The sequence below is a fragment of the Micromonospora sp. NPDC005413 genome (genome assembly GCF_040606435.1).
Taxonomy (GTDB): Bacteria; Actinomycetota; Actinomycetes; order Mycobacteriales; family Micromonosporaceae; genus Micromonospora.
Genome location: NZ_JBEXEV010000006.1, coordinates 1 through 55,279, shown reverse-complemented (window position 1 = coordinate 55,279; position 55,279 = coordinate 1). Strand labels below are relative to the sequence as shown.

Annotated in this window: 60 protein-coding genes and 3 pseudogenes; 35 read left to right on the top strand and 28 right to left on the bottom strand. The window is 71.5% G+C overall.

Annotated elements, in window-relative coordinates; translation table 11 throughout:
* The first annotated feature begins 18 nt into the window (after positions 1-18).
* From ABZS37_RS10420 to ABZS37_RS10400, 5 genes are all read left to right on the top strand, one after another.
* Positions 19-96: an Ms5788A family Cys-rich leader peptide gene (locus ABZS37_RS10420; RefSeq protein ID WP_310503780.1), complete on the top strand. Its 78-nt coding sequence runs from the start codon at positions 19-21 to the stop codon at positions 94-96.
* 206 nt (positions 97-302) lie between these two features.
* Positions 303-1,151, top strand: coding sequence for a sulfurtransferase (locus tag ABZS37_RS10415; protein WP_355167564.1), 849 nt, complete (start codon positions 303-305; stop codon positions 1,149-1,151).
* 2 nt (positions 1,152-1,153) lie between these two features.
* Positions 1,154-1,474 (top strand): DUF1416 domain-containing protein, encoded by a 321-nt coding sequence (locus ABZS37_RS10410; RefSeq protein WP_354994449.1) that lies wholly within the window; start codon positions 1,154-1,156, stop codon positions 1,472-1,474.
* 190 nt (positions 1,475-1,664) lie between these two features.
* A complete protein-coding gene (locus tag ABZS37_RS10405) occupies positions 1,665-2,165 on the top strand; it encodes a winged helix-turn-helix domain-containing protein (protein ID WP_355167562.1) in 501 nt (166 codons plus the stop codon).
* Positions 2,166-2,241: 76 nt separating this feature from the next.
* Complete coding sequence (locus tag ABZS37_RS10400; RefSeq protein ID WP_355167560.1) at positions 2,242-3,105, top strand: hypothetical protein; 864 nt, start codon at positions 2,242-2,244, stop codon at positions 3,103-3,105.
* A 19-nt stretch (positions 3,106-3,124) separates the two neighbouring features.
* Here ABZS37_RS10400 and ABZS37_RS10395 read toward each other — a convergent pair whose 3' ends face one another.
* From ABZS37_RS10395 to ABZS37_RS10385, 3 genes are all read right to left on the bottom strand, one after another.
* Complete coding sequence (locus ABZS37_RS10395) at positions 3,125-5,179, bottom strand: glycogen debranching N-terminal domain-containing protein (RefSeq protein WP_355167558.1); 2,055 nt, start codon at positions 5,177-5,179, stop codon at positions 3,125-3,127.
* Positions 5,176-5,556 carry a hypothetical protein gene (locus ABZS37_RS10390; RefSeq protein WP_355167556.1) on the bottom strand — a complete coding sequence of 127 codons (381 nt, stop codon included), beginning with the start codon at positions 5,554-5,556 and terminating at the stop codon, positions 5,176-5,178. The genes ABZS37_RS10395 and ABZS37_RS10390 overlap by 4 nt, the downstream gene beginning before the upstream one ends.
* A gap of 77 nt (positions 5,557-5,633) precedes the next feature.
* Entirely contained in the window at positions 5,634-6,008 is a 375-nt protein-coding gene (locus tag ABZS37_RS10385; protein ID WP_355167554.1) for a DsrE family protein, read from the bottom strand.
* A gap of 12 nt (positions 6,009-6,020) precedes the next feature.
* Between ABZS37_RS10385 and mtfM the strand changes: the two genes are divergently transcribed.
* Both mtfM and ABZS37_RS10375 read left to right on the top strand, forming a co-directional pair.
* Positions 6,021-6,125, top strand: coding sequence for a small membrane protein MtfM (gene mtfM, locus ABZS37_RS10380; RefSeq protein WP_355167552.1), 105 nt, complete (start codon positions 6,021-6,023; stop codon positions 6,123-6,125).
* A 114-nt stretch (positions 6,126-6,239) separates the two neighbouring features.
* A complete protein-coding gene (locus tag ABZS37_RS10375) occupies positions 6,240-6,830 on the top strand; it encodes an FABP family protein (protein WP_355167550.1) in 591 nt (196 codons plus the stop codon).
* Here the strand turns inward: ABZS37_RS10375 and ABZS37_RS10370 are convergent, their stop codons facing one another.
* Positions 6,831-7,709, bottom strand: coding sequence for an aminotransferase class IV (locus ABZS37_RS10370; RefSeq protein ID WP_355167548.1), 879 nt, complete (start codon positions 7,707-7,709; stop codon positions 6,831-6,833). It lies immediately after the preceding gene.
* A 69-nt stretch (positions 7,710-7,778) separates the two neighbouring features.
* Here ABZS37_RS10370 and ABZS37_RS10365 point away from each other — a divergent pair, with 69 nt between their 5' ends.
* The 4 genes from ABZS37_RS10365 (at position 7,779) to ABZS37_RS10350 (ending at position 11,255) form a co-directional block, all read left to right on the top strand.
* Entirely contained in the window at positions 7,779-8,207 is a 429-nt protein-coding gene (locus ABZS37_RS10365; protein ID WP_354994441.1) for a Fur family transcriptional regulator, read from the top strand.
* Positions 8,204-9,316: a folate-binding protein gene (locus ABZS37_RS10360; protein ID WP_355167546.1), complete on the top strand. Its 1,113-nt coding sequence runs from the start codon at positions 8,204-8,206 to the stop codon at positions 9,314-9,316. The genes ABZS37_RS10365 and ABZS37_RS10360 overlap by 4 nt, the downstream gene beginning before the upstream one ends.
* A gap of 23 nt (positions 9,317-9,339) precedes the next feature.
* A complete protein-coding gene (locus tag ABZS37_RS10355) occupies positions 9,340-10,167 on the top strand; it encodes a 3-keto-5-aminohexanoate cleavage protein (RefSeq protein ID WP_354994439.1) in 828 nt (275 codons plus the stop codon).
* A gap of 128 nt (positions 10,168-10,295) precedes the next feature.
* Complete coding sequence (locus tag ABZS37_RS10350) at positions 10,296-11,255, top strand: asparaginase (RefSeq protein ID WP_355167544.1); 960 nt, start codon at positions 10,296-10,298, stop codon at positions 11,253-11,255.
* Positions 11,256-11,393: 138 nt separating this feature from the next.
* Here ABZS37_RS10350 and ABZS37_RS10345 read toward each other — a convergent pair whose 3' ends face one another.
* Positions 11,394-12,191, bottom strand: coding sequence for an alpha/beta hydrolase (locus tag ABZS37_RS10345; RefSeq protein ID WP_355167542.1), 798 nt, complete (start codon positions 12,189-12,191; stop codon positions 11,394-11,396).
* Positions 12,192-12,303: 112 nt separating this feature from the next.
* Here ABZS37_RS10345 and ABZS37_RS10340 point away from each other — a divergent pair.
* The 6 genes and pseudogenes from ABZS37_RS10340 to ABZS37_RS10315 form a co-directional block, all read left to right on the top strand.
* Positions 12,304-12,798, top strand: a pseudogene (locus ABZS37_RS10340) (helix-turn-helix transcriptional regulator); the annotation flags it as partial.
* A 140-nt stretch (positions 12,799-12,938) separates the two neighbouring features.
* Complete coding sequence (locus tag ABZS37_RS10335; protein ID WP_355167540.1) at positions 12,939-13,643, top strand: hypothetical protein; 705 nt, start codon at positions 12,939-12,941, stop codon at positions 13,641-13,643.
* 72 nt (positions 13,644-13,715) lie between these two features.
* The gene (locus tag ABZS37_RS10330) at positions 13,716-14,030 is read left to right on the top strand and encodes a DUF2516 family protein (RefSeq protein ID WP_354994434.1); all 315 of its coding nucleotides are present in this window, start codon (positions 13,716-13,718) and stop codon (positions 14,028-14,030) included.
* On the top strand, positions 14,027-14,914 hold the full coding sequence (locus ABZS37_RS10325) for an alpha/beta hydrolase (protein ID WP_355167538.1): 888 nt from the start codon (positions 14,027-14,029) through the stop codon (positions 14,912-14,914). The genes ABZS37_RS10330 and ABZS37_RS10325 overlap by 4 nt, the downstream gene beginning before the upstream one ends.
* 11 nt (positions 14,915-14,925) lie before the next feature.
* Positions 14,926-15,663: an alanyl-tRNA editing protein gene (locus ABZS37_RS10320; RefSeq protein ID WP_355167536.1), complete on the top strand. Its 738-nt coding sequence runs from the start codon at positions 14,926-14,928 to the stop codon at positions 15,661-15,663.
* Between the two features lie 71 nt (positions 15,664-15,734).
* Entirely contained in the window at positions 15,735-16,649 is a 915-nt protein-coding gene (locus ABZS37_RS10315) for an SDR family oxidoreductase (protein ID WP_355167534.1), read from the top strand.
* Here the strand turns inward: ABZS37_RS10315 and ABZS37_RS10310 are convergent.
* From ABZS37_RS10310 to ABZS37_RS10290, 5 genes are read right to left on the bottom strand one after another with little or no spacing between them, the layout of a single operon-like run.
* The gene (locus ABZS37_RS10310; RefSeq protein WP_355167532.1) at positions 16,640-17,608 is read right to left on the bottom strand and encodes a WYL domain-containing protein; all 969 of its coding nucleotides are present in this window, start codon (positions 17,606-17,608) and stop codon (positions 16,640-16,642) included. The two genes, ABZS37_RS10315 and ABZS37_RS10310, sit on opposite strands and share 10 nt — an antisense overlap.
* A gap of 24 nt (positions 17,609-17,632) precedes the next feature.
* A complete protein-coding gene (locus tag ABZS37_RS10305; RefSeq protein WP_355167530.1) occupies positions 17,633-18,274 on the bottom strand; it encodes a response regulator transcription factor in 642 nt (213 codons plus the stop codon).
* Entirely contained in the window at positions 18,271-19,539 is a 1,269-nt protein-coding gene (locus ABZS37_RS10300; RefSeq protein WP_355167528.1) for a sensor histidine kinase, read from the bottom strand. The genes ABZS37_RS10305 and ABZS37_RS10300 overlap by 4 nt, the downstream gene beginning before the upstream one ends.
* Before the next feature lie 11 nt (positions 19,540-19,550).
* Positions 19,551-20,285, bottom strand: a complete 735-nt coding sequence (locus ABZS37_RS10295; protein WP_355167526.1) for an ABC transporter permease — start codon at positions 20,283-20,285, stop codon at positions 19,551-19,553.
* Between the two features lie 12 nt (positions 20,286-20,297).
* Positions 20,298-21,206 carry an ABC transporter ATP-binding protein gene (locus ABZS37_RS10290; RefSeq protein WP_355167524.1) on the bottom strand — a complete coding sequence of 303 codons (909 nt, stop codon included), beginning with the start codon at positions 21,204-21,206 and terminating at the stop codon, positions 20,298-20,300.
* A gap of 198 nt (positions 21,207-21,404) precedes the next feature.
* Here ABZS37_RS10290 and ABZS37_RS10285 point away from each other — a divergent pair, with 198 nt between their 5' ends.
* The 3 genes and pseudogenes from ABZS37_RS10285 (at position 21,405) to ABZS37_RS10275 (ending at position 22,822) form a co-directional block, all read left to right on the top strand.
* A complete protein-coding gene (locus ABZS37_RS10285; RefSeq protein WP_355167522.1) occupies positions 21,405-22,196 on the top strand; it encodes an EI24 domain-containing protein in 792 nt (263 codons plus the stop codon).
* Between the two features lies 1 nt (position 22,197).
* Positions 22,198-22,452: pseudogene (locus tag ABZS37_RS10280) on the top strand (macro domain-containing protein); the annotation flags it as partial.
* 94 nt (positions 22,453-22,546) lie between these two features.
* The gene (locus ABZS37_RS10275) at positions 22,547-22,822 is read left to right on the top strand and encodes a hypothetical protein (protein ID WP_355167520.1); all 276 of its coding nucleotides are present in this window, start codon (positions 22,547-22,549) and stop codon (positions 22,820-22,822) included.
* 39 nt (positions 22,823-22,861) lie between these two features.
* On the opposite strand, the gene ABZS37_RS10270 is transcribed toward ABZS37_RS10275, so the two are convergent.
* The 8 genes from ABZS37_RS10270 to ABZS37_RS10235 form a co-directional block, all read right to left on the bottom strand.
* A complete protein-coding gene (locus tag ABZS37_RS10270; protein ID WP_355167518.1) occupies positions 22,862-23,758 on the bottom strand; it encodes a GNAT family N-acetyltransferase in 897 nt (298 codons plus the stop codon).
* A 1-nt stretch (position 23,759) separates the two neighbouring features.
* Positions 23,760-24,173, bottom strand: a complete 414-nt coding sequence (locus ABZS37_RS10265) for a RidA family protein (protein ID WP_355167516.1) — start codon at positions 24,171-24,173, stop codon at positions 23,760-23,762.
* A gap of 194 nt (positions 24,174-24,367) precedes the next feature.
* A complete protein-coding gene (locus ABZS37_RS10260; protein WP_355167514.1) occupies positions 24,368-25,375 on the bottom strand; it encodes a LacI family DNA-binding transcriptional regulator in 1,008 nt (335 codons plus the stop codon).
* A 19-nt stretch (positions 25,376-25,394) separates the two neighbouring features.
* The gene (locus ABZS37_RS10255; protein ID WP_355167512.1) at positions 25,395-26,774 is read right to left on the bottom strand and encodes a GH1 family beta-glucosidase; all 1,380 of its coding nucleotides are present in this window, start codon (positions 26,772-26,774) and stop codon (positions 25,395-25,397) included.
* Positions 26,771-27,604: a carbohydrate ABC transporter permease gene (locus ABZS37_RS10250; RefSeq protein WP_354994418.1), complete on the bottom strand. Its 834-nt coding sequence runs from the start codon at positions 27,602-27,604 to the stop codon at positions 26,771-26,773. The genes ABZS37_RS10255 and ABZS37_RS10250 overlap by 4 nt, the downstream gene beginning before the upstream one ends.
* Positions 27,601-28,599, bottom strand: a complete 999-nt coding sequence (locus tag ABZS37_RS10245; protein WP_355167510.1) for a sugar ABC transporter permease — start codon at positions 28,597-28,599, stop codon at positions 27,601-27,603. Before ABZS37_RS10245 ends, ABZS37_RS10250 begins: the two co-directional genes overlap by 4 nt.
* A gap of 116 nt (positions 28,600-28,715) precedes the next feature.
* Complete coding sequence (locus ABZS37_RS10240; RefSeq protein WP_355167508.1) at positions 28,716-30,023, bottom strand: extracellular solute-binding protein; 1,308 nt, start codon at positions 30,021-30,023, stop codon at positions 28,716-28,718.
* A gap of 194 nt (positions 30,024-30,217) precedes the next feature.
* On the bottom strand, positions 30,218-30,976 hold the full coding sequence (locus ABZS37_RS10235; RefSeq protein ID WP_354994415.1) for a maleylpyruvate isomerase family mycothiol-dependent enzyme: 759 nt from the start codon (positions 30,974-30,976) through the stop codon (positions 30,218-30,220).
* Positions 30,977-31,090: 114 nt separating this feature from the next.
* Here ABZS37_RS10235 and ABZS37_RS10230 point away from each other — a divergent pair, with 114 nt between their 5' ends.
* Positions 31,091-32,128, top strand: coding sequence for a UDP-N-acetylmuramate dehydrogenase (locus tag ABZS37_RS10230; protein WP_355167807.1), 1,038 nt, complete (start codon positions 31,091-31,093; stop codon positions 32,126-32,128).
* Here the strand turns inward: ABZS37_RS10230 and ABZS37_RS10225 are convergent.
* Positions 32,125-32,919 (bottom strand): class I SAM-dependent methyltransferase, encoded by a 795-nt coding sequence (locus tag ABZS37_RS10225; RefSeq protein WP_355167506.1) that lies wholly within the window; start codon positions 32,917-32,919, stop codon positions 32,125-32,127. The two genes, ABZS37_RS10230 and ABZS37_RS10225, sit on opposite strands and share 4 nt — an antisense overlap.
* A gap of 20 nt (positions 32,920-32,939) precedes the next feature.
* On the bottom strand, positions 32,940-33,707 hold the full coding sequence (locus ABZS37_RS10220; RefSeq protein ID WP_355167504.1) for an SDR family oxidoreductase: 768 nt from the start codon (positions 33,705-33,707) through the stop codon (positions 32,940-32,942).
* A 99-nt stretch (positions 33,708-33,806) separates the two neighbouring features.
* On the opposite strand from ABZS37_RS10220, the gene mshA reads away from it, so the two are divergent.
* Positions 33,807-35,276, top strand: coding sequence for a D-inositol-3-phosphate glycosyltransferase (gene mshA, locus ABZS37_RS10215; protein ID WP_355167805.1), 1,470 nt, complete (start codon positions 33,807-33,809; stop codon positions 35,274-35,276).
* Positions 35,277-35,333: 57 nt separating this feature from the next.
* On the top strand, positions 35,334-35,849 hold the full coding sequence (locus tag ABZS37_RS10210) for a YbjN domain-containing protein (protein ID WP_355167502.1): 516 nt from the start codon (positions 35,334-35,336) through the stop codon (positions 35,847-35,849).
* Between the two features lie 131 nt (positions 35,850-35,980).
* Here ABZS37_RS10210 and ABZS37_RS10205 read toward each other — a convergent pair whose 3' ends face one another.
* Positions 35,981-36,637, bottom strand: a complete 657-nt coding sequence (locus ABZS37_RS10205; protein WP_355167826.1) for a hypothetical protein — start codon at positions 36,635-36,637, stop codon at positions 35,981-35,983.
* Between the two features lie 49 nt (positions 36,638-36,686).
* On the opposite strand from ABZS37_RS10205, the pseudogene ABZS37_RS10200 reads away from it, so the two are divergent.
* A pseudogene (locus tag ABZS37_RS10200) lies at positions 36,687-37,112 on the top strand (hypothetical protein); the annotation flags it as partial.
* A gap of 499 nt (positions 37,113-37,611) precedes the next feature.
* Here ABZS37_RS10200 and ABZS37_RS10195 read toward each other — a convergent pair.
* Positions 37,612-38,907, bottom strand: coding sequence for an MFS transporter (locus tag ABZS37_RS10195; protein ID WP_355167500.1), 1,296 nt, complete (start codon positions 38,905-38,907; stop codon positions 37,612-37,614).
* Positions 38,908-39,005: 98 nt separating this feature from the next.
* A complete protein-coding gene (locus ABZS37_RS10190; RefSeq protein ID WP_355167498.1) occupies positions 39,006-40,295 on the bottom strand; it encodes an MFS transporter in 1,290 nt (429 codons plus the stop codon).
* 153 nt (positions 40,296-40,448) lie between these two features.
* Here ABZS37_RS10190 and ABZS37_RS10185 point away from each other — a divergent pair, with 153 nt between their 5' ends.
* Complete coding sequence (locus tag ABZS37_RS10185) at positions 40,449-41,216, top strand: phosphoglyceromutase (RefSeq protein WP_354994409.1); 768 nt, start codon at positions 40,449-40,451, stop codon at positions 41,214-41,216.
* Between the two features lie 60 nt (positions 41,217-41,276).
* On the opposite strand, the gene phoU is transcribed toward ABZS37_RS10185, so the two are convergent.
* Positions 41,277-41,930: a phosphate signaling complex protein PhoU gene (phoU, locus tag ABZS37_RS10180; protein ID WP_354994408.1), complete on the bottom strand. Its 654-nt coding sequence runs from the start codon at positions 41,928-41,930 to the stop codon at positions 41,277-41,279.
* Positions 41,931-42,134: 204 nt separating this feature from the next.
* Between phoU and ABZS37_RS10175 the strand changes: the two genes are divergently transcribed.
* Positions 42,135-43,418, top strand: coding sequence for an ATP-binding protein (locus ABZS37_RS10175; protein WP_355167496.1), 1,284 nt, complete (start codon positions 42,135-42,137; stop codon positions 43,416-43,418).
* A gap of 24 nt (positions 43,419-43,442) precedes the next feature.
* Entirely contained in the window at positions 43,443-44,126 is a 684-nt protein-coding gene (locus ABZS37_RS10170) for a response regulator transcription factor (RefSeq protein ID WP_354994406.1), read from the top strand.
* A gap of 154 nt (positions 44,127-44,280) precedes the next feature.
* Here ABZS37_RS10170 and ABZS37_RS10165 read toward each other — a convergent pair whose 3' ends face one another.
* Positions 44,281-45,078, bottom strand: a complete 798-nt coding sequence (locus ABZS37_RS10165) for a hypothetical protein (RefSeq protein ID WP_355167803.1) — start codon at positions 45,076-45,078, stop codon at positions 44,281-44,283.
* Between the two features lie 80 nt (positions 45,079-45,158).
* Between ABZS37_RS10165 and ABZS37_RS10160 the strand changes: the two genes are divergently transcribed.
* Together ABZS37_RS10160 and ABZS37_RS10155 are read left to right on the top strand one after the other, a co-directional pair.
* On the top strand, positions 45,159-46,103 hold the full coding sequence (locus tag ABZS37_RS10160) for a Ppx/GppA phosphatase family protein (protein WP_355167494.1): 945 nt from the start codon (positions 45,159-45,161) through the stop codon (positions 46,101-46,103).
* A 75-nt stretch (positions 46,104-46,178) separates the two neighbouring features.
* On the top strand, positions 46,179-46,985 hold the full coding sequence (locus tag ABZS37_RS10155) for a sugar phosphate isomerase/epimerase (protein WP_355167492.1): 807 nt from the start codon (positions 46,179-46,181) through the stop codon (positions 46,983-46,985).
* 33 nt (positions 46,986-47,018) lie between these two features.
* On the opposite strand, the gene ABZS37_RS10150 is transcribed toward ABZS37_RS10155, so the two are convergent.
* Genes ABZS37_RS10150 through ABZS37_RS10140 form a run of 3 tightly spaced genes read right to left on the bottom strand, consistent with a single transcriptional unit; the run spans position 47,019 to position 49,066 of the window.
* On the bottom strand, positions 47,019-47,606 hold the full coding sequence (locus ABZS37_RS10150; RefSeq protein WP_355167490.1) for a CGNR zinc finger domain-containing protein: 588 nt from the start codon (positions 47,604-47,606) through the stop codon (positions 47,019-47,021).
* A gap of 19 nt (positions 47,607-47,625) precedes the next feature.
* Complete coding sequence (locus ABZS37_RS10145; RefSeq protein WP_355167488.1) at positions 47,626-48,792, bottom strand: glutathionylspermidine synthase family protein; 1,167 nt, start codon at positions 48,790-48,792, stop codon at positions 47,626-47,628.
* A 1-nt stretch (position 48,793) separates the two neighbouring features.
* Positions 48,794-49,066, bottom strand: a complete 273-nt coding sequence (locus ABZS37_RS10140) for a hypothetical protein (RefSeq protein WP_355167486.1) — start codon at positions 49,064-49,066, stop codon at positions 48,794-48,796.
* 107 nt (positions 49,067-49,173) lie between these two features.
* Between ABZS37_RS10140 and ABZS37_RS10135 the strand changes: the two genes are divergently transcribed.
* From ABZS37_RS10135 to ABZS37_RS10110, 6 genes are all read left to right on the top strand, one after another.
* Positions 49,174-50,094, top strand: a complete 921-nt coding sequence (locus tag ABZS37_RS10135; RefSeq protein WP_355167484.1) for a proline dehydrogenase family protein — start codon at positions 49,174-49,176, stop codon at positions 50,092-50,094.
* A 100-nt stretch (positions 50,095-50,194) separates the two neighbouring features.
* Positions 50,195-50,995 (top strand): alpha/beta hydrolase, encoded by an 801-nt coding sequence (locus ABZS37_RS10130; RefSeq protein WP_355167482.1) that lies wholly within the window; start codon positions 50,195-50,197, stop codon positions 50,993-50,995.
* Complete coding sequence (locus ABZS37_RS10125) at positions 50,988-51,563, top strand: WHG domain-containing protein (protein ID WP_355167480.1); 576 nt, start codon at positions 50,988-50,990, stop codon at positions 51,561-51,563. Before ABZS37_RS10130 ends, ABZS37_RS10125 begins: the two co-directional genes overlap by 8 nt.
* A 70-nt stretch (positions 51,564-51,633) precedes the next feature.
* Positions 51,634-52,923 carry a hypothetical protein gene (locus ABZS37_RS10120; protein WP_355167478.1) on the top strand — a complete coding sequence of 430 codons (1,290 nt, stop codon included), beginning with the start codon at positions 51,634-51,636 and terminating at the stop codon, positions 52,921-52,923.
* A 107-nt stretch (positions 52,924-53,030) separates the two neighbouring features.
* On the top strand, positions 53,031-54,422 hold the full coding sequence (locus ABZS37_RS10115; RefSeq protein ID WP_355167476.1) for an efflux RND transporter periplasmic adaptor subunit: 1,392 nt from the start codon (positions 53,031-53,033) through the stop codon (positions 54,420-54,422).
* The coding region (locus ABZS37_RS10110) for an ABC transporter ATP-binding protein (protein WP_355167474.1) at positions 54,419-55,279 on the top strand (861 nt) is incomplete at its 3' end. The genes ABZS37_RS10115 and ABZS37_RS10110, both read left to right, overlap by 4 nt.

The following is a 55,279-nucleotide window of genomic DNA, read 5'->3' as shown; positions in this document are numbered from 1 at the left end:
CTGGTAGGCTCGCTGACCATGGGGACCCACCTCACCAAACGGCGCGCGGTCGACCTGTGCCGCGTGGCCACCTGCCTGTGTCGCCCCGTCATCTGACGGCGGGGCTGTCTCCGGCCGCCTGACGGCGGCCACCGGCACAGGGTTCTCGCACCCTCCGGTGATCCCACCGAACGCCCGGCAGCGGCGCCGTCGCACGAACCCGTGATCCCGTCCTTCCGCTGGGTCCCGCGCGTGGTGCGACAGTTACACCCATCGATACTCGCGCGTTGGCTCACCATCCATCCTCACCAGGGAGTGATTCGATGAGTCGCGACACCGCACTCGTTTCGGCCGAGTGGGCCGAGAAGAACCTCGACGCCCCGGGCGTCGTCTTCGTCGAGGTCGACGAGGACACCTCGGCCTACGACACCGGCCACATCGCCGGCGCCATCAAGATTGACTGGAAGACCGACCTGCAGGACCAGGTCCGCCGGGACTTCGTCAACAAGACCCAGTTCGAGGCGCTGCTCTCCGAGCGGGGCATCAGCAACGACGACACCGTCATCCTCTATGGCGGCAACAACAACTGGTTCGCCGCGTACGCCTACTGGTACTTCAAGCTCTACGGCCACGGCGACGTGAAGCTGCTCGACGGTGGTCGCAAGAAGTGGGAGCTGGATGCCCGCCCGTTGGTCACCGAGACGGCGCCCCGCCCGACGACGCAGTACGTCGCGCAGGAGCCGGACACCTCCATCCGGGCCTTCCGCGACGAGGTCGTCGCCGCGATCGGCACCAAGAACCTGGTCGACGTGCGCAGCCCCGACGAGTTCGCCGGCCGGCTGCTCGCTCCCGCTCACCTTCCGCAGGAGCAGGCGCAGCGGGCCGGGCACATCCCCACCGCCATCAGCGTCCCGTGGTCGAAGGCGGCCAACGAGGACGGCACCTTCCGCTCCGACGACGAGCTGCGCAGGATCTACGGCGACGCGGGGCTCGACGACGGCAAGGAGACCATCGCCTACTGCCGCATCGGTGAGCGCTCCTCGCACACCTGGTTCGTGCTGCAGGAGCTGCTGGGCCACCGCAACGTCAAGAACTACGACGGTTCCTGGACCGAGTACGGCTCGCTGGTCGGCGTGCCGGTCGCGCTCGGTGACGAGCCGGGGGAGGTGTGACCATGACGGCTCCCACCGCCGCGGGCTGCGCCGCACCCGACCAGGCCGCGCCGCTGCCGGCCAGCCTGGACCTGGAGAAGGAAACCGTGATCACCGGCATCGTCAGCTCGGCTGAGGACGAGCCCGTGCCGGGCGCGTACGTCCGGCTGCTCGACTCGACCGGTGAGTTCACCGCCGAGGTGGTCACCTCGGCAGCCGGCCAGTTCCGGTTCTTCGCCGCGCCGGGTTCCTGGACGCTGCGGGCGCTGTCCCGGCACGGCAACGGCGACACCGCCGTCACCGCTGGCCGGGGCATCAACGAGGTTGCCGTCACCGTCGCCTGACCCACTGCTCTGATCGACCGGGGCCGGTCATCCTCCTGGGTGGTCGGCCCCGGTCGTTCCTTTTGTTCCGGCAGGTGGGTGACCATCTGCGCCCGATCAATGACGGCCTGTCATTCTGATCGAGGGCAGGGCTCCGAAACACATCGGCATGCGTCACTATCTACGGGTGATAATCACGGGTGGAGGTGGCGTGTCCGGTGAAGAGGTCCCGATCGTCGTCTGCGTCAGCGCGGATGTCTCGGTGCGTGAGCGGGTGCTGCGCCAGCTCGATGGAGTCGGCTCGGTGGTGAGCTGCGCCGACCTGACCCAGCTGCGGGCGATGCTGTTCCCGTCACCGGGTGGCTCGACGCCGGCCGTCGGGCCGGTCACCTCACCGGCCACGCCGCAGGGGCCGGTCAGCTGGGGTGAGTTGGTCGTCGACCGGGCCGGGCACCTGGTGACCTGGCGCGGAGACCCGCTTCCGCTCAGCGGAACCGAGCGGGAGTTGCTCGTCCGACTGATCGGCCCGCCACTGGTGGTGTGGAGCTACGAACAGCTCTGTGCCTCCGTCCTCGGAGGCGCGGACCCCGCGATCCTGCACTCCACCATCAAGCGGCTCCGGCGCAGGCTGCAGGGTCTGCCGGGCGGACCGCGGGTGCACACCGTGCGGGGGGTCGGCTATCGGCTCGACCCTCCGCCCCGGCCCTGCTGACCGCAGGCTGCCGTCCAGCTCCTGGACGCCCGCCTCCGCCGCCAGGCGGGCAGACCGCCCGTGACACCATGGCCGGGTGAGCGGTGCTGTCCGGACGGGCTTGGCCTCGTCGACCGGTCCCGACGCGCCGGCACCCGCCCGGTCGTGGCGGCGTTGGCTGCTGGCCGCGACCGCGGCCTGGGCCGTGTTGTTGGGCGTGCTCACCTGGACATCGGTCCGCGACGACCCGCCGACCGTGCGCGAGCAGCGTTCCCTCGACCAGGCAGGCCCGGTGGTCGACCGGGCCGTTGGCGAGCTGGCCCGGGCGGCCGGTGCGACCGGGCTGCTGGAGCTGGGGCCTGCGCGGATCGCGTCGGGCTGCCGGGTCACCCCGCTCGCCGACGGCGCGAGGCTTCGGCGCGAGGTCGGCGTGCTCGCGCCCACCGGCACCGAGCGTGCCGTGCTGGCGGGCATCGCCGAGCGGCTGCCCGCCAGTTGGCGGGCCGAGGTCGGGCCCGGGCTGGACGGCCCGGTGCTGCACGCCGACGCCGGAGAGTTCGTCGCCGTCGAGGGACGGCCGACCGTGGACGGTCGGGTGCGGTTGATCGTCGACACGGGATGTCGCCCGCTCGGCTCCGGCTACACCCCGGCACCGGCCGCCGCGGCCGGCCCGGAGGCCGCCGCCCTGACCGCCGCGCTGCGGTCGCTCGGCCGTCCGAGCGACGACGCGCCCGAGTTGGTCACCGTGGCCTGCCCGGGCGGCGGGGTGGCCCGCACCGCGCGGTCCGCGGATGGTCCCGGCCCGGCGCCCTCGGTGGCCGCGCTCGCCGCGCTGGCCGGCGACGCCCCACTACTGGACAGCCCTCCGGTGTACGCGTACCGCACCGGCCCGGTCACGGTGCTGGCCGAGCTCAGCCCGGACGCCACCCGACTGGCCGCCACCGTCGGCTGCCCGGTTTGAGCCGGGTGTCCCACTCGGGTCAGCCGTCGCCCGGCTGATCCTGTGGGCCACGGCTGCGGCCCAACGCGTCGACCATGCCCCACCGGCCGGGGATGTCCAGCAGCTCGACCCGGCCCATGCCCGGCGGCACGGCCGGGTCGATGATGAGGTGCTCGCCCTGCGGCTCCAACCCCAGCATGACCCGCAGCAGCAGTAGCGGGGTGCCGGTCGACCAGGCCTGCGGGCTGCACGCGGTCGGGTACTCCACCGGGTAGCCGGTGAGGTCACGGGGGTAGCCGGCGAACGCCTCCGGCAGCCGCCCGCCGAAGTATCGGGACGCCGCCAGCATCGTGTCGCAGATCAGCCCGGCCTCGTCCCGGAAGCCGTACCGCCACAACCCCCAGGCGATGATCGAGTTGTCGAACGGCCACACGGTGCCCACGTGGTACCCGATCGGGTTGTACCGCCCCTCGTCCTCGGCGAGCGTCCGCACCCCCCAGCCGGAGAACAGGCGTGGCCCGAGCAGGTGCTCGACCACCTTGCCGGCGCGGGACTCGTCCACGATGCCGCTCCACAGCAGGTGCCCGATGTTCGAGGTCAGCGCGTCCACCTGCCGGCCGTCGGCGTCCAGCGCGAGCGCGTAGTACTCGCGGTCGGCGATCCAGAAGTCGCGGTCGAATCGCTGCTTCAGATCGGCGGCCTGCCGCTCCAGCTCGTCGGCGTACTCCGGGTCGTTCCAGAACTTGCGGGCCAGCCGGGCGGCCCGCATCTTCGCGTCGTACGCGTAGCCCTGCAGCTCGCACGTCGCACGGGGGAAACCGGGCATCTGGCCGTCGGAGTACGAGATGCCGTCCCAGGAGTCCTTCCAGCACTGGTTCTGCAGACCGGTGTCCGGGTTGCGGGTCTGGTACCAGAGGTAGCCGGTGCCGAGCAGGTCGCCGTAGGTGTCGATCCACTGCAACGCCGCGCGGACCTGCGGCTCCAGCCGACGGACCAGCGCGTCGTCACCCGTCCAGCGCTCGTACTCGTCTACCAGGATGATGAAGAGTGGCGTCGAGTCGGCCGACCCGTAGTACGGCGAGTGCGGCTGCTCCTCGAAGCCGGCGGTCTCCCCGTACCGCAGCTCGTGCAGGATCTTGCCGGGCTCCTCGTCCCGGAAGTCGTCCACCCGGTGCCCCTGCAGTCCGGCCAGCATCAGGATGGTCGGCGGGATCAGCTCCGGCAGGAACGGCAGCACCTGCAACGAGGTGATGATGCTGTCCCGGCCGAACAGAGTCATGAACCAGGGCAGCCCGGCGGCGATCAGCCGCACGCCAAGGGCGATCGACTCGTAGCGCAGAGCGGCCAGGTCGTTGAGGCTGCGCCGGTACGCCCCGGCCAGCGGCTCGCAGTCGCAGCCGAGCTTCGGCGCCCGGTCGATCAGCTCCTGCTGCTCGGCGCGGATGGCGTCCGCGCTGCGGCTGCCGCCGTACGGGAGGGTGGTCCGGATGTCCTCGCCCCGGGCCCCGTAGACGACGCTGGACACGTGCAGCCGGGTGGTCCACTTGCCGTTGCGGGCTATCCGGATCCGGAAGGTCATCCCGTCTGCGTCGACCTGCCCCGGCGCACTGGTGCTGACCAGCGTCTCCCGGTGGAACGCCTCCCGCCGGTAGGTCAGCCGCAGCTCGTTCTCCGAGACCGAGACCGTCGTCCGACCCTGCTTCTGCCGGGAGTGCTTGATCTCGAACAGGTCGGCGAAGTCGGCCCCGATGTCGATCCGGACGGTGAATTCGACCTCCGCACCGGTGTGGTTCAGGACGGTCAGGTCCTCCTCGAAGCTGCCGACGATCGCCCGGCTGCGGATCACCGATGCCTTCGCGTCCAGATAGTGCGTGGGTTCACCGGGGGCAAGGAAGAACTTGGTCCGGTACGACTCGGCGTCGTCGATGGAGAGGGCGTGCAACCGTTCGCCGTTCAGGGTGAGCACCCACTTGGACAGGAATCGGGTGTCGAAGGAGAACAACCCGGTGGGAAAGGCGTAGGACGGCTCGATGTCCCCTCGTTTGTCGCTGACCAGGAAGGTGTTGCCGTCCAGAATGCTGACGAGATCCCTCACGTCGGCCGCCCGGCTGCCCGGCGGGCCACGTCGCGGGGGTCGCGGGTGCCGGGCGGGTCCGGGAAGAACCGGCGGAAGGCGAGGAAGAGCACCACGTTGCCGCTGAACGTGCTCTCGTTGCGCAGCACCGCCGCGACACTCTGGGCCTCGCCCTTGACCAGTCGGTCGAAGAGGGCCGCACTGCTGTACCAGATGGCGTCGGCCGGACCGCGCTCGCGGCTGATCCGCACCGACCCGGGCCGCATGCGGACCAGCCAGTGCTCGGTCCGGTGGCCGCTGCCGAGGTCGATCTGGAGAGTCCCGTCGGCCAGGCCGCCCAGGACATCATGGGCGCGCGACGGCAGTGATTCGAAGAACCTCTCCACCGTCTCGGTCACATCCGAATCGTAGGCAGACGTCCGAGATGTCGGGTCGGTATCGGCACTCCGCCCGTCTCGACCCGCGCACCGGCGGGTCAGTAGACCAGTGCCTGCGCGCCCTCGGCCACTGCCTCCTCGACGAAGACCGCGGCACCCGCGATCCGGACCCCGGGCAGTACGTCGTCCGGGCCGATCTCCCGTCGGGCCGCGCACTGGGTGCAGGCGGTCACCCGGCCACTGGTCAGGATGATGTGCAGCAACTCGGCCAGCGGTGCGGAGTGCGGCAACTCGAACTGCTGGGCGCGACCGGGCAGTGCGAACCAGGTCGCCTCACCGGTCAGCCAGAGCGACACGTCCACTCCGGCCGCGATCGCCGTCGCGGCGACCGTGAATGCCTGCGCGCACCGCTCCGGGGCGTCCGCCCCTGCGGTGACCTTGACGACGAGAGTGCGGGCCATGTGGCCCAGCATAGGATGGTCGGGATGGTTACCGAGATCGGGTTTGTCAGCCTGCTGGTCGCTGGCCTGGGTGGGCTCGCCGGTGGCCTGGTCTACCTGGCCGTACACATTTCGAGAGGACGTTGGTGAGCGCGAGGAGTGAGCCGGGTTTGCGAGCCCCGCAGTCGCGAACGAAGGTGGCAGCGTGAGCGCGAGGAGTGAGCCGGGTTTGCGAGCCCCGCAGTCGCGAACGAAGGTGGCAGCGTGAGCGACGAGAATCCGTTGCAGCCGCCGTGGCTGAACGCGCCGCCGGTCGAGGAGTACCCGTTCGAGGAGAGTCACGACCTACGGGTCGGGCCGAAGCTGCACCCGGCGCTGGACGGGCTGCTGCCCTACGTCGGCCTGTGGCGCGGCCGGGGCAAGGGTGGTTTCCCCACCATCGAGGACTTCGACTACGCCCAGGAAATTCGGATCAGCCACGACGGCCGACCGTTCCTGCACTACGAGTCCCGTGCCTGGATCCTGGACGAGCAGAGCAAGCCGGTCCGTCCGGCCGGTCGCGAGGTCGGCTGGTGGCGGCCGGTGCTGGTGGACGGGCGGGCAACCGATGAGCTGGAGGCGCTGCTGACCACCCCGACCGGGATCATGGAGCTGCACCTGGGCAAGCGCACCGGCACCCAGGTCGAGTTCGGCACCGACGCGGTGGTCCGGACGCCGACCGCCAAGGACGTCACCGGCGGGCACCGGCTCTTCGGCATCGTCGAGGGTGCGCTGCTCTACGCGCAGGAGATGGCCGCCATGGGGCACGCGCTCAGCCCGCACCTCTCCGCCCGGCTCATCCGGGTCGGCGGCTGACTAGACCGGGAAACCCAGCAGGGCGTGCAGGGCGGGGGTGCGCGGGCAGCGAGCCCGACGCACCCCGTCCAGCGTGTGGACCTCGGCGGCCCCGCGTACCGACGAGGTGAACCACACGCCGTCCGCCGCGTGCAGCTCGGCCGGGGTGACCATCCGCTCGGCGGCGCTCAGGCCCAGCTCGGCGGCGTGGGCGAGCAGCCAGGCCACGGTCGTGCCCGCCAGGATGCCGGTGGTGGCGGCCGGCACCGTGCAGAGCGTGTCGCCGGTGAGCCACACCACGTTGGCCGTGGGACCCTCCAGCGCGTACCCGTCGGAGGAGATCCAGAGGACGTCGTCCACCCCGGCCCGGTCGGCCCAGCGGCGGGCGGCGCTGTTGACCGCGTACGACGTGGATTTGATCCCGGCCGGCAGCCAGCTCAGCCCGTTGCGGGCGTCGGCGGGCACCCCCAGCGGCAGAGTGGCGACACTGATTCCGTCCCGCCGGGCCACCCGGGACGATGCCGGCACCTCGCTCAGCGTGGCGTAGATCGTCGACGGGCCTCCGGCCTCCGGGCCTCGGGTGCAGACCAGCCGAAGCGCCCCTTCCACCTGGGCTGGCCAGCCCGAGCGCACCTCGTCGAGCAGGTCGATCAGCGCGGCGGTGGGAGGCAGAACCAGCTCGACGGCGGAGGCCGCTGCGGCCAGCCGGGCCAGGTGCTCGTCGCGCAGCCACGGCCGACCCTGACGCAGGTGCATGGTTTCGAAGAGGCCGTCGCCGCGTAGTACGCCGAGGTCGTCGCCGCGGAGCACGGGGTCGCCGGCCGGGACCGGGCCGCGCCCCAGCACGACGATCCGCGCGGTCGGATCGACCGCGACCTTCCCGACGGACGACATCACCATGACCGTCGAGCGTAGCGGCGGTCGATCGCGGTGCGGGGACCGGCACGGCGGCCGAACTATGATCGGAGGGTGTCCGAATCCTCCCTCGCGGAAATGCTGCGGGCCCGTGGGCTGCGGCTGACGGCCCAGCGGCAACTCGTCCTCCAGGCGGTGCTCGATCTGGGGCATGCCAGCCCGGAGCAGGTGCACAACGCCGTCCGGGAGATCGCGGCCGGCGTCAACATCACCACCATCTATCGCACGCTTGAGCTGCTGGAACGGCTCGGTCTGGTCACCCACACGCACCTGTCGCACGGCTCGCCGACCTATCACGCGGCCGGCGAGCACCAACACGTCCACCTGGTCTGCCGGGAGTGCGGCGCGATCGACGAGATCGATCCGGAGCTGCTCCGCCCGCTCGCCGACCAGTTGGCCGCGCAGCGGGGGTTCCGGGTGGATATCGGGCACGTGTCACTCTTCGGCGTCTGCGTACGCTGCGAGAACGGGGACGACAAATGATCGACATCGCGGGTGCGGTGGCAGTCGAGAGCATCGACGAGGCCAGCCGCGACCAGCCGGATCCGGCGCACGTCGCGGCCGGGGTGCGGGGGGTGGCGGCGCACTACGGCGATCCGCTGCGCGAGCAGCGCACTCTCGACACCGAGGTCGGCCTGGTCGACCGGTCGCACCGTGGGGTCATCGCGGTGCCCGGGGAAGAGCGGGCCGGTTGGCTGCACACGGTCACCTCGCAGCACCTGACGACGCTGGCGGCCGGTGAGGGCACCGAGCTGCTGGTGCTGTCCCCCCACGGCCACGTCGAGCAGCACGCCCTGGTCGCGGAGGACGGCGAGACCGCCTGGCTGGACACCGAGCCGGGGGCGACCGAGGGCCTGCTCGCGTACCTGCAGAAGATGCGGTTCTTCAGCAAGGTCGACCCGCGCGACGCGACCGCCGAGCGGGCGCTGCTGTCGCTGGTCGGGCCGGGGGCGACGGAGGCGCTGGGCACGCTCGGCGTGACCGGGCTCGCCGCACCGGACCTGGTCGCGGTGCCGGGCCCGAAGTTCGCCCACGGCGCTGTGCCACCCCGGGCGAGCGTTCGGTACGACGTACGACCGCTGCCGATCGGCGGCTGGGCCCGACGCGGCCCGCTCGGCGTGGACCTGCTGGTGCCCCGGTCGGCGATGGAGCAGGTGGTGGCGGAGCTGCGCGGCGCCGGCGTGCCGGTCGCCGGGCTCTGGGCGTACGAGGCGATCCGGGTTGCCGCGCGGCAGCCCCGGGTCGGGGTGGACACCGACCACCGGACCATTCCGGCCGAGGTCGACCTGATCGCCCCGGCGGTACACCTCGACAAGGGTTGCTACCGGGGTCAGGAGACGGTGGCCCGGGTGCACAACATGGGCCGGCCGCCGCGTCGCCTGGTGCTGCTGCACCTGGATGGCGTGACCACCGATCAGCCGCCGACGGCCGGTACGCCGGTTACCCGCGAGGGTCGGGCGGTGGGCTTCGTCGGCACCGCCGTGCTGCACCACGAGCTGGGCCAGATCGCCCTCGCGGTGCTGAAGCGGAATGTTCCGGACGACGCCGTGCTGATGATCGGCGAGACCGCAGCGGCGATCGACCCGTCCTGAGCGGGCCGTCTAGGATCGCCGGCATGACGACTGGAACGTTGATCACGGTGGCCCCGACCGGCGCGGAGTCGGCCAAGGCGGAGGTGCCGGCGCTGCCGGTGACGCTCGATGAGCTGCTGCTCACCGCCAAGGAGTGCGAGGCGCTCGGTGCCGCCGTGATCCACGTCCACATCCGCGACGACGCGGCGCGGCCGACCCTCGACCCGGTGCGCCTGGCCGACACGGTGGCGGCGCTGCGGGAGGGCACCGACCTGATCGTGCAGCTCTCCTCCGGCGGCGCGGTGACCGACCCGGAGGCCTCCCGGCTCGCCGTGCTCGACGCCCGGCCGGACATGGCCTCGTGCACCATGGGCACGGTCAACTTCGGCGACGACGTCTTCCTCAACCGCTGGGAGTTCATCGTCGACCTGCACACCCGGATGCAGGAACGCGGGATCGTGCCGGAGTACGAGATCTTCGACCTCGGCCACCTGGCCGCGTTGCAGCGGTTGCTCGGCAAGTACGGGCTCCCGGCCGGGGGGCACGTGCACGTCGACTTCGTGATGGGTGTGCCGGGCGGTATGCCGGGCACCACCGAGACGCTGGTCGCGGCACACCGCATGCTGAGTGACCTGCCGGAGGGCACCACCTTCGCGGCCACCGGCATCGGCCGCAGCACCATCCCGGTCATGCTGGCCTCGCTGTCGACCGGCGGTCACCTGCGGGTCGGCATGGAAGACACCGTGACGTACGCGAAGGGCCGCCCGGTGGAGTCCAACATGCAGTTGGTCGCTCGCGCTGTCGGTTTCGCTCAGCTCGCTCAGCGCCCGCCGCTGACCACCGCCGAGGCCCGCGCGCTGCTCGGGTTGTAAGGCCGGGCCTGTCCCACGCGCTGCTCGGGCGGTAAGGCCGGGTGCGTCCACAGCCCCTGTCACCCGGGAGGTGGAAGACCTGGTCACCCCGCCGCCGGGCGACCCGGGGCCGTCGGTACCGTCCAGCCGTGACGAAGACGTACGAGGGCGGCGTGCCGCTCGCCGAGGTGGTCCGGTCCGGGTTCGTGGAGGGCGCACACCGCGGCTCGGTGGTGGTGCTGAACGCTGCCGGGGTGCCGGTGGCCGCCGCCGGGGATGTGACCGCACCGATCTTTCCCCGCTCGGCCAGCAAACCGATGCAGGCGATCGGGATGCTCCGCGCCGGCCTGTCGCTGACCGACCCGGCCGACCTGGCGCTGGTCTCCGCCAGTCATGCGGGTGAGGCCTTCCACCTGGCCCGGGTGGGTGCGCTCCTGGAGCGCGCAGGGCTGGACGCATCGGCGCTGCACTGCCCGCCCGACCTGCCGGTGGGCGCTGCGGCCCGGGAGGCGGTGCTACGCGCCGGTGGCGGCCCCACCCGGGTGCAGATGAACTGCTCGGGCAAGCACAGCGGGATGCTGTTGACCTGCGAGGCCGCCGGCTGGCCGCTGGAGGGCTACTGGCGGCCGGAGCACCCGTTGCAGCAAGGGTTGCGGGCGGCTATCGAGGAGTTCACCGGCGAGCAGGCGGCGGCGGTGGGGGTGGACGGCTGCGGCGCCCCGGTGCTCGCGGTGTCGCTGACCGGCCTGGCCGGGGCGTACCTCCGGCTGGTCGACGCCGAGCCCGGCTCGGCGCCGCGCGCGGTCGCCGACGCCATGCGTGCCCATCCGGAGATCGTCGGCGGCACCCAGGCTGACGACACCCGGCTGATGCGCGGCGTCCCGGACCTGCTCGCCAAGGTCGGCGCCGAGGGCGTGATCGCGGTGGGGCTACCGGGCGTCGGCGCGGTGGCCCTGAAGATCGACGACGGAGCCGACCGGGCACGGATGCCGGTGCTGGTCTCCGCGCTGCGCCGGCTCGGCGTGGACGCCCCGGTGCTGGCCGAGTACGCCGAGGTGCCGCTCTTCGGCGGCGGCGTCCCGGTCGGCGCGGTCCGCCCGCTCTGGTGAGCGCCGGCTGGTTCCGACCGTCGGGGCGGCCACTCGCGGATGAGCGCTATACCTCACAGGTATAAATATGCCTCTGAGGTATAGGACGCATTCGTCCGACACCCTCCGCGCGGGTCCGGCCCGTCCGCGCGAGGGAGGTCAGCTCAGGAAGTCGAGCAGTGCGACGTTGACCGGCTCGGGACGCTCCAGCGGCAGCAGGTGCGCGGCGTCCGGCACGTCGGGCAGTCGTACCGCGCCGGGCACCTCGGCGGCGATCCGGTCGGCGAGCCGACTGATGTCCGGCACGTCCGCGGCACCGGCGGTGACCAGGACGGGCACCGTCAGCTCGCTGAGGCGACCGATCGCCGGCGGTGTCAGCTCTCCCACCTCGACCGCGCCGAGCGCCAGTTCGGCGGCGAGCGCCCGCTGGTCCATCGCCTGTGCGAACGCGACCAGCTCGGGGTCGACATCCCCCGGCTGGCGGCGCGGGCCGACCACCCAGAACCGCACCTCGCCGGCCGCGCCGGCGACGAAGTCGTCGGGGTCGACCTCTCCGACGAGGTCGTCCCAGAGGTCGTTCGCCTCCTCGGACCACTCGTTGCCGGAGACCGCCGTGCCGAACAGCGCGAGCGCGCTCACCCGGTCGGGGTGGGCCAGCGCGGTGTCGATGGCGACCGACCCACCGAAGGAGCAGCCGACCAGGGCGGCCCGGGGCAGGTCGAGTGCGTCCAGCAGCCCGGCTACGTCGTCGTGGTGCGTGAACGGGGTCGGGGGCAGCTCCGAATCTCCGTAGCCGCGCAGGTCCGGGACGATCACCCGGTGTCGAGCGGCGAGCGCAGGCAACTGCCCCCGCCACATCCGCCGGTCGGCGATGCCGGCGTGCAGCAGCATGACGGGCGAACCGGTGCCAGCCTCGTCGTACGCGATGCTTGCTCCATTGACTGTGATCTTGTGCACGGACGGACCGTACGGATCGGACGAGCGGCGCGCAAACGGGACTCTGAGACCTTGCTAACTATGGTTAGCGTTTTGCTTGCAACAGTTAGCGCGGCCGGTTAACGTCGCGGTCATGGCCACACCCAAGGACCTTCCCGACGTCGGCGGGTTCATCCGCGATCTGCGGCGCAACGCCAAGATCTCGCTGAGGCAACTCGCCGAACAGGCGGGGGTCAGCAACCCGTACCTCAGTCAGATCGAGCGCGGCCTGCGCAAGCCCAGCGCCGAGGTGCTCCAGCAACTGGCGAGCGCGCTGCGGGTCTCCACCCCGGCGATGTACCTGCGCGCCGGGCTGCTCGACGACAAGGAGGGCCACGGTGTGCTCGCCGCCATCGCCGTGGACGCCGACCTGACGATGGCCCAGAAGCAGTCACTCAGCCAGATCTACGAGACGTTCCGCCGGGAGAACACCCGGCTGGCCGAGGCCCAGGCCGCCGCCGAGGGCAGCGGCACGGAGAGCGCCGGCGGCACGACCGGGGCGACCACCCCGACCGACGTCGCCGACCAGCCCGCCGACGTGGCCAACCTGGCCGCCACCGGCCCCACCACCGCAGGCGGCACCCCGACCGAGGCCGTACTCGAGTCGGTTGCCGTCACCGAGGCGGGCACCGCCCCCGCCCCGGGCAGCACCAGCACCAACACCCCGGAGAAGAAGGCCGCCGGTCCGGCGGTCCGAAAGGCCGCCGAGGCGGCCGAAGAGGAGACGTCATGAGCGAGCCGAAGACCAACCGCATCCCCGCCCCGATCTACGCCGCCGCTGGCGCTGGGGAGTTGGCCCTCGAGCACCTGCGCAAGCTGCCGGCCGTCGTCGGTGTCCTCGGCACCCGGGTCGTCGCCGATCTGGGTGGTCGGGCCGTGCTGACCGGTTTCGAGCTGCGTCAGAAGGCCACCGAGACGCTGCGTACCGCCAATGAGACCGCCGAGACCCTGCGCGGCCGGGCGCAGGCCGAGCTGGACCTCACCAAGCTCCGCGAGTCGGCCGACCTGGCCAAGCTCCGCGAGGTCACCGACCTCGACAAGCTGCGCGCCGCCGCGACCCGCAACGCCGCCGTGGTCGTTGCGGGTGCCCAGGCCGCGCAGGAGCGGGCGTTCGCCGCTTACGGCGCGCTGGTCGCCCGCGGTGAGCGGGTCGTCGGCGCCGGCGTGCTGGAGGCCGCCGAGACGGTCAACGCCGACATCGAGGCCACCCAGGCCGTGACGCCGGCCACCACCCCGGCCGTCGTCACCACCCCGGCCACCCCGGCTGCGGCCCCGGCCGACGTGCCGACCCCGGCCGACGTGGCCGAGATCGCCGAGGCCAAGCCTGCAGCCGTCAAGAAGGCCGCCCGTGCGCCGAAGGCTCCGAAGCCGGCCGCGACCCCGTCGGCGAAGCTTCCCGGGGCCACCAAGCGGACCCGCCCGGCCGCCGAGTAGTTCGTCAGTGTCGACGACCCCGACGGCGTCCTTGTCGGACGTAGCCGGGGTCGTCGACATAAGCTTGCCGGCATGGCCAACGCCGCGCCGATCTTCGCGTTCGAAGTCCGTTACGTGATCGAGCTGATCCTGCTCGTCTTCGCGCTGATCATTCAGGGTGTCGCGCTGGTGCATGCCGTCACGCAGCGCTCCGACGCCTTCCCCGCCATCGGGACGCTGCCCAAGGGTGGCTGGATCGCCATCCTGGCGGTCTGCCTCGTGCTCACCCTGCTCGGCTTCGGCCCGATCAGCCTCTTCGGACTGGTCGGCATCGCCGCCGCACTCATCTATCTGCTCGACGTCCGGGTCGGCCTGCGTGAACTCGGCGACGGTAAAGGGTTCTGGTGAGAGGTTTCCGCTGGCCACCCCCGCCGGACAGCGGGCCCCGCACCTGGGGGCCCGGCCCGGGTGGGCCGCGTACGGGCCGACCGGCGCTGCCGGAGCCGGAGACCGAGCTGGTCGCCACGCCGCACGACGTACGGCTGGAGCGGCTCGTCGCCGGCACCGGTGATCCGGTCACCGTGTTCGCGCACGGGCTGGGCAACGGCATCGCCACCACCCGCCCGTTCGGCAGCGGGGTCACCGGCCGCAAGGTGTTCTTCCAGTTCCGCGGGCATGGCCGCTCCGACGCCCCGGACGGGCCGTGGACCTACCTTGACCTGGCCCGGGATCTGCGCGCCATCGCGGATCTCGGCGGCGCCAGCCGCGCGTTCGGGGCGAGCCTCGGCGCGGGCGCCCTCTGCCGGCTGTTGGTCGAGAGCCCGGAACGCTTCGAGAAGCTGGTCTTCTTCCTGCCGGCGGTGCTCGACGAGCCCCGCGGGCCGGTCGCCTGGGAACGCGCCACGGACCTGTTGGAGGCGGTGGAGAGCGGGGACGCCTCGGCCGTCGCCGACGTCGTCTCGCTGGAGTTGCCCGCGGCGATCCGTAACACCCCGGCCGGCTGGGCCTACCTGAGGCAGCGGCTCGACCAACTGCTCCGTGACGGTCTGGCCGACGGTCTGGCCACCCTGGCAGAGCAGACACCGCTCCGCGACATCGCGCCCCTGGCGGCGGTGACCGCGCCGGCACTGGTGATCGCGTGCGCGGGCGACGACCTGCACCCGGTCGAGGTCGCCGAACGGCTCGCCGCCGCACTGCCCCAGGCCACCCTGCACGTGTACGACAGGGCCGGTTTCCTCTGGACGGACCGCGCCGACCTGCGGGACCGCATCTCCGGCTTCCTCAACGAGTAACGTGCCCTGTCATGGGCGTCACACAGCACGGCCGGACACACCGTCTCGATCTCGCCGACCCGACCCTGCGCGAGTGGACCTGCACGGTCCTGCACGCCGACCCGGAGCAGGGCATCGTGTTGGACCGGTCGGCGTTCTATCCGGGCGGCGGGGGTCAACCGCCGGATCACGGCGTGCTGCTCTGGCAGGGTGTGCAGACCCGAATCGTCGGCACCCGCAAGGGCGACGACCCGTATCTCATCCCCGCCGAGGGTGACCCGCTGCCGCCGGTCGGCACCGAGGTCGTCGGTGCGCTGGAGGATGAGCGCCGGACGCGCCTGATGCGTACCCACTCCGGGCTGCACGTGCTCTGCGGCGTCGTGTTCCGCGACTTCGGCGCACTCGTCACCGGAAATTCGATGGAACCGGGCGAGGCCCGGATGGACTTCAACCTCCCCGAGGTGCCGGCCGACTTCAAGAGCCGGATCGAGGAGCTGGTCAACGCCGAGGTGGCCGCCGACCGTTCGGTCGCCGTACGGGTGTTGCCGCGCACCGAGGCACTGGCCCTGCCGGACATCATCCGCACCCAGTCCAACCTCATACCACCGGACGAGCAGGAGGTCCGGATCGTCGACATCGTCGGGCTCGACGTGCAGGCCGACGGCGGCACCCACGTCGCCTCGACCGCCCAGATCGGCAAGGTGCAGGTGGTCAAGGTGGAGAGCAAGGGCCGGGCCAACCGCCGGGTCCGCGTCCGCCTGGTGGATTGAGCGCGACTTTTCCGACGTCGAGTCACAAATTCGGACGGCGGTTGTCAGGTATTCCTGACAACGTCGCTGGCATGACGCAACCGCTAATCGGAAAGATCGCGCTCGTCGCCGGCGCTACCCGGGGTGCCGGGCGGCAGATCGCCGTCCAGCTCGGCGCGGCCGGAGCCACCGTGTACGCCACCGGCCGCAGCACCCGGGCCGGCCGCTCCGAGATGGACCGGCCGGAGACCATCGAGGAGACCGCCGAGCTGGTGACCGCTGCCGGCGGCACGGGCATCGCCGTTCAGGTCGACCACCTGGTGCCCGAGCAGGTCCGCGACCTGGTCGCCCGGATCGACGCCGAACAGGGCCAACTCGACGTGCTGGTCAACGACATCTGGGGCGGCGATCCGCTGGTCACCTGGGAGAAGCCGCTGTGGGAGCAGCCGCTGGACGCCGGTTTCCGCACCATGCGGCTGGGCATCGACACGCACATCATCACCAGCCACTTCGCCCTGCCGCTGCTGATCCGCAAGCCCGGGGGACTGGTGGTGGAGATGGGCGACGGCACCAAGGCGTACAACGACGACAACTACCGGCTCTCGGTCTTCTACGACCTGGCCAAGGTTTCGGTCACCCGGCTCGCCTTCAGCCAGGCGCACGAGCTGAAGCCGCACGGCTGCACGGCGGTGGCGCTCACCCCCGGCTGGATCCGCTCCGAGGCGATGCTGGAGCACTTCGGCGTCACCGAGGAGAACTGGCGCGACGGCGCGGCCACCGACCCGAACTTCCTCATCTCGGAGACCCCGGCCTTCGTCGGCCGCGCGGTGGCCGCGCTCGCCGCCGATGAGGAGAAGGCCCGCTGGAACGGCAGGTCCGTCGACGCCGGCACGCTGTCCAAGGTGTACGGGTTCACCGACGTCGACGGCAGCCAGCCCGAGGGCTTCCGGTACATCACCGAGGTGGTCGACACGGGCAAGCCGTCGGACGTCACCGGTTACCGGTAGAGCGCACGGAGGCGGTCGGCCGCCTCCGTGAACAACCGTCGCAGCTCGGGTGGATCGAGGGCCTCCACCTCGGGGCCGAGCGCCAGCAGTTGGTGGTACGCCACCTCGACGGACTCGACCGGCAACCGGGCCACCACCCAGCCCTGCCCGTCGGGCTCGTCGGCGCCGGCGACCACCTCGTCGTACACGAAGGGTGCATCGACCAGGTGCCGGAGCTGGCGCAGGCCGGCCGGGCTGAGCCGGACGGTGACCTCGGCCCGCAGCATGGTCCGCAGGAACGACCCGGCCTGCTCGCGCCAGTGCCCGGCCAGGTCGAAGCTCTCGTCGCGCTCGAAGTGCTCCTCGCCCACCTCGACACCGGTGACCCGGTCCACCCGGTAGGTGCGCCCGTTGTCGCCGACCCGGCCGACCAGATACCAGACCCCACTCTTGAGGACCAGTCCGTACGGGTGGACCTGGCGGGTCACCTCCCGGTCGCCGCGTCGGTAACGCAACTCCACCACCCGATCCCCCCAGACCGCGCGGGCCAGCTCGGCGAGCCGGGGCGGCGGCGCGGTCTCCCGGAACCAGCCCGGCACGTCCAGGTGGAACCGCTGCCCCGCACGGGCCGGGGCGTTGCGCAGGGCCGGTGGCAGCGCGGCGACCACCTTCAGCTCGGCGGCGGCGACCGCGTCGGCGAGCCCCATGTCGCCGGCGGGCCCGGGTAGCCCGGCGAGGAAGAGCGCCTCCGCCTCGTCCCGGGTCAGCCCGGTCAGTCTGGTTCGGTAGCCGCCGATCAGGCGGTAGCCACCGGCCCGACCCCGGTCGGCGTAGACCGGCACGCCTGCGGCGGAGAGGGCCAACACGTCCCGGTAGACGGTCCGCTCGGAGACCTCCAGCTCCCGCGCCAGCTCGCCCGCGGTCATCGACCCGCGCGTCTGCAACAGCAACAACAGCGAGATCAATCGGGACGCGCGCACCTGCCCATCCTGCCCGGCCCCCGCTCACCGCCCGCCGGGGGTCAGCAGCCCTCTGTCGTACGCGGTGGCCACCGCGGCGGCCCGGTCGTTGACGCCGAGCTTGGCGTACACGTGCAGCAGGTGCGTCTTGACGGTGGCCTCGCTGATGAACAGTCGAGCCGCGGCCTCCCGATTGGAGGCACCGCGGGCCACCAGGGTGAGCACCTCCAACTCACGCTGGCTGAGCGCCTCCTCGACCGGCGCGCGCAGTCGCCCCATCAGCCGGCCGGCGACGCTCGGCGCGAGCACCGACTCACCCCGGGCGGCGGCCCGTACCGCGCGGACCAGGTCCTCGCGGGGCGTGTCCTTGAGCAGGTAGCCGGTGGCACCGGCCTCGATGGCCGGCAGCACGTCCGCGTCCGTGTCGTACGTGGTGAGCACCAATACCCGGGCGGCGCTGCCGGAACGAGCAAGCCGCCGGATGGCGGTCACCCCATCCATCCCGGGCATCCGCAGGTCCATCAGCACCACGTCCGGTTGGAGCGTCGCGACCAGCGCCAGCGCCTCCGACCCGTCCGCCGCCTCACCGACCACCTCGAACCCCGGGTCACCGGTGAACATCCCCCGCAGCCCGTCGCGCACCACCGGATGGTCGTCGACGATCAGCAGCCGGATCGGCCCGCTCATCCGGCGCTCCCGGCGAGCGCGGGCACGGAGGCCGAGACGGCGGTGCCGACACCCGGCTCGCTCTCGACGGCCAACTCGCCGCCGACCCGGGCCACCCGCTGCCGCATGACGGTCAGCCCGTACCCGCCGTCGGGTCGGCCCAGCGCGGTGAGGTCGTCGACCGCGAAGCCCACCCCGTCGTCCCGGATGTCCAGGGTGATGACGTCCCCCATGTACGACAGGGTGAGCCCGACCCGGGTCGCCTTGGCGTGCCGACCCACGTTGGCCAGCGCCTCCTGGCCGGTCCGCAGCAGGGTGACCTCGACCTCCGGGTGCAGCGGGCGGGCATCGCCGGTGACGTTGACCTCGGCGCGGACTTCGTTGATCGTCGACCAGCGTTCGGTCAGCTCCGCCAGCGCTTCGGGCAGCCGCGTACCCTCCAGTGCCTCGGGGCGGACGGCCCGCACCGAGCGACGCGCCTCGGTGAGGCTCTCCCGGGCCAGGGTGACGGCCCTCGACACGTGCCGCTGCCAGTCGGCGTGCCGGTCCCGAGCCACCCCGGCCGCCTCCAGTTGAGTGATGATGCCGGTGAGACCCTGCGCCAGGGTGTCGTGGATCTCCCGGGCCATCCGCTGCCGCTCGTCGGTCACCCCGGCCTCCCTGGCCTGGGTGAGCAACTGGACGTGCAGTCCGTCGTTCTCCCGCATCGTCTCGGCCAGCCGGCGGTTCGTCTCGGCCAACTCCTCAACCAACTGCTTGCGGTAGGCGTGCTGCCGGTCGTTGACGGTGCTGAACCAGGTCACGGCACCGGCCAGACCCAGATTGAACAACGCCAGCACACCCCAGAGCAGCCAGTGCGGCAGTGTGGACGGCAGGCCCCCGCTCTGCGCGGTGGTGACCAGCACGGCCGACACGGCCACCCCGGCGAACCGCCAGTTGCCGGGCAGCGCGAACGCGTGCAGGAAACCGCTCCACGCGAGGAAGCCGTACCACGGACTGTCGAGCACCAGGATGGCGCTGAACGTGAGGAAACCGAGGTAGTAGACCACCATCAGCACGCGCCGGATCGCCCAGCCGGGGTGCAGGGTGACGAACCAGGCGATCCAGGCCGCTGTCGCCGCGGCGACGAACAGGTGGGGGACGAACGAGACGCCCCCCGGCGCTGGCGCGGCGGTGGTGAGCAGCGTTCCGACGGCCAGCCCGAGGTACGGCGCCAACCGGTGCAGGCCCGCTTCCCGGGCCTCCCAGGCGGCCAGGCGGTCGACCTGCTCGACGGTGCTGACCATCGGACCCCCGCTCATTCCCAGCGGAACAGTTTCGCCGCCACCACACCCGCCAGCAGGGCGACCGCCGCCATTATCCCGAGGTGCGACAGCTGTGGCGATGCCCCGGTCCAGGCATCGAGCAATGCCTGCACCCCGGGTGGCGTGTAGTCGCCGATCCGGACCAGGAAGTCCGGCAGGAGGAACCGGGGCACGTAGACGCCACCGAAGAACATGACCGCCATGAACAGCGGCACGGCCATCGCCTGTGCCGACTTTGCCGTCCGCGCCACCGCCGCCACGAGCAGGCCGAGCGCCAGCAGGGCACCCGTGCCGAGGAGGAGGGCCAGTGTGAAGCCCAGCGGATGCCGGGGCAACGGCACGTCGAACGCCAACCGGCCCACCGCGACGAGCAGCACGGCGCTGACCAGGATGGTGGCGAGCGAGATGAGCAGTTGAGCGGCCAACAGTGCGGCCGGGCTGGCCGGGGTGGCGGCCAGCCGGCGCAGCACCCCACGTTCCCGGTAGGTGGCCAGCACCGTGGGCAGGATGTTGACCGCCGACATGGCGAGCGTGATCACCAGCAGTGAGGGGGCGAAGTACTGGATGAAGGACAGGTCGCCGAACTGCGTCTCCGGCTGACGTGTCGACGGGATCAGCCCGAACACCACCAGCAGCGCGAGCGGCAACGCGATGGTGGTCAGCGGCGAGCCGAAGTCCCGCAGGAAGAGCCGTGTCTCGATCTTCAGGATCTGCCCGAAGGCGTGCATGTCGGTTCTCCCTCAGGCGTCGGGCCGGTGCCCGGTCAGCTCGACGAACGCGTCGTCGAGGGTGGACTGCTCCAGCCGCAGGTCGGCGGCGACGATCTGGTTGCGGGCGAGCACCGAGGTGACCGCGTGCAGCAACTCACCGGTGCCGGTCACCACCACCTGGCTGCCGGTGCGCTTCACACCGGAAACCTCGGGCAGGTCGGTGAGGAGCCGGTCGTCGACCGGGGCGGACGGCCGGAACCGAACCCGCTGCTCCGGCGCCACCGCCGACACCAGGCCCGCCGGGGTGTCCAGCGCGACCACCCGGCCCCTGTCGATCACCGCAATCCGGTCACAGAGCCGCTCAGCCTCCTCCATGAAGTGAGTGACCAGCACGATCGTCACTCCGCTGTCCCGCACCTGCTCGATGAGGCCCCAGGTGTCCCGCCGAGCCTGCGGGTCCAGCCCGGTGGTCAGCTCGTCGAGGATCGCGATCTCCGGGTTGCCGATCAGCGCCAGCGCGATCGACAGCCGCTGCTTCTGACCGCCGGAGAGCTTCTTGTACGGGGTGTTCCGTTTCTCGCCGAGGCCCAGCCTCTCGATCAACCTGGCCGGATCGGCCGGGCGGCGGTAGAACGACGCGTACAGCTCCAGGGCCTCAGCCACCCGGAGCTGGTCCGGCAGTTGGCTCTCCTGAAGTTGCACCCCGACCCGCTGCCGGAGTTGGGCCGCGTCCCCTCGGGGGTCGATCCCGAGGACCGACACCCCGCCCCCGTTGGGGACGCGCAGCCCGGCGACACACTCCACGGTGGTGGTCTTGCCGGCGCCGTTCGGGCCGAGGACACCGAAGATCTCCCCGGGCTCGACCGCGAACGACACGTCGTCCACCGCCACCAGATCGCCGTACCGCTTGTGCAGGTTGGTCACCTCGATGACCGGCATCATGCCGCCCTTCCGCCGCTGGCTTCGTACCCCTCAAGGGTTGTCGCGGTGGCCCGGCGGCGAATCGACCGGTCGGCGAAGATCACCGGCGTCCCCGGTTGATCGTGTCCGTCCGTCAACCGGTTGATGTGTACGGCACGAGTCGCTGCTAGCGCTCCGCCCGGCGGATCCGGTCACCGCTCGTTAGGCTGCTCGATCGTGGACGTCAGCAGAATCGCCAGCCCGGTGACCGGGGTCGTCGGACGCTTCTTCGCCGGGGCAGGGCTGCTCCTGCGAGGGCTGGGTCTCTACGTCCGCAGCCCCGGTCTGATGCTGCTCGGCGTCGTGCCGGCACTGATCTCCGGCGCGCTCTTCGTGGCCGCGCTCGCCACCCTGGTGTACTTCGTGGACGACCTCGCCGCGCTGGTCACCCCGTTCGCCGACGACTGGTCGAGCACCACCCGCAGCTTGGTCCGGGTGATCGCCGGGCTGGCCTTCCTGGGGGTTGGCGGCCTGCTCGGAGTGCTCACCTTCACCGCGGTCACCCTGGTCATCGGCGACCCGTTCTACGAGAAGATCTCCGAGCAGGTCGAGCAGCGGTACGGGGGCACGCCGGGCGCGGTGGACGTGCCCTTCTGGTCGTCGCTACGCCGTAGCATCGCCGACTCGGTACGCCTGGTGGCGCTCACGGTGCTGGTCGGCATCCCGCTCTTCCTCGCCGGCTTCATCCCGGTGATCGGCCAGACGGTCGTTCCGGTGCTCGGGGCGGCGGTGGGCGGCTGGTTCCTCACCGTGGAGTTGGTCGGGGCACCGTTCTACCGGCGCGGGATGCGGCTGCCGCAGCGCCGGTCGATCCTGAAGGCCGACCGGCCCACCGCGCTCGGCTTCGGGGTGGCGGTCTTCCTCTGCTTCCTCATTCCGCTCGGCGCGGTGCTGATCATGCCGGCCGCGGTCGCCGGTGCCACCCTGCTGGCCCGCCGATCGCTCGGCCAGCCGATCGACGAGAGCTGACATGGAGATCGCCCTGGTCGAGGGGGACATCACCGCCCAGCGGGTGGACGCCATCGTGAATGCCGCGAACTCGTCGCTGCTCGGTGGCGGCGGGGTCGACGGTGCCATCCACCGGCGCGGCGGGCCGGCCATCCTGGCGGAGTGCCGGGCGCTGCGGGCATCCCGCTACGGCAAGGGCCTGCCGACCGGGCAGGCGGTGGCGACCACGGCCGGTGAGCTGCCGGCCCGCTGGGTCATTCACACCGTCGGGCCGGTGTGCAGACGGCCGGGCTGATCTGGCAGGACAATCCGGCGCCAGCCGCCCGGCCGGCGAGCCGCCGGCCGGTATGCCGTGCACCGGTGAGGGTCGGATGACCGCCCGCCCGCGGCCGCACCTGCCGATGCGCCCCGCGTGGCTGTGCCGCAACTGCGCCGCGCCTTGGCCCTGCGGTCCCGCTCAACTCGGCCTTGTCGCCGAGTTTTACGGTCACTCGATCGCTCTGGCGTTCTACCTGGCCTCCTCGATGCAGGAGGCCATCGACGACATGTACGGCCTGGGTGGCCGTCCGGATCTCGCCGTGCTGCACACCCGCTTTCTTGGGTGGCTCTCCCTGGCCCGCCGCTCGCGCCGGGCCGATCGCTATTGAGGAACGGGCTCCTGGTGGGGGTTCACTCTCGCCTGTTGATCAGGTCAGGTCGGCCAGGCAGGACCACTCGGCTGCCACCGGGCGGTAGCCCAGCCGGGTGTTGATCGCGAGCATTGCCGCGTTCTCCTCGTCATTCGAGGTGTACGCAACGCGCACGCCGTTCGCGGCGGCCCGGCGCAGAGCGGCCGTCTTGGCCAGTCGGGCCAGCCCTCGACCCCGGTACGCCGGGAGGCTGCCGGTGAAGTCCGACCACATCCGGTCCCCGTCCCGCTTCACCAGACTGAACGCGGCCACCTCCCCGTCGACTTCGACGGCGGTGCTGGCCTCCTTGTCCAGGCCCAGGTTGTCCCAGACGTCGTACAGCCAGGTCTCGTAACTGATCGAATCGACCGGTACGTCGCCCGGCTCGTCCAGCGCCGCGGCCACGTCCGCCGCGTAGAGCCGGTGCGGGTCCAGGTCCGCGATCGGCCGCAGCCGTACGCCCGGTGGCGGGTCGGGCAGCGCGGGTGCCGGATTCAGGTCGAGCGCCGAGAAGCGCAGCTCGCGACTGGGCTCGTAGCCGTGCCGACGGGCGAACGGCAGCGCCTCCGGCTGGGCGAAGGCGCGGAGCCGGTGGACACCCAGCGAGGCGAGGTGACCTGTCGCGGTCGTCAGCAGCGCGGTGCCGATGCCGCGCCGCCGGTGCTCGGGGTGTACGTGCAGCAGGGAGATGTCGCCGAAGCCCGCGGTCGAGGTCGAATCGTTGCGTTGCGCCGTCACCCAACCGACGATCTGGGCATCGACCTCGGCCACGAAGGCGGCCCAGTCCCTGCCCGGTACCGGCTCGGCGATCATCTTCCGGGTTGACTCGACACCGCGGACCAGGTACGGAAAGACCAGGGTCCGCAGGGCCACCACCCCCGGGGCGTCGTCGGGCTGCGCCACACGGATCCGCATGTCAGGCCTCCGTCCGGACGGCGGCGACGGCCTCGACCTCGACGAGTTGGTCGGTGTAGCCGAGCACGGCCACTCCGAGCAGCGTGCTGGGCGGGTCGTGGTCGCCGAAGAAGTCCCGTACCACCTCCCAGACCTTCACCAGGTCGGCCTGCTGGGACGACGCCACGTAGACGGTGGTCTTGACGACGTCGGTCAGTCGGGCGCCGGCAGCACCGAGGGCGGTTTCCAGGTTGGCGGTCACCTGCCGGGCCTGTGCGACATGGTCGCCCGGTGCGACGACGCGACCCTCGGCGTCCAGCGGGCACGCGCCGGCGGTGAAGACCAGCCGGGCGGGTGGCTCGACAGTGGCCGCGTACGCGTACTCGGCGACATCGGAGAGGACGGGGACGTGCAGCAGCGCGACGGGATCCGGCATGACCGCGAGGCTAACGACGATGAAACGCCGGGGCGAGGCAAATAAAGCCGGCGTGGAGGCAGCAACTTCCAGGAAATAGTGGCCTCCGGGCGTCGCGAGGCCACTATTTCCTGGAAATTGTGCGGATCTTGCGCCGAGCGGAGCCGCGCGGAGCCGGGTCGAGCGGAGCCGCGCCCGCCCGTCGACGACCACGCTCAGGCGGACTCGCGTCGGATCAGCTCGGTGGGGAGCATGACCGCCTGCTCGATGGTCTCCCCTGCGGCCAGCCGGAGCAGCTGGCGGGTCATCCGGCGGCCGATCTCCACGATCGGCTGCCGGACGGTGGTCAGCGGCGGCTCGGTGTACGCGGCGGTCTCGATGTCATCGAAGCCGACCACCGCGACGTCCTCCGGCACCCGCCGACCGGCCTCGCGCAGCGCCCGCATAGCGGCGTGCGCCATCAGGTCGGAGGCGGCGAAGACGCCGTCCAGGTCAGGGTGTTCGGTGAGCAGCCGGTGCATCGCGGCCGAGCCGGACTCCCGGGTGAAGTCGCCGACGGCGATCATCTCGGGCAGCCCCGCGTCGGCGACCGTGGTGCGGTAACCGCTGAGCCGTTCGATCCCGGCGACCATGTCCTGCGGCCCGGCGATGGTGGCGATCCGCCGGCGACCGCTGTCGATCATGTGTCGTACGGCTGCGGTCACCCCGCCCACGTGGTCGACGTCGACGTACGGCACGGGCACGTCACCGAGCGGCCGGCCGCTGCACACCACCGGGATGCCGAGCCGGGCCAGCGTGCCGGGCAGCGGGTCGGCGCCGTGCAGTGAGGCGAAGAGCACCCCGTCGACGTGCCGGCCGGTGGTGTACCGCTCGACACGCTGATGCCCGGCCGGCGAACCGGCGAGCATCAGGACCAGTTGCTTGTCGGCAGCCTCCAGCTCCTGGCTGACACCACGGATGATGCCGGGGAAGACCTGGTCGTCGGAGAAGACCCGGGTGGCCGCCTCTGGCATGACCAGGGCGATCGAGTCGGTGCGCTGGGTCACCAGGCTGCGGGCGGCGAGGTTGGGCACGTACCCCAACTCGGCGACCGCCCGGGTGACCGCCTCCCGGATCGGCTCGGCGACCGTGGTGGAGCCGTTAACCACGCGGGACACCGTGGCCCGGGACACCCCGGCCCGTGCCGCCACCGCCTCGAGCGTCGGCCGCTGCGCTGTCGTCATCGCGACTTCCCCCCGCTCGTCACAGCCCGTTCCGGGAGATCACCTCCTGGTACCACCGGGCGCTGGCCTTCGGTGTGCGCCGCTGGGTCAGGTAGTCGACGTGCACGATCCCGAACCGCTTGCGGTAACCCTCCGCCCACTCGAAGTTGTCCAGGAATGACCATACGAGATAACCGCGCAGGTCCACGCCCCGGGAGATCGCCTCGTGCGCGGCACGGAGGTGCCCGTCGAGGTAGGCGATGCGATCGGCATCGATGACCTGTGCCGGCCCGTCGGGCGAGTCGGCGCCCGGCTTGTCGGGGAACGCCGCACCGTTCTCGGCGATCAGCAGCGGCACTCCGGGGTAGTCGGTGGCGATCCGCTCCAGCAGCCGGGTCAACCCGGCCGGCTCGATCATCCAGCCCATGTCGGTGAGTGGACCGGTCGGCGGGAGGAAGTGCACCGCACCCTCGGTGCCCGGGTACGCGTCGTTACCGGCACCGTCGGGCCGGCCTGCCACGTAACCGGGGGCGTAGTAGTTGATGCCGAGCAGGTCGATCGGGGCGGCGATCAGCTTCTCGTCGCCGTCCCGGATGTACGTCGGTTCGACGATGCGTGCCACATGCTCGCGGACGTCGTCCGGGTAACCACCGGCCAGCAGCGGGTCGAGGAAGATCCGGTTGTGCAGGCCGTCGACCAGGCGGACCGCGGCGGCGTCGGCCGCGCTCTGCGGGTCGGCCGGCCGCACGTCGGCCGGATTGAGGGTGATGCCCACGCTGCGCGCGCCGGCCGCCCGCAGCGCCCGCGCCGCCAGGCCGTGCCCGAGCAGCAGATGGTGTACGGCGGTGAAGGCCGCCGCCGGATCCTGCTCGCCCGGAGCGTGCACCCCGTTGCCGTAACCGAGGTAGGCCGCACACCACGGCTCGTTGAGAGTGGTCCACACGTCCACCCGGTCGCCAAGGCGGGCGTACACCGCCGTGGCGTAGGTGGCGAAGTGCTCGGCGGTGTCCCGGTTGGTCCAGCCGCCACGGTCGCCCAGGGTCTGGGGCAGATCCCAGTGGTAGAGGGTGACGATCGGATCGATCCCCCGGTCGAGCAGTGCGTCGGTGAGCCGGTCGTAGAAGTCCAGCCCGCGCGGGTTGACCGGGCCGGTGCCGTCCGGCTGGATCCGCGGCCAGGCGACCGAGAACCGGTACGCCCGCAGCCCCAGCTCCGCCATCAGCGCCACGTCATCGGCGTACCGGTGGTAGTGGTCGCAGGCGACGTCGCCGGTGTGGCCCTGGTACACCTTGCCCGGCGTACGGCTGAAGGTGTCCCAGATGGACGGGCCGCGACCGTCGTCGCGGGCCGCGCCCTCGATCTGGTACGCGGCGGTGGCCGCCCCCCAGAGGAAATGCTCGGGAAAACGGAGCCCATTCACGCCTTGACCGCACCTTCCATGATCCCGCCGATGATCTGCCGGCCGAACAACACGAAGACCAGTAGCAGGGGCAGCGTCGCGATGGCTGTCCCGGTGAACACCTGCGACATGTCCTGGTAGTACCCGTCCGACAGTGCCCGCAGGGAGAGCTGCACGGTCGGATTTGCCGGATCGTTCAGCACAGCGTACGGCCACAGGAAGTCGTTCCAGGTGGTCATGAACGTGAGCAGGCCGAGCACGGCGGCGGCAGGGCGCAGCGCGGGCACCACCACGTGCCACCAGATCCGGGCGGTGCCGCAGCCGTCCATCCGGGCGGCCTCGATCAGCTCGTCGCTGACCGCCTGGCCGGCGTACTGCCGCATCATGAACACCCCGAACCCGGTGACCAGAGCCGGCACGATCACCGCGGGGAGCCGGTCGTTCCACTGCAGCCGGGTCATCAGCATGTACAGCGGGATCACACCGAGCTGGGTCGGGATCATCATGGTCGCGATGACCGCCAGCAGCAGCGCGTTGCGGCCGCGGAACCGTAGCTTCGCGAAGGCGAAGCCGGCCAGGCTGGCGAAGAACACCACGGAGACGGTCACCGTGCCGGCCACGATCGTCGAGTTGATCAGGCCGGTCAGGAAGTACGCGTCGGCGTTGTCGAACAGCCGGGCGATGTTGGCTCCCAGGTTGCCGCCCGGTGTCATCGGCGGCGGCAGCTGACCCATCGCGTCGCTGGACCGGCTGGCCACCACGAACATCCACCAGATCGGAAAGACCGACATCCCGACGGCCATCACCAGGGCCAGGTACGTCAGCGGGCTGGCCCGCCAGAGCCGGCTCATCGTGCCGCTCCCTTCCCGGGATTCGGTCCCGATCCGCCGCCCATCCGTCGCAGGACCAGCACGTTGACCGCCGCCACGATCGCGATGAGCGCGAAGAGCAGCCAGGCCACGGCCGAGCCGTACCCGAAGTTGTAGTGCGGTGCGAAGGCGTTCTCGAACATGTACATGGTCACGGTCTGTGACTCCCGAAGCGATCCGCCTCGGATCGGGTTGGTGCCGGAGTGGAACAGCCGGGGCTCGGTGAAGAGCTGCAACCCGCCGATGGTGGAGATGATGACGCAGAAGATGATCGTCGGCTTGAGCAGCGGCACGGTGATCGCCCAGAACTGCCGGACCCGGTTGGCGCCGTCGATCGCGGCCGATTCGTACAGGTCGCGGGGGATGGCCTGCATCGCGGCCAGGAGGATCAGCGCGTTGTAGCCGGTCCACCGCCAGTCGACCATGGCGGAGATGGCGACCCAGGAGGCGAACCGGTCGGTCTTCCATCCGATCGGGTCCACCCCGACCAGGTCGAGCAGCCAGTTGATCATGCCGAACTCGCGGCCGAAGAGCACCCCGAACACGATCGCCACGGCGGCGGTGGAGGTCACGTTGGGGACGAGCACCGCCATCCGCCAGCCGGTCCGGGCCCGCAGCCCTCGGTTGAGCAGGTTGGCCAGCCAGAGCGCGGCGAGCAGTTGGGGGACGGTGGAGATGACGAAGATGCCCAGCGTGTTGACCACCGCGTGCCAGAAGTCGGCATCGGCCAGCAGCTGGGTGTAGTTCGCCGCGCCGACGAACGGGTGGTCGGTGCCGAGCAGGTCCCAGTCGTGCAGCGAAACCCAGAAGGTGTACGCCAGCGGGTAGGCCCCGAAGACCGCGAAGAGCAGGAAGAACGGGGCGATGTAGAGGTACGGCGAGAGCCGGTTGTCGAGCCGGCTGAACCGACCCAGCGATCGGCGTTGACCACCGGATGCCGGTGCGACCGGCGGACGCGCGTCAAGCTGAACGGTCATGCCCGAAAAACTCCTTCCGCCCCTCCCACCCCCGCGCCGATCTAGGGCATATCGCGGCCAGTTGATCTCTGATCACGACGATTCGCCCTAGATCGGCGCGGGGGTGGGGAAGGGGGCTACTTGGCGGCGGCCTTCTTCGCGTTGGTTACCGCGTCGGTCCAGCCTTGGCTGGGGTTGCGCTGGCCCAGCTCCACGGTGCGTACGGCGTTCTCCACCTCGGTGCGGACGGCCTGGTTCTTCGGGCCCATGTAGACCGGCTTCAGGCTCTTCGCGCCGGTGCCGAAGATGGTGCCGACCGGTGCCCCCGAGAAGTACGCGTTGGTCGCGCCGGTGATCGCGGGGTCGTCGAGCGCCTGCGGCGAGGAGGGCAGCGGGCCCTTGGCCTTGAACGCCCCGATCTGACCCTTGGCGCTGGTCAGGAACTTGGCCAGCTCGATCGCCTCGGCCTGGTGCTTGCTCTGCTTCGGCACGGCGAGATGCGAACCGCCCCAGTTGCCGCCGTTGCCGGGCACCTGGGCGATGTCCCACTTGCCCTGGGCGGTCGGGCCGGAGTTGCTCTCGATGACACCGGTCATCCAGGCGGGGCAGGCGATGGTGGCGAACTTCGACTGCTTGAAGGCGGAGACCCACTCCTCGGACCAGGAGCCGTACTTTCCGGAGAGGCCCGAGTCGACGATGTCCATGGTGGTGTCCCACGCCTGCCGTACCGCCGGGTTGCTGTCGACGACGACGTTGCCGTTGGTGTCGTAGTAGCTGTAGCCGGTCGTGTTGCCGGCGGTCTGCAGCAGGATGGTGTTGAAGGTGTTGGTCGCGGCGTCGAGGAAGGACGCCCCGGTCTTGGCCGCGACGAACCGCTCCCCAGTGGCGATGTAGTCCTGCCAGGTCGGCCAGAGCTTCGAGACCGCGCCCCGCTCGGTGGGCAGGCCGGCCTTGGCGAAGAGGTCCGTGCGGTAGCACATGGCGATGCCACCGACGTCGGTGCCGAGGCCGATGAGCTGCTTGCCGTCGGCGGTCAGGCCGGCGTTCCACTTCCACTCGAGGAAGTTGCCCTTGAGGTCGGCGGCGCCGTGGTCCAGCAGGTTGACGAAGTTGCCGGGGTTGGCCTTGTACTCGACCAGGAGGCCTTCTTCGATGGCCACCACGTCACCGGCGCCTCGGCCGGCGGCGAGCCACTGGGTCAGCTTCGGTGAGTACTCGTCGAGGTTGGTGCCGGCACCGCGTTCGACGATCTTCACGTCGGGGTGCGCGCTCATGTACTCCTGGTAGAGCTGCTCGTAGCCGAACTGGCCGAAGACGTCGACGGTCAGCGTGACCGGTCCGTCCCCGTCCGCCTCGTCGGCACCGCCGCAGCCGGCGGTGACGAGCAGGGTGGTGGCGGCGGCGAGGGCCACCGCGGCGAGGCGGCGGCGCGGGAAGACAGCCATGGGATTCGGACCCCTCTCAAGGTGGTCGGGTGGTGGCGAGTGGCATGTGAGAGCGCTCTCTCGACAGGGTGCTGAATCCTCTCCGCGCTGTCAAGAGAGCGCTCTCTCAGTTCTGATTCGTTATCAAGGCATCGACGCGAACGAGGGCGCCACCCGGTGGGGTGACGCCCTCGTACACGTGCTCCGGGTGACGATCAGCCGGTGCCCAGACCGTCGAGCAGGGTGCGGTCACCGGCGACGTCCAGCGTCTCGAAGCTCACCCGACCCCAGAGCGCCAGCAGCAGGTCGCTCGCGGTGCCGCTGACCTGCGCTCGCGCGTGGTGGTCGTCGTGGTCGAAAATGGTCGCGGTGTCGAGCAGCGCCACCCCCTCGCCGCGCAGCCGCAGATACCACTCCTGGGCCGCGTCCGTCGCGGAGAGCTGCACCACCCCGTGCCAGTCGCCCGGCACCCGCCGCCGGCCCGCGGGCAGCCAGGTGTCCAGCACCTCACTCACCCCGTCGGCCGCGAGCTTCGCCTCCACCGGGTCGCCGGCGCCGATGGCGAGCTGGGCGTCCCAGCGGTGCACAGCCGTCTCGTGCGCCATCCGACGCGGCCAGAAACCGGCCTTCTTCGGCTGCGGGGCCCAGTTCCACGCCGGGGCCTCCGGGTCGAGCCCGTCGAAAAGGGTCATCAGCTTGTCGTACCCCTGCTGCCACAGCTGGAGCGGGCTGACGCCCGGGTCCGCCTCGATCCGCTCCCGGGGGGCCGGCCGGGTGGTCAGGCCGGAGCCGGCAAACGACGAAACCCAGTGGTAGATGCCAGCGAGGTGCAGTGTGAGGTCGTTGACCGTCCAGCCCGGACAGGACAGCACAGGTGTCTCGGGCGGCGCCTCTGCCACCGCCGCGGCGAAAGCAGGACCCTCCGCCCGGAGCGCCCCGATCCAAAAATCCTTGCTGCCCTGCAGTCTGCTCATCGCCATCCTCCCGGGGGTGCCGGGCGACCAGTGGGTGCCACGGCTATCACTCAGCCTAAGGTGAAAGGCGTGCCCGACGCCTACGCCCAGCCGACAACCGAAGCCGATCGTGCCATCCCTGGTCCACTGGCCAGCTACACCACTCTGCGGATGGGTGGGCCGGCCGAGCGGATCGTGGCCGCCGGCACTGCCGACGAGATCGTCCGGGCGGTCCTGGCCGCGAACGAGCCGGTCCTGATCCTGGCTGGCGGCAGCAACGTGGTGATCGGCGATTCCGGCTTTCCCGGCACCGTCGTCCTGGTGCGTTCCCGCGGGCTGCGGGTCGTCGCCGAGGACGCCGGGTCGGTCACCGTACGGGTCGAGGCCGGCGAGCCGTGGGACGACCTGGTCGCCGCCACCGTGGCCAACGGCTGGGCCGGCCTGGAGTGCCTCTCCGGCATCCCCGGCTCGACCGGCGCCACCCCGATCCAGAACGTCGGCGCGTACGGCCAGGAGGTCGCCGAGACGATCACCGGAGTCGAGGTGTACGACCGGGCCGAGGGCACCCGCCAGGTCATCCCCGCCGCCGACTGCGGGTTCGCCTACCGGGGCAGCATCTTCAAGTACGCGGACCGCTGGGTGGTGCTCTCCGTCGACTTCCGGCTCACCCCGTCGCCGCTCTCCGGGCCGGTGCGCTACGCGGAGCTGGCCCGGGCGCTCGGTGTCGAGGTGGGCGACCAGGTGCCACTGGCCGACGCCCGAGCGGCGGTGCTGCGGCTGCGCGCGGGTAAGGGCATGGTGCTCGACGCCACCGATCCGGACACTCGCTCGGTCGGGTCCTTCTTCACCAACCCGGTGCTCGACCGGGCGACGTACGAGCTGTTCCTGGAGCGCGCCGCCGAGCTGGGCGACCCGCCCGCCTGGCCGGGGGCCGACGGCATGGTCAAGGTGAGCGCGGCCTGGCTGATCGACAAGGCCGGCTTCGCCAAGGGCCACCCCGGGCCGGACGGGGTGGCCATCTCCAGCAAGCACACCCTCGCCCTCACCAACCGCAGCGGCACAGCCCACACCGTCGACCTGCTCGCCCTCGCCGCCACCATCCGCGACACCGTGCACGCCCGCTTCGGCGTGACTCTTCACCCCGAACCCGTCCTCATCAACTGCGCCCTCTAAGTGCTGGGAGGTGGCCAGGGGAGGGTCAACTCGCCCTGGCGCCAGCGGGTGGGGCCGTTGAGGATGGGCCAGCCGGTCTCGCGGAGCCGGGTTACCGCTCTCAGCCAGCGTTGGCGGGGGCCGAAGGTGGCGTAGGGGGCGGCGGCCTGCCAGGCGTCGTCCAGGGCGCGGATCAGATCGTGCACCGGCTCACCGGGGACATTGCGGTGGATCAGCGCCTTGGGCAGCCGCTCGGCCAGCTCGGCAGGGCTGCCCAGCGTGGTGAGCTTCGCGGCCAGGGTCAGCGTCCGAGGGCCGTCGGCGTCGATCAGCAACCAGCTGGCGAGCCGACCCAACTCGTCGCACGTGCCCTCGACGAGCACCCCGCCCGGGGCGAGCGCGGCGGTCATCGTCCGCCAGGCGTCGGGCACCTCGCTCTCGTCGTACTGGCGCAGCACGTTGAACGCGCGGACCAGCACCGGCCGGAGCCCAGCCAGCTCGAACCCACCCCGGGCGAACGTCAGGCCGGGTGGGTCGGCGGCCGGCGTCGCGGCGGCCACACGGGCCGGGTCGATCTCCAGACCGACCAGCCGTACGTCTGGACGAACCCCCGCCGCCAGCCGGGCGCGCAGTTCCACCGCAGTCACCGGGGTGGCGCCGTAGCCGAGGTCGACCACCAGGGGGTCGGCCGCCGCCAACAGCCGGTCGGCGCAGGTGGCGACGATCCAGTTGTCCACCCGACGCAGCCGGTTCGGGTTGGTCGTTCCCCGCGTGACCACGCCGAGCGGCCGGTGCCGTGCCGCCCCGCTCATACCGTCTCACTCCTCGCGCTTCACTGCCTGACCCGGTGCACCTTGTGCTGGGCCGCCTGTGCCCGCGGCCGGACCACCAACCGGTCGATGTTGACGTGCTCGGGGCGGGTGGCGCACCAGGCGATGCAGTCGGCGACGTCCTCGGCGACCAGCGGCCCCGGCACTCCGGCGTAGACGGCTGCCGCCCGTTCCGTGTCACCCTCGAAGCGGACCAGCCCGAACTCGTCGGTCTTCACCATGCCCGGGTCGATCTCGATCACCCGCAGCGGTCGGCCGCACAGCTCCAGACGGAGTGTGCCGGCGATGGCGGTCTGCGCGTGCTTCGCCGCGGCGTAGCCGCCCCCACCCTCGTACACGGTCAGGCCGGCGGTGGAGGAGACCACCACGATGGTGCCGGAGCCGGACGCCTCCAGCGCCGGCAGCAGGGCCTGGGTGACCCGCAGCGTGCCGAGCACGTTGACGTCGTACATCCACTGCCAGTCGGCGACCGAGCCGGACTCCACCGGGTCCAGCCCGCGCGCTCCGCCCGCGTTGTTGACCAGCAGGGTGACCGGCCCAGGTGCCTGGGCGGCGGCCTCGGCCAGCCCGGCCACCGACTCGTCCGAGGTGATGTCGCAGGTCACCGCAGTGGCCTGCCCACCAGAGGCGGTGATCTCGCCGACCAGTTCGGTGAGCCGGTCGGCGCGACGGGCGGCGGCGAGCACGTGGAAGCCCTCGGCGGCGAGCCGGCGGGTGGTGGCTGCGCCGATCCCGCTGGACGCTCCGGTGACGATGGCGACAGAGGTCATCCCGACATTGTCACCCCGACAGCCCGGCCGACCCCGACCGGGCGGTCGGGGCGCATTCGCGGGCGTTTGTGATGAGGTCCGTCACCCCGGGGGGCCGCGCTGGGGAATTTCCGAAGCCCGATGGGGAAGATGACATCCGGCGTACGGGTTGACCGAGAAGCGCCGGTCGTGCGAGACGGCATCTACCGTGACAGAGGAGCGGATGTGGCGGAAATGCACACCGGTGTCGGTCGTCAGCGCGGTGCCCAACCGTGGCCCCGGCCTCGCCGCATCGCCACCCTGTCGGTGCACACCTCCCCTTTGCACCAGCCCGGCACGGGCGACGCCGGCGGAATGAACGTCTACATCCTTGAGGTCGCCCGGCGACTCGCCGAAGCCAACGTCGAGGTGGAGATCTTCACCCGGGCCACCTCCGGCGACCTGCCCCCGGTGGTCGAGATGGCACCCGGCGTGCAGGTCCGGCACATCACCTCCGGCCCCCTGGAGGGCCTCACCAAGGAGGAGTTGCCCGGTCAGCTCTGTGCCTTCACCGCCGGGGTGCTGCGCGCCGAGGCGTCCCGCCCGCCCGGGCACTACGACCTGATCCACTCCCACTACTGGCTCTCCGGCCAGGTCGGCTGGCTGGCCAAGGAGCGTTGGGGGGTGCCGCTGGTGCACACCGCGCACACCCTGGCGAAGGTCAAGAACGCTCAGCTCGCGGCCGGCGACCGGCCGGAGCCCAAGGCCCGGGTGATCGGCGAGGAACAGGTGGTCGCCGAGGCGGACCGGCTGGTCGCGAACACCCGGGTCGAGGCCACCGACCTTCTCGATCGGTACGACGCCGACCCGACCCGGGTCTCCGTCGTGCAGCCGGGCGTCGACCTGGATCGGTTCCGACCCGCACCGGGCGATCGGTTCGCGGCTGCCCGCGAGGCGCGCCGCCGGCTGGGGCTGCCGGCCGAGGGGTACGTCGTTGCCTTCGTCGGTCGGATCCAGCCGCTCAAGGCCCCCGACGTGCTGATCCGCGCGATTGCCGCGTTGCGGGAGCGCGATCCGGCACTGGCCGACCACGTGACCGTGGTGATCTGCGGCGGGCCCAGCGGCAGTGGGCTGGACCGGCCGACCGCGCTGATCGAGCTGGCCGCCAGGCTCGGGGTCACCGACGGGGTGCGGTTCCTGCCACCGCTCACCGGGGACGACCTGCCGGCCCTGTACCGGGCGGCCGATCTGGTCGCGGTGCCGTCGCACAACGAATCGTTCGGGCTGGTCGCCCTTGAGGCGCAGGCCTGCGGTACGCCAGTGCTGGCCGCCGCGGTCGGAGGGCTGGTCACCGCCGTGCGGGATCAGGTGAGCGGCGTCCTCATCGACGGGCACGACCCGGTCGACTGGGCGAGCGCGCTGGGACGCCTGCTGCCTGACCGGGCCCGCCGGGCGGTGCTGGCCCGCGGCGCTGAGCAGCACGCACGGCACTTCTCCTGGGACCGGACGGTCGCCGGCCTGCTTGGCGTCTACGGCGAGGCGACCGCCGCGCACCGGGCCCGCCTCGCGGCCGACCTGGCGTGCGACCCGGCGCTCTCCTGCTCCTGGTGACGGCGGGCGCCGGTCGCCAACCGGTGCACCGGTCGGGTCGGTCGTAGAGTGGGTCCGGTGAGCCCGAAGAGCGATCTTGCGACCCTGATTGAGTCGGTCTGTGCCGAGCGGGAGTTGGCCTTCGAGTCGACCGGCCCCGGCTCGTACGCGGTGACCCTGCCGGGCACCCACAAGCTCAAGACGGTCTGCAACCTGATCGTCGGTGAGCACGCGCTGCGCATCGAGGCGTTCGTGATGCGCCAGCCGGACGAGCGCCGTGAGGAGCTGTGGGCCTGGCTGTTGCAGCGCAACGCCCGGATGTACGGCGTTTCCTTCTCCACTGACGCGGTCGGCGACGTGTACCTGACCGGTCGGGTCAACCCGGCCGGCGTGGACGCCGACGAGTTGGACCGGCTGCTCGGCTCCGTGCTCACGTACTCCGACGAGTCGTTCGACACGATGCTGGAGATCGGCTTCGGCAGTTCGATCCGGCGGGAGTACGAGTGGCGGGTCAAGCGTGGCGAGTCGACCGCCAACCTGGCCGCGTTCGCCCATCTCTTCGAGCCCTCCGGCTCCGGCCCCGACCCGGCCTGACCGCTCGGCCCCGACCCGGTCTGTCGGCTGGTGGTTCGGACTGCTCCTGACGGGTATGCCGCCCCGCGCGGTGCGGCAAGGGACCCCCGCGCGCCGAGGACGGAGTGTCAAGGAGCGGAGCGTCCCATGGCTCAGCGGAACAGCTCAGGTCGCGGCGCAACTGCGACCAGGACGAAGCGACAGGCCGGCAACCAGACGCCGGGTACTCCCGGAGTCTCCGAGTCGGAGATCTCCCGGATGCGGGTGGACGACATCCGCGGGCAGCTACGCAAACGCGGGGTTTCCGGGATCTCCGCACTGCGCAAGCCCGACCTGGTGAAACAGTTGGTGCGCTCGATGCGGGCCGGCGCAGGTCGGAGCAGCACCGGTCCAACGGGCCGGGCCACCGGCACCAGGGCGTCGGCGGGTCGTGCCGCCGCCACGAAGAAGTCGGCGGCCAGGGCGGCGCCGAGCCGCGCGAAGGCCGCGCCGGCGAACAAGAGCGCACCCGCGAAGCGGGCCGCCGCGAAGAAGGCGACCGCCGCGCGTACGTCGACGGCGGCGAAGAGGACGCCAGCGGCGAAGAGGACGACGACGGCGGCGGCGAAGAAGGCGACGGCAGCGAAGAGGACGACGACGGCGGCGGCGAAGAAGGCGACGGCAGCGAAGAGGACGACGGCGGCGACCGCGCGCAAGACGGCGACCGCGCGCAAGACGGCGACGGCCCGTACCGCGCCAGCGCGGAAGGCCCCGGCGAAGAAGGCACCGGCGCGGCCGGCGGCGAAGCGGGCGGCACCTGCCAAGCGCACTACGGCCAAGCGGGCGGCGCCCGCCAAGCGCACCACGGCGAAGCGCGCGGCGCCCGCCAAGCGCGCGGCGCCACAATCGGCCGGTAGCGGCACGGCGGCCGGCGGGATCCGGACCGGACGGGGCACCGGACGGTCGGTCCGCAGCTCGCAGGTGATCTCGTCCGTGATGGACCGGCCCGAGCGGCCGGGACGAAGTCTGATCACCGCCAACCACGAGGTGATCCAGCGCTGGGCCCGGGAGCGAGGGGCGAAGCCAGCGACCATCGCCGGCACCGAGCGGGACGGCCGGGCGGGTGTGTTGACCTTCAACATCCCCGGCTACCGGGAAAGCAGCCGGATACGCGAGATCACCTGGGATGAGTGGTTCCACACCTTTGACCTGCGCCGCCTGAACCTGATTTATCAGGAACAGATGCGCGACGGCCGGCAGAGCAACTTTTTCCGGACCGAGTCACCTGATCGGGAGGACGGTTGAGGTGTTTGCGGGAATGGATGACGGGTACGCCGCTGTTACCAAAGACCGAGGCCCGAGCAGCGGATACTCGCCAGTTGTGACCGGCGAGACAGCGTTCTGGGTTGAATCCAGAATCCGGGCGAACTAACTTTATTGCACCGCGCCACGCTTGGAAACGTTCGGGGGAGCGGCGGATCGATCAGATCCGCGCACCAGGCGAGGCGCGAGGGGACGGGTGGTTAACCGTTGGGGGACGGTGCCCACCTGTTTGGACCGGCGGCGTGAGCGGGCGATGCTTACGGGGGTGAGTGTTGCCCGCCGCCGCCGGCCCCGCCGGCGGGCGCCCACCACGGCCTTAGGGACGTGGTGGGCGCTTTGCGCATATAGACCTGCCCCACATTTGCCCTGTTTTACCCACGCGACACCCGACGTTCGATTCCGGACACGCGGTGTTGCGTCCGTTGAAGCAGAACCGAGCAATGGGGCACGCACGAATAGGCCCACGGGCGGCGTTGGCTGGTTACGCGGTCGGCACGCGGTCCGCGGGGGTGGTGGGCTCCCGGCCGGCGGCCCGGTGCAGCGCGGCGACGTGCCGCTCCCGGGGTGGCCCGGCGAGCAGGTGCCCGAGCGCGGCCAGCAGGCCCAGCCCACCGACGATCAGCCAGTGCCGGTCGCCGAGGTGCTGCAGGCTCACCCCGCCGAGGGTGGGAGCGATGAAGGCCGCAGCCGGGAACGTCAGGTAGAAGACCGACTGGTACCGCGCGCGTAGCTGCGGCGGCGCCAGGTCGGCGTTGATCTGCGCGTTGGGCGGGGCGGCGAGCATCGAGCCGACCGTCCAGACCACTGCGGCACCAAGGTAGATGGCCAGCTCGTCGGCGACGGCGAGCACCCCGAAGCCGAGCGCGAGCAGTGCGGTCGAGGCGGCCAGCACGACGTCCTTACGATGCCGGTCGATCAGCCGGGGCACGAACAGTTGCCCGACCACGATCAGTGCGCCGCCGAGCGCCACCACCAGCCCGTACGCCGATGGGCCCAGGCCGTCCGCGCGCATGGCCAGCGGCATGATCGTCGAGGTCTGCATGGTGAGCACGGCCAGCACGAAGGTGAGCCCGACGAAGACCAGGAAGGTGCGGTCCCTGAGCGCGGTGTGCAGTCCTGGTCGGCGGGGCCGGAGGGACTTCGGCATCGGGCGGGTGGCCGGCGGGAGGTCGGCGGTCGGAGCGGCCAGGCGCAGGGTCTCCGGCACCTTCCAGCCGATCACGGCGGCGGCGGCCAGTGTGGCGCCAGCGTCGACCAGGAACAGCGCGGTGAAGCTCGCCTCGGCCAGCACCCCGGCGAGCAACGAGGCGACCGCCATTCCCAGGTTGAACGCCCAGAACTGGAGGTTGAACGCGCGCGAGCGGCGCTCGGCGGGTACCACGTCGACGATCGCCGCGACGAACGCCGGGCTGGGCATCGAGTGGACCACTCCGACCAGCGCGGAGAGCGCCGCGATCAGGAGCAGGGGCCGGCTGAAGGCGAGCGCCACCATCAGACCGGCCGTGGCCAGGTGCGCGACGAGCAGGGTCGCCCGGCGGCCCCACCGGTCGGCAAGCACTCCGCCGAGCAGCACGCCGGCCGCCCCGCCGGCCCCGTACGCGCCGACGACCGTGCCGGCCATCCCCACGCTTGCTCCGCGCACGTCGGTGAGGTACAGCGAGAGGAACAGCATGGCGAACGCGCCGGCCCGGTTGATCAGCAGGCCGGCCCAGAGGTACCAGAAGGTGGCGGGGAGCCCGCCCGCGGTGTCGTGCCACCAGCGTCGCAGGGCGTGCACCCGACCTCCCAGCAGTTCAGTTTCCTAACCATTTCCCGTGCACGGTAGAAAACCCGGGCCGGGTCGCGCCAGCCGGCGTCCTGATCTTGGGCGTGTCGTCAGACTGCTTCGACGGGCTGCGGCCCCCGGGTGGCGCTGACCGGTGCCAGTGCTTCGCCGGAGCGGCGCAGCGCGGCGGCACGCCGCTCGCGGGCCGGCCCCGACACCAGGTGGGCCACGGCGGTCAGGGCACCGAGTACGGCGCAGCCGTACCAGAGCGTGTCGTTGCCGGCGTGCTCGCGCACCAGGCCGCCGAGGATCGGCGCGCTGGCCCCGGCCATCTGCCACGAGAGGGAGAACACGCCCTGGTAGCGGCCTCGCAGCGCGGCCGGGGAAAGCTCGGCGATCAGCGTGGAGTTGGACGGCGAGTTCAGCATCTCGCCGACCGTCCAGATCAGCACGGTCAGCCCGTAGAACCAGGCGGTGCCGGCGAACGCGGTCAGCCCGAACCCGACGCCCATCACCACGGAGGCCAGCGCGAGCACGTGTGAGCGGCTCCGACCCCGGATCAGCCGCGGCACGAAGAGTTGGCCGACCACGATGAGGACGCCGTTGAGCGCGATCACCGATCCGTAGGTGGCCGGGCTCAGACCATCGTCGCCCATCGCGATCGGCAGCATCGAGATGTGCTGGAGGAAGACCAGCGCGGAGAACAGGTTCAGTGCCACGAAGCCGAGGTAGACCCGGTCGTTGAGGATGGTGCGCAGGGCACCGGCCGGGGCCTTCCCGGCGGCAGCGGTGGCAGCGGTGGCAGGACCGTTCTGCCGGGTCTCCGGCACCTTCACGAAGATGATCAGCGCGGTGATCAGCATGGTGGCGGCATCGACCACGAACAGCAGCAGGTAGTCCGCCTGCGCGGCGAGGCCGGCGAGGATGGCGGCGCAGGCGAAGCCGAGGTTGATCGCCCAGTAGTTGAGCGAGAAGGCGCGCAGCCGGTCCTTCGCCGGCACCACGTCGATCATCATCGCCCCGAACGCGGGCCGGGCCGCCTCGGCGAACATGCCGAGCAGCAGGGCGCCCAGCGCCACCGCCCAGATGTCCCGGGCCAGCCCGAGCGCGAGCATCATGGCGGCCGCACCCACGTGTGCGGTGAGCAGCGTCGGTCGGCGGCCCCACCGGTCTGCGAGGGTGCCGCCGGCGGTGGTGCCGAACGCGCCGCCCACGCCCCACAGGCCGATCACCAGGCCGGCCTGAGAGGCCGAGAAGCCGCGTTCCTGGGTCAGGTAGATGGCGAGGAAGATGAGGACGAACGAGCCGAGCCGGTTGATCAGGGTGCCGGACCACAGGTACCAGAAGGTGGTCGGCAGGCCGCCGGTGGTGTCCCGGAACCAGCTCCGCATCGTCCGCACGTGGTTCCCCCGCTTGCAAGTAATGACCGATGTGACTGTTGCGCCTTACGACCCTAGTGGTGGACAGATCCACTGGTCACCCGCTTTTTCACGTGGTGGTCGTCACGACGGCTGCCCGCGTGTCCCCAGGGCGGTTGAGGCAGGATGATCCGCATGACTGCGAGCGAAGGGCCCACCATCGGGACGCTGGTCCTGCTGCGGCACGGTGAGAGCGACTGGAATGCCAAGAACCTCTTCACCGGCTGGGTGGACGTCGACCTGACCGAGAAGGGCGAGGGTGAGGCGCGGCGCGGCGGCGAGCTGATGCGCGAGCACAGCCTGCTGCCGGACGTCGTGCACACCAGCGTGATGCGCCGTGCGATCCGCACCGCCGAGCTGGCGCTGAACGCCGCCGACCGGCACTGGATCGCGGTGCGCCGGTCGTGGCGGCTCAACGAGCGCCACTACGGCGCCCTGCAGGGCAAGAACAAGAAGCAGACCCTGGACGAGTACGGCGAGGAGCAGTTCATGCTCTGGCGCCGGTCGTACGACACGCCACCGCCACCGATCGCCGACGACGACGAGTGGTCGCAGGTGGGTGACCCTCGCTACGCGCTGCTGCCGACCGAGCTGATGCCGCGTACCGAATGCCTCAAGGACGTCGTCGACCGGATGCTGCCCTACTGGTACGACTCGATCGTGCCGGACATCCTGGCCGGCCGGACGGTGCTGGTGGCCGCGCACGGCAACTCGCTGCGCGCCCTGGTCAAGCACCTCGACCAGATCTCCGACGAGGCGATCGCCAAGCTGAACATCCCGACGGGCATTCCGCTGCGTTACGACCTCGACCCGCAGCTGCGTCCGCTCAGCCTGGGCGGCACCTACCTCGACCCGACGGCGGCGAAGGCAGCCGCCGCGGCGGTGGCCAACCAGGGCCGCTGAGACGTTGGGAAAGGCCCCTTGTTATGCAATGAGCGATAACAAGGGGCCCTTCCTTGCCAGTCAGTTGGCGGTGGGGGTGTTCTCCCCGGTGATCAGGTAGATCACGTGTTCGCCGGCGTTGACCGCGTGGTCGGCGAAGCGCTCGTAGAAGCGACCCAGCAGGGTGGCGTCGATCGCGGTCTCCACCCCGTACGGCCAGTCGTCGCCGAGCAGCACCGCGAACAGGTTCTTGTGCAGCTCGTCCATGGCGTCGTCGTCGTGGTCCAGCTCGCCGGCGAGGTCGGCGTCGGGCTTCGCCAGCACCGAACCGATCTTCACGGCCATTCGGTCGGCGATCTCGGACATCTCGGTGAAGACCGTCCGCAGCTCGGCCGGGACGGCGGGGGAGGGGTGCCGGCGCAGCGCGGTCTTCGCCACGTGCTCGGCGAGGTCGCCCATCCGCTCCAGATCCGCGGCCACGTGCAGCGCGGTGATCATCGCCCGGAGGTCGGAGGCGACCGGCGCCTGTCGGGCGAGCAGGTCACAGACCCGCTCCTCGACGTGCCGGTAGAGGTCGTCGATCTCGGCGTCCCGCTCGATGACCGTCTCGGCGGCCTGCCGGTCGGCGGTGAGCAGGGCCCGGGTGGCCTGGCGCATGGCGGCGCGGACGCCCTCCGCCATGTCCACCAGCAGTTGGCTGACGATCTGGAGGTCGGCCCGGAACTCGTCGCGCATCATCACGTCCTGTGGTCGGTCGCCGCCGACGGGTGCCGGCGCAGGGGGTTGAGCAGGTGCGACGCCAACGGTAGGGGGCCCGGACGGACCCCGGATGAACCACGGTGAACGACGCCGGACGTAGGGGTGAACATTCGCGAAAGTGAGGGTGTTTCGTCCCGGTCTGTGTGGTAGCCAGGTTAACAATGACCCTACGATCGCCGGGTGGAGTGGGCAGTGGCGGTCGTGGTGGCCGTGGCGTTGGTGGCCGGGTTGGCCGCCGGTTTCCTGCTGCCCCGGTTCCTGCCGGTGCGGGACGGTCGCTCCACGTCGACGGGGAGCGCGAGCTCCCGCTGGAGCAGGGGGAGGCCCGCGATAGCCGACGAGCAGCAGGCCGGGCTCGGCCGCCGGACGATCGACTCGCTCCGGGCCGGTGTCGTGGTACTGGATGACGACGACGTGCCCGTGCTGATCAACCCGGCCGCCCGCGCGATGGGGCTTCTGCGTACCGGCAGCACGCCCGGCTCGATCGCCGCGCACCCGCTGATCCGAACCCTTGCCGGCCAGGTGCGACGCACCGGGGTGCGGCGTGAGATCGAGCTGGACCTGCCCCGAGGTCGCGACAGCGCGGGGGAGAACCCGCTCGGCGTGCACCTGCGGGCGATGGGCCTCGGCAACGGCTTCATCGCCGTCGAGGCGGTCGACGTGACCGAGTCGCACCGGCTGACCCGTGTGCGACGCGACTTCGTCGCCAACGTGAGCCACGAGCTGAAGACCCCGATCGGGGCGCTTCAACTGCTCGCCGAGGCGCTGCTCGACGCGACCGAGCCGGCCGACGCCGCGGCGCCGGACCTCTCCGAGGACCTGGTGGCCGCCCGCCGGTTCGCCGAACGGATCCAGCACGAGTCGACCCGGCTGGGCCGGCTGGTGCAGGAGTTGCTGGAGTTGACCCGGTTGCAGGGCGCCGAACCGCAGCCGCCAGCGGAGCCGGTCGCGCTGGACTGGGTGATCGCCGAGGTGGTCGACCGGACCCGCACCACGGCCTCCGCCCGGGGTGTCGAAGTGATCGTGGACGGTGAGCGTGGCCTCACCGTGTACGGCAGCGACTCCCAGCTCGCCACGGCGGTGGCGAACCTGGTGGAGAACGCCATCAACTACACGGGCGAGGACACCACGGTGCGGGTCACCCTCCGCGGTGACGACGAGTACGTCGAGATCGCCGTCGCCGACCAGGGCATCGGCATCGCCCCCACCGACGTGGACCGGATCTTCGAGCGGTTCTACCGGGCCGATCAGGCCCGCTCGCGTGCCACCGGCGGCACGGGGCTCGGCCTGGCAATCGTGAAACACATTGCGAGCAACCATGGCGGACGGGTCGAAGTGTCGAGCACTCTTGGTGGCGGATCGACGTTCACCCTCCGGCTGCCCGCCAGTCCACCGGACGACCTGCTGGCGACACTGCCGCCGGTTGGGATCGAGTCCGGTCCGGCTGGGCTACGGCAGGTCTGACAGCAAATGGAAAGGAAATCCCCGTTGAGCCGCGTTCTGGTGGTCGAGGACGAGGAGTCGTTCTCCGACGCCTTGTCGTACATGCTCCGTAAGGAGGGCTTTGAGGTTTCGGTCGCCGCGACCGGCACCGACGCCCTCACCGAGTTCGACCGAACCGGCGCTGACATCGTGCTGCTCGACCTGATGTTGCCCGAGATGTCGGGGACCGAGGTCTGCCGGCAACTGCGGCAGCGGTCGGCCGTGCCGATCATCATGGTCACCGCCCGGGACAGCGAGATCGACAAGGTGGTCGGGCTGGAGATCGGCGCCGACGACTACGTCACCAAGCCGTACTCGCCGCGGGAGCTGGTCGCCCGGATCCGGGCGGTGCTGCGCCGGCAGAGCCCGGAGGTGGCCGACGCGGGCGCCCCGACGCTGTCCGCTGGGCCCGTGCGGATGGACATCGAGCGGCACGTGGTGACCGTCGACGGCGGGGCCGTGCAGCTGCCGTTGAAGGAATTCGAGTTGCTGGAGCTGCTGCTGCGCAATGCGGGCCGGGTGCTCACCCGCGGTCAGCTCATCGACCGGGTCTGGGGTGCCGACTACGTCGGTGACACCAAGACACTGGACGTACACGTCAAGCGGCTGCGCTCCAAGATCGAGCCGGAGCCGTCCGCACCGCGCTTCATCGTCACCGTCCGGGGCCTGGGCTACAAGTTCGAGCCGTGATCGGCGTGCCCGAAGGGGCCTGCGCGCGCGGCGGGACGGGGATAGTGCCCTGCGGCGCCTTTGGAGCTGATGTCACAAACGAGTCAGACGCTGATGTCGTAGACGATTCAGCTCCAAAGGCGTCCCGACCCAGTGCGGCGCGGCGTCCGGCGAGCTAAAGCTCGTCGGCGGGATGCGGGGCGACCAAACCCTGCTTCGTCCGGGCCGCGCACAGCTCGGCCAGTCGCTCGTACGCGGCAGCGCCGATCAGCGCGGTCAGCTCCGGGGAGTACGACAGGTACATCGGCTCGGCGCCGACGTGCGCGTCCGTCGAGGACGTGCACCACCAGTCCAGGTCGTGCCCGCCGGCTCCCCAACCCCGCCGGTCGAACTCCGACAGGGTGGAGACCAGCACCTTGCTGTTGTCCGGCCGCTTGACCCAGTCCTGATCTCGGCGGATCGGCAGCTGCCAGCAGACGTCCGGCTTGTATTCCAACGGGTGCACCCCGTCGCGCAGCGCCTGGGCGTGCAGAGCGCAGCCACCCCCGCCGACGAAGTCGGCGTCGTTGAGGAACACGCACGGGCCCTCGGTGCCCTGGGTGGCGGTGCGGCGGGCCGGGTTCTTGCCGTCGATGGTGTCCTGGTCGGTCCAGTTCTTGAACCCGCGCTGGAAGTGCTGCCAGGTCGACGGGGTGAGCCGCTTGACGGCGTTGCGGACCCGCTTCTCGTCGTCCGAGTCGGTGAAGAACGCCCCGTGCGAGCAGCAACCGTCGGCGGCCCGGCCGGCGATGATGCCGTGGCAGCCCTTGCCGAAGATGCAGGTCCAGCGGGAGAGCAGCCAGGTCAGGTCGGCCCGGATCAGGTGCGTGTCGTCAGCCGGGTCGGTGAACTCGATCCACTCCCGCGGGAAGTCCAGTGGCACCTCGCGGCTGCGCGGGTCGCCCGGGTCGTCCACCAGCACACGGAGCTCCATCGTCACCCGGCCCAGCGTACGCGCGGTGACGTCCGCGGGCCGGCGAGCCGCGCAAACGTGTTGCACCTAGGGTCTTCACCATGCGACTGGGTGTCCTCGACGTCGGATCCAACACGGTGCACCTTCTTGTGGTTGACGCGCACCACGGCGCACACCCGTGGCCGGCGCACTCCGAGAAGGTGGTGCTCCGGCTGGCCGAGCAGATCGGCCCCGACGGCGCGCTGACCGAGGCGGGCGCGGACGGCCTGGTCAAGGCCGTGGGCATGGCCAAGGCGGCGTCCACCGGGCTGGAAGCCGCCGACCTGATCGCGTTCGCCACGTCCGCGGTGCGCGACGCCACCAACGCGGCCGAGGTGCTCGCCCGGGTGCGCGACGAGACCGGCGTACGCCTGGCGGTGCTCTCCGGGGCCGACGAGGCGCGGATGACCTTCCTGGCGGTGCGGCGTTGGTTCGGTTGGTCGGCGGGGCGGTTGCTGGTGCTGGACATCGGCGGGGGCTCGCTGGAGATCGCCGCTGGCATCGACGAGGACCCGGACGTCGCGGTCTCGTTGCCGCTCGGCGCCGGCCGGCTGGCCCGGGAGCGGCTGCGGGTCGATCCGGCCACCGCGGCCCCGCCGTCGGCGGAGGCCGTCGAAAAGCTCCGGGAGTACGTGGACGGCCGGCTGGACAAGGTCGTCGACCAGATGACCGAGGTGGGCTGGGATCGGGCGGTCGCCACCTCGAAGACGTTCCGCACCCTGGCCCGCCTGGCCGGGGCGGCGCCGTCCGGTGCCGGGCTCTGGGTGCGACGCAGCCTGACCCGGGCCGGCCTGCGGCAGGTCATCGGCTTCATCCGGCACATCCCACCGGCCCAGCTGGTGGAGTTGGAGGGGGTCAGTGCGGGCCGGGCCCACCAGTTGCTGGCCGGCGCCGTGGTCGCCGAGGCGGTGATGCGCCGCCTGGATCTGGACTCGCTGGACATCTGCCCGTGGGCGCTGCGGGAGGGGGTCATTCTCCGCCGACTCGATCAACTCGAACCGATCTGACCGGCCCGCCGGTTTCGGCCGATTTGCCAGTGCTCGTCACGATGGCCCCGGCGCTGCCGGGCTACGCTGGCTGATGTGACTTCCCGCGTTCCTGTGCTCCTGTCCACCTCGTCGGTCTTTCCCGAGCCGACCGCGGCGGCGTTCCAACTGGCTGCGGCACTCGGCTACGACGGCGTCGAGGTGATGGTCTGGACCGACGTGGTCAGCCAGGACGCGGGCGCGCTGCGCGGCCTCTCCACGCACTACGGCGTGCCGGTGCTCTCGGTGCACGCGCCCTGCCTGCTGGTCACCCAGCGGGTGTGGAGCCCCGACCCGTGGGAGCGGCTGCGCAAGGCCGCCGAGTTGGCCGAGACGCTGGAGGCGCCGACCGTCGTGGTGCATCCACCGTTCACCTGGCAGCGCGACTACGCCCGCAACTTCGCCGAGGGGTTGGCCACGGTCGCGGACCAGTTCACCGGGCTGCGCTTCGCGGTGGAGAACATGTATCCGGTACGGATGGCGGGCCGGCAGTTCGTCCCGTACGTCCCGGGCTGGGATCCCACCGACACCGGCTACGCGTCGTACACCCTGGATCTGTCGCACTGCGCGGCCTCGCACAGCGACCCCCTGGAGATGGCCGACCGGATGGGCGCCGGGCTGGCGCACGTGCACCTCGGTGACGGCACCGGCGAGGGCCGCGACGAGCACCTGGTGCCCGGGCGCGGCACCCAGCCCTGCGGCGAGCTGCTCTCCTCGCTGGCCGGGCGCGGTTTCACCGGGTCGGTGGCGGTTGAGGTCGCCACCCGGGGCGCGAAGAGTCGCGCGGTGCGCGAGGCGGATCTGCGCGCCGCGCTGGAGTTCGCCCACCAGCACCTGACCACGCCGTCGCCGGTCGACGCCTGACCCGTCCGCCCCCGCGACAGGCCGGCGGCGACGTCAGCTGACCGGCGTGAGCGAGTCGGCGCCCGCGGTCGGCTGCGCGGCGACCGTCACCTGCTCGCCGACCGCCGCCCGCTTGCGGGCCCGGTGCGCCGCCACGTGCGAGCGGGTGGCGCAACGCTCCGAGCAGAACCGCCGGCAGCAGTTGGATGACGTGTCCAGGTAGACGTTGCCGCACCGCTCGTCGGCGCAGACCCCGAACCGGGCGCTGCCGTACTCGCAGAGCCAGACCGACAGCCCCCAGACCGCGCCGGCCAGGTATTCCGCACTGACCGAGGCGCCCCGGCTGGTCACGTGCATGTGCCAGTCACTGGAGTCGTGCCCGGAGATGCGCGGCTGGACCGGGAACGCCTCGAGCAGCGTGTTCAGCTCGGTGACTGCCTGGGCATCGCGCCCCGAGGTGCCGTACTCGAAGACGTCGCGTAACCGCTTCTGCACCCGCCGGAAGATCGCCAAGTCCCGGTCCGCGACCTCGTCGCGCATCCAGGCGTTGTCGTCCGGGAAGAGTGCCCGCAGGTCGTCGAGGTCGTCCAGGCGGGTGTTGACAAGGTCAACGCCGGTCCGGGCGTACGCGTCGAAGTTCACGCCCCCAACGGTAGACGACTCAGGGGGTGCGCGGCGCGTCGATGTAGTGCGGCAGGAACCGGGCGTAGCCGTCGGTGATCAGACTGGCGCTCTCCCGCACTCCCACACCGGCCGACTCACCGTCGACGATCCAGCTGCCCAACACCATCCGATTGCCGGCGAACTGCGGCAACGCCCGGAATTCCTGGTAGCACCAGCCCTCGTCGCCGTAGATCCCCGGGTTGGTGATCTCCTCCTCGGCGGTGACGATGCGCACCGAACCGCCCTCCCGGCCGAGCAGCGGCTTGGCCACGTACTCCGACATGCCGCGCGGTGAGTCGAGGTACGCCGGGAGCAGGTACTCGTGGCCGGGGTACAGCTCCCAGAGGACCGCCAGCAGCGCCTTGTTGGACAGCAGCAGCTTCCAGGCTGGCTCGATCCAGGTGGTCGGGGTGCCCGGAGCGAGCGCCGCCGGCCCGTACGGCTCGGCCAGCATCCACTCCCACGGGTAGAGCTTGAAGCAGGTGGTGACCGGGCGGTCGGCGGCGTCGAGGAAGCGCCGGCCGTCCCAGCCGATCTCCTGGATCGGGAGCAGCTCGACGGTCAGGCCGGCCTGTCGTGCGGTCTCGGCGAGGTAGCCGGCGGTCATGTGGTCCTCGCCCGACTCCTCCTCGTTCGACCAGAGCACGTGCACCCGGGGGTCGTGCAGCCCGGCCCCGATCTTGGCCCAGGCGCCGACCAGCCGCTCGTGCAGGCTGTTCCACTGGTCCAGCTCCGGCCGGGTCTGCTCCAGCCAGTACCACTGGATGATGCTCGCCTCGACCAGCGCGGTGGGGGTGTCCGCGTTGTACTCCAGCATCTTCGGCGGCCAGGTGCCGTCGTACGCCAGGTCGAAGCGCCCGTAGAGGGTGGGTGGCGCCTCGCGCAACGACCGGGCGACCGCGTCGGCCGCCCACGCCGGGATGCCGAACTCGGCGTACCGCCGGTGGGCCACCACGTGCTCGGCGGCGGCCACCGACATCCGGTGCAGTTCCTCGGTGGCCTCCTCCAGCCGCAGCACCTCGTCCAGTTCGAAGGCGTACGCGGCGGTCTCGTCCCAGTACGACATGATCCCGCCGTCGGGCAGCTCGGTGTCGACGTAGACCAGACCCTGCGCCCGGATGGTGGCGTCCCAGTCGGGTCGCGGCGCGACCGTCTCGCGGCGCACGTCAGCCGCCGCAGGCGGCGAGGTGGGTGCCGAACCCGCCGCCCTCCGGCAGGGCCGCCGTGGTCGGTTCCGGTGCGGCGCGGCCGGTGGCCGGCTCGGGGACCCGCATCGCCAGCGCGACCGTGTCACCGCCGCCGACCGGCCCGAGGGCGCAGTCGTCGTCATCGTCGTCGTCCGAGGTCATGTTGCAGCCGGAGAGGGCGAGCGCAAGAGCGGTGAGCGCGCCGAGCTGCACGGAGGCCGACCGGAGCCGGCGGCGGGGGCGTTGGTCCACGGCATCGTTGTAGCCGATCGACGCCACCGCCGCCGCCCCGCCCCCAAGTCAAGGGTGGGCCGGCCGCCCCTCGGCGGGGGTCCTGGCAGGGGCGATACGCTCGGCTCATGCTCCGTTCCGTCATCCTCGCCGCCTCCCGGTCATCCCAGGTCGAGCGGCTCGTCGCGACTGCCCCGTTCACCCGGGACGTCGTCCGCCGGTTCGTCGCCGGCGCTTCCACCGACGACGCGTTGCGCGCGACCCGCGGGCTCGTCGACGACGGTCTCGCGGTCACCCTCGACCACCTCGGTGAGGACACCGTCACTCCCGAGCAGGCCATCGCCACCCGCGATGAATACCTGCGGCTACTGAAGATGCTCGCTGGTGCGGGGCTCACCCCGGCCGCCGAGGTGAGCGTGAAACTCTCCGCTCTCGGCCAGATGTTCGACGAGCAGTTGGCGTACGACAACGCGCGGGCGATCTGCGCGGCGGCCGACGCGGCGGGCACCACGGTCACCCTGGACATGGAGGACCACACCACCACCGACTCGACGCTGGAGGTGCTGGGCAGGCTGCGCAAGGACTTCCCGTCGACGGGGGCCGTGCTCCAGGCGTACCTGCGCCGAACCGAGTCGGACTGCCGGGAGCTCTCCTCGGCCGGGTCGCGGGTGCGGCTGTGCAAGGGCGCCTACAAGGAGCCGGAGTCGGTGGCGTACCAGTCGGCCCGTGAGGTGGACAAGTCCTACGTCCGCTGCATGAACATCCTGATGTCCGGCGACGGCTACCCGATGCTCGCCACCCACGACCCTCGGATGATCGCCATCGGTGAGGACCGGGCCCGCTGGTTCGACCGGGGGCCGGAGCGTTTCGAGTTCCAGATGCTCTACGGCATCCGGCCCGAGGAGCAGGCCCGCCTGGCCGGCGAGGGCTACACGGTGCGCACCTACGTCCCGTACGGCGACGAGTGGTACGGCTACCTGATGCGCCGGCTCGCCGAGCGCCCGGCCAACCTGGTCTTCTTCGGCCGCGCCCTGATCTCCAAGAAGTAACCCGAACCCGGTCGACGGGCCAGCGGTGACCTCTGTGGTCCCGCCGGCCCGTTCGCGTATGCGCTTGACGGAGTTGGCTAATGATATTAGCTTTACGGCTATGACAACTAGCCAGGTGCGGCGGAACGGCGGACACATCGCGTACGAGGTGCACGGGGAGGGCCGGCTGGTCGTCCTCTCGCACGGCATGGGTGAGAACCGGGCGAGCTATCGGCACCTGGTGCCACTGTTGGTCGCGGCCGGCCACCGGGTCGCCTCGGTCGACGTCCGGGGCCACGGGGAGTCCAGCGTCGGCTGGCCCACGTACGCCCCGGCGGAGGTCGGCGCCGACCTGCTGGCCGTGGTCCGCGACCTCGACGGCGGGCCGGCCGTGCTGGTCGGCAGCTCATCCAGCGCGGCGGCGGTGGTCTTCGCCGCGACCGACGCGCCCGAGCTGGTCGCGGGCATCGTGCAGATCGGCGCGTTCGTCGGTGCGGCGAAGCTCAACCCGCTGATGCGGATGGCGCTGGCGGCCGTGCTCCGCAGCCCTCGACTGTTCGGGATGTTCCACAAGACGCTCTTCCCCGTGCACCGGCCCGCCGACGACGCGGCGTACCGCCGGTCGATGGTGGCAAAGCTGCGCGAGCCCGGCCGGATGGCCGCGTTGCGCGGCGTGCAGGTGCCGGTCGAGCCGCACTGGACCGCCCGCGCCCCGCAGGTCCGGCAGCCCGTGCTGGTGCTGATGGGCGCCAAGGACCCGGACTTCCCCGACCCGGGTGCCGAGGCGCGAGCCGCCCGCCGCCTCTTCCGCACCGCGGAGGCCCGGATGATCGAGGAGTCCGGCCACTACCCCCACGCCGATCGGCCGCGGCGCACCGCCGACGAGCTGCTCGGTTTCCTGGCGGTGTGTACCGGTGCCTAGGGTCGGCCTCAACCAGCAGACCGTCGTGCGGGAAGCGGCCCGGCTGGCCGACGAGGTCGGCTACCAGCAACTCACCCTGGCCGCGCTCGCCGGCCGGCTCGGCGTGGCGCTGCCCAGCCTCTACAAGCACGTGCGGGGGGCGGACGCGTTGGCCCAGAAGCTCTCCGCTCTGGTCACCGCCGAGCTGGCCACCGAGCTGACCGCCGCCGCCGCTGGCCGGGCCGGCGGCGACGCGCTCCGGGCGATGGCCGACGCCTACCGTGACTACGCCCACCGGCACCCCGGCCGCTACCCGGCCACCCAGCAGGTGCCCGACCCGACCGACCCGGAGCACGTCGAGGCGGGCGAGCGCGCGGTCGGTGCCATCTTCGCGGTGCTGCGCGGGTACGAGCTCACCGGGGAAGACGCGGTGGACGCCACCCGGGCGCTGCGCAGCGCCCTGCACGGCTTCGTCTCCCTGGAGGCCGCGGGTGGCTTCGGCCTGCCCCGCGAGGTCGACCGCTCGTACCATCAGCTGGTCGCCAGCATGGACATCTCGCTCCGCTCCTGGCCGGCCTCCGACAGGTGATCCGGCCGGTCGGGCCGGGCGGCCCGGGGCGGCCTCGCCGCATCCACCGATTGGTCGTACCCTTCGGCGGGTGACTGACGGGGTGCAGCAGCCAGCAGTGCGGCGGCTCTGGCCGCTGTGGACGGTGCTCGTGGTGGTCGTCCTGCTGCTGGGCTGCGGCCTGCCCGCGCTGCTCGTCGTGGGGGTGATCCGGGAGAGCGGTGCCCAGCCCACGGTCAGCCGGGTCGGCGTCGCAGCGGCCGACGACCCGGCCACCGCGGTCGCCCGAGGGCTGGCCGACCGGATGACCGCCCAGCTCCACCGGCAGTCCGCGGCGCTGCTCGGCGGCGATCGCGCCGGTTTCCTCGCCATCGCCGACCCAGCCGCGCACGCCGACCTGCGCCGACGCTTCGCCGCACTGCGCGAGCTCAAGGTGACCGGCTGGCGAGCCGAGCCGAGCGGTCTGCCCGCGCCGATCATCGGCAAGCCCGGCGAGTGGCGTCTTCTGGTGCGCTTCCAGTACTGCTTCGTCACACCGAACTGCCGGCCCAGTCCGGTGCTGATCGGCACCCGCTGGCGGGAGAACGGCGACCAGCCCCGGTTGGTCGCCATGGAGGAATCCAAGTCGGTGGAGACCGGCACCCGACCGTGGGAGATCAGCGACCTGGCCGTCGCGATCGGCGAGCGGACCATCGTCGCCACCACCCCGGCGCTGCGCGGCAAACTGCCCGGCCTGCTCGCCCAGGCCGAGGCGGCGGCCAAGGTCGCCGACGGGTACGCGGTAGCCGGATCGCGGCCGGACCGCTACCGGATCTTCTACGCCGGCCGCACCGAGTGGCAACGCTGGTACGGCGGCGAGCGACCAGAATGGACCGGCGGTTACGCGGTGACCGTGGGCGGCGGGCACCACGAGGTGGTCCTCAACGCCGAAGGGCTCTCCAGCAGCGGCACCGATGACCTGCTCCGGCACGAGTTGACCCACGCGGCCTCCCTGCCGGAGCGCGGCTACCCGGGCAAGGACACCTGGTGGCTGGTGGAAGGGCTGGCCGAGTTCGCCGGTGCCGGCGGCCAGGCGGTCGACCGGTACGAGGGGATCGCCGAGGTGCGGAAACTGGTCCGGGGCGGCTGGAACGGCCAGTTGGAGGGCATCAACCCCGCCGATGACGCCTCCGCCGAACGTGTCGGCGGCAGCTACGGCATCGGCTACCTGGCCGTCCGGCACCTCGTCGACCGGTACGGGCCGCTGCGGTTGCTCACCTTCTTCAAGACCGTGGTGCACGATCGCAGGACCCTCGACGCGGCCGCGGAGAAGGCGTTCGGCGAGCAGTGGTCGACGCTGCACGACGAATGCGTCGCGTACATCCGGGCCGCCGCCAGTTGAGGGTGGAACCCGTCGAGATCTTGGACACGGTCAAATTCATCAAATGTGGTTGATGTAACTGTTCTCGTCCCATGGTGGTTGTGGTACACCGCTCGTAGCATCGAGCGGTGCGCCGCCCTCAGTCGCCGCGGCTCGTCAGCGCCACGCGGCCCCGCCTGCTCGTCGCCCTGACCGCCGTCGCCGTCCTCACCGGCACCACCGCCGCCTCGTGCGGTGACGACGAGCCGCCTGTCGCGCTCGCCTCAGCCGCCCGCAACCCCGTCAGCGAGGTGCTCGACGCGCCGGCGACGGTGACTGCCCGTGCTGCCGCCACCCTGACCGCTCCCGCCGACGGCACCCTGGCGGGCCTGCGCGTCCAACCTGGACAGGCCGTGAAGCGCGGCCAGATTCTCGCCGTGGTCGACTCACCCTCCGCCCAGCAGCGGCTCCGTCAGGCGAAGGAGGCGCTGACCGCCGCGAAGCGCGCCGGCCGAGGCATCGGAACGGGCAGCCTGACCAGCAGCCGGCGCGGCACCGACAAGGCCGCCGACGAGGCATTCGACGCCGCCCGGAAGGCCGCCGAGAAGATCGCCGACCCGCAGCTCCGGGACGCGCTGCTGACCCAGGTGACGTCCGCACAGCGGCAGTACGCCGCCGCCGCGCGCAGCGCCGACCAGGCCGTCCGCGCGGTGCAGCGGGGGATCAACGGGCTGAGCTCGGCCGTCGGCGCGCTCTCGGCGGCGCAACGGCTACAGGCCCAGCAGGCGTACGACCTGGCGAAGGCGACCGTCGACGCGCTGACCCTGCGCGCCCCGATCGCCGGGGTGGTGCAGCCGGGTGGCACCCGGGCCGGCGGCGGCCCGACCGGTGGCCTCGCCGGGCTGCTGGAGCAGGCCGGTGGCGCCCAGGCGGCCGGCATCGACCCGTCCGTGCTGGCCCCCAGCCAGGGCGGGCCGCCCGCCGGGGTGGACGACGCGGTCGCGGTCGGTGGCCAGGTCACCGCGGGCACACCGGTGCTGACCGTGGTGGACACCGGGCAGTTGGGGCTGCTCGCCGAGGTGGACGAGACCGACGTGCTGCTGGTCAAGGCCGGCGTGACCGCCACGGTCGAGCTGGACGCCGTCACCGGTGCCACCTACGACGCCACGGTCCGCTCGGTGGACGTGCTGCCCACCAGCTCTGCCCAGGGCGGGGTCACCTACCGGGTACGCCTCGCACTGGGCGCCGGGAAGCTGGCCGAGGACGAGCCGGCCCCGACCCCCCGGCCGGGCATGAACGCGATCGTGCACCTGCGCGTACGCGAGGCCGCCGACGCGGTGACCGTCCCCGCCTCGGCGGTGTTCTCCGCCGACGGCCGGGACGCGGTCTGGGTGGTCCGCGACGGCAAGGCCGGCCGGGCGGCGGTGACGGTGGGCGTCCAAGGGTCGGATCTGGTGCAGATCCTCAACGGTGTCCAACCCGGCGACCGGATCGTGGTCCGAGGCACCGACCAGGTGCGCGACGGCCAGGAGGTGCGGTGACCGGCACCCCGCCGGCGATCGAGGCGGTGGAGGTGTCCCGGACGTACCAGCTGGACGGGGTGTCCGTCGAGGCGTTACGTGGGGTGTCGCTGGTCGTGCAACCGGGCGACTACGTTGCCCTGGTCGGCCCGTCCGGCTCGGGTAAATCCACCCTCATGCACCTCCTCGGTGGGCTGGACCGGCCCACCGGTGGCCGGTTGGTGATCGGCGGGCGGGACGTCAGCACCCTTGCCCCGCCGGAGATGGCCACCCTGCGCAACGAGACGATCGGCTTCGTGTTCCAGGCGTTCCACCTGCTGCCGCGTACCTCGGCGGTGGAGAACGTGGCCCTGCCGCTGGTCTACCGGGGCGTGCCGGCCCGGCAGCGCCGGGAGCGGGCGGCGGCGATGCTGGGCCGGGTCGGCCTCGGGCATCGGCTGGACCACCGACCCAACCAGATGTCCGGCGGTGAGCAGCAGCGGGTCGCCATTGCCCGCGCGCTGGTCACCGAGCCGACGGTGCTGCTGGCCGACGAGCCCACCGGCAACCTGGACAGCGTCACCGGCACGGCGGTGCTGGAGCTGCTGGAGCAGTTGAACGCGGAGTCGGGGGTGGCGCTGGTGATGGTCACCCACGACCAGGAGGTGGCCGCCCGGGCCCAGCGTCGGATCACGATGCGCGACGGCGTGGTCGTGGCGGACAGCGACGAGTCTCATGATCGACCGCTGTCCGTTGATCACGGTCGACCTGCGACACTGGTCCCCGCTCCCAGCGCGGAGCCCCGGTCCGCGTCCGGAAGCGGCCCGGGGCACCCGTCCGGTGTGATCTCCGCCGTCGGGCCGGACGTCGACCCGGCGCTGATCGGACGCCGGGTCATC

Excerpts from the sequence above, each read along its gene's own strand:
- ABZS37_RS10385 (WP_355167554.1), bottom strand. The coding sequence starts at position 6,008 with ATGCTGGGCCACATGGCCCGCACTCTCGTCGTCAAGGTCACCGCAGGG.
- ABZS37_RS10245 (WP_355167510.1), bottom strand. The coding sequence starts at position 28,599 with ATGACCGTTCAGCTTGACGCGCGTCCGCCGGTCGCACCGGCATCCGGT.
- mtfM (WP_355167552.1), top strand. The coding sequence starts at position 6,021 with ATGGTTACCGAGATCGGGTTTGTCAGCCTGCTGGTCGCTGGCCTGGGT.
- phoU (WP_354994408.1), bottom strand. The coding sequence starts at position 41,930 with ATGCGCGACGAGTTCCGGGCCGACCTCCAGATCGTCAGCCAACTGCTG.
- ABZS37_RS10270 (WP_355167518.1), bottom strand. The coding sequence starts at position 23,758 with ATGCGGATCCGTGTGGCGCAGCCCGACGACGCCCCGGGGGTGGTGGCC.
- ABZS37_RS10165 (WP_355167803.1), bottom strand. The coding sequence starts at position 45,078 with ATGGAGCTCCGTGTGCTGGTGGACGACCCGGGCGACCCGCGCAGCCGC.
- ABZS37_RS10330 (WP_354994434.1), top strand. The coding sequence starts at position 13,716 with ATGGCCAACGCCGCGCCGATCTTCGCGTTCGAAGTCCGTTACGTGATC.
- ABZS37_RS10415 (WP_355167564.1), top strand. The coding sequence starts at position 303 with ATGAGTCGCGACACCGCACTCGTTTCGGCCGAGTGGGCCGAGAAGAAC.
- ABZS37_RS10265 (WP_355167516.1), bottom strand. The coding sequence starts at position 24,173 with ATGCCGGATCCCGTCGCGCTGCTGCACGTCCCCGTCCTCTCCGATGTC.
- ABZS37_RS10290 (WP_355167524.1), bottom strand. The coding sequence starts at position 21,206 with ATGCCGGTCATCGAGGTGACCAACCTGCACAAGCGGTACGGCGATCTG.
- ABZS37_RS10135 (WP_355167484.1), top strand. The coding sequence starts at position 49,174 with ATGCTCCGTTCCGTCATCCTCGCCGCCTCCCGGTCATCCCAGGTCGAG.
- ABZS37_RS10315 (WP_355167534.1), top strand. The coding sequence starts at position 15,735 with ATGACGCAACCGCTAATCGGAAAGATCGCGCTCGTCGCCGGCGCTACC.
- ABZS37_RS10295 (WP_355167526.1), bottom strand. The coding sequence starts at position 20,285 with ATGCACGCCTTCGGGCAGATCCTGAAGATCGAGACACGGCTCTTCCTG.
- ABZS37_RS10225 (WP_355167506.1), bottom strand. The coding sequence starts at position 32,919 with ATGAGCGGGGCGGCACGGCACCGGCCGCTCGGCGTGGTCACGCGGGGA.
- ABZS37_RS10355 (WP_354994439.1), top strand. The coding sequence starts at position 9,340 with ATGACGACTGGAACGTTGATCACGGTGGCCCCGACCGGCGCGGAGTCG.
- ABZS37_RS10420 (WP_310503780.1), top strand. The coding sequence starts at position 19 with ATGGGGACCCACCTCACCAAACGGCGCGCGGTCGACCTGTGCCGCGTG.
- ABZS37_RS10260 (WP_355167514.1), bottom strand. The coding sequence starts at position 25,375 with ATGACGACAGCGCAGCGGCCGACGCTCGAGGCGGTGGCGGCACGGGCC.
- ABZS37_RS10305 (WP_355167530.1), bottom strand. The coding sequence starts at position 18,274 with ATGAGCGGGCCGATCCGGCTGCTGATCGTCGACGACCATCCGGTGGTG.
- ABZS37_RS10160 (WP_355167494.1), top strand. The coding sequence starts at position 45,159 with ATGCGACTGGGTGTCCTCGACGTCGGATCCAACACGGTGCACCTTCTT.
- ABZS37_RS10185 (WP_354994409.1), top strand. The coding sequence starts at position 40,449 with ATGACTGCGAGCGAAGGGCCCACCATCGGGACGCTGGTCCTGCTGCGG.
- ABZS37_RS10235 (WP_354994415.1), bottom strand. The coding sequence starts at position 30,976 with ATGAGCAGACTGCAGGGCAGCAAGGATTTTTGGATCGGGGCGCTCCGG.
- ABZS37_RS10360 (WP_355167546.1), top strand. The coding sequence starts at position 8,204 with ATGATCGACATCGCGGGTGCGGTGGCAGTCGAGAGCATCGACGAGGCC.
- ABZS37_RS10130 (WP_355167482.1), top strand. The coding sequence starts at position 50,195 with ATGACAACTAGCCAGGTGCGGCGGAACGGCGGACACATCGCGTACGAG.
- ABZS37_RS10320 (WP_355167536.1), top strand. The coding sequence starts at position 14,926 with ATGGGCGTCACACAGCACGGCCGGACACACCGTCTCGATCTCGCCGAC.
- ABZS37_RS10220 (WP_355167504.1), bottom strand. The coding sequence starts at position 33,707 with ATGACCTCTGTCGCCATCGTCACCGGAGCGTCCAGCGGGATCGGCGCA.
- ABZS37_RS10300 (WP_355167528.1), bottom strand. The coding sequence starts at position 19,539 with ATGGTCAGCACCGTCGAGCAGGTCGACCGCCTGGCCGCCTGGGAGGCC.
- ABZS37_RS10370 (WP_355167548.1), bottom strand. The coding sequence starts at position 7,709 with ATGGTGATGTCGTCCGTCGGGAAGGTCGCGGTCGATCCGACCGCGCGG.
- ABZS37_RS10275 (WP_355167520.1), top strand. The coding sequence starts at position 22,547 with ATGACCGCCCGCCCGCGGCCGCACCTGCCGATGCGCCCCGCGTGGCTG.
- ABZS37_RS10250 (WP_354994418.1), bottom strand. The coding sequence starts at position 27,604 with ATGAGCCGGCTCTGGCGGGCCAGCCCGCTGACGTACCTGGCCCTGGTG.
- ABZS37_RS10410 (WP_354994449.1), top strand. The coding sequence starts at position 1,154 with ATGACGGCTCCCACCGCCGCGGGCTGCGCCGCACCCGACCAGGCCGCG.
- ABZS37_RS10240 (WP_355167508.1), bottom strand. The coding sequence starts at position 30,023 with ATGGCTGTCTTCCCGCGCCGCCGCCTCGCCGCGGTGGCCCTCGCCGCC.
- ABZS37_RS10335 (WP_355167540.1), top strand. The coding sequence starts at position 12,939 with ATGAGCGAGCCGAAGACCAACCGCATCCCCGCCCCGATCTACGCCGCC.